The following is a 57,671-nucleotide window of genomic DNA, read 5'->3' on the forward strand; positions in this document are numbered from 1 at the left end:
CTTTTCCCGGAATGACCGTTAGCACCAGCATGCCTGAACGTAAATCCTGTGGTTCAACCAGTACTCGGGTGGTGATATAACCAAAATCAATCAAGCGATTTTGAATACGGCGCAATAAAACATTAATCCCCTCTGCCCCAATACAAGCCGGTAAGGCAAAATCCCTTTCTGCATAAACTGCATTTAATGCCCAATGAAAACGACTCGGCTGGATGAGTTTTTTATTCTCGTTATTCTCATCAAAATCCGTCAATACCAATTGATGAATAGGAAAACATTGTGCCTCTTGCTGAGGAAAGCCATGGGTTTTCGTTTTTTCGGCTTCGAATCTGACATTTGGTGATTGTACTTGCTGGGATTGGATTTCACTGTTGAGGTCTGTTTGTTGCTGTTGTTGGCGGGAAATAATCTGTTTTTCAGTCTCTGTTGGAGGACGATTCTGCACCGCTTGCACAAAAGAAGGGAAAAGAAAAAGGGTGGTTAAAGTCAAATAAGAAAATGGGACTTTCATAGAAAATATACGATCTTTATTCAATTGTGTTTTCTAATAAGCGCTGAGAATATTTGATAAAAAAGAAAAATTCAAGGAAAAATAAGCATTAGTAAGGTTCAAACAAATAAAGATCCGATTTGTTATTGAGCTGTTTAACTAAAATTCATTTCTTCAAAAAATTTTCTCAGTCATCTATATTTTTTTGTACTAGTGTAGTAGTATGGCGAACATTCTCATCATTTAATAAAAAGGAAACCCCATGGCAGACACATTATTAAATCCCTATTTTGGTGAATTTGGCGGGATGTATGTACCGGAAATTCTTGTACCGGTACTTCAGCAATTGGAAAAAGCCTTTGTTGAAGCCAAGGATGACCCTAAATTTCAGCAAGAATTTCAAGATTTACTGAAAAATTATGCTGGCAGACCAACCGCATTAACCCTTTGTCGTAATCTGACAAAAGGTACAAAAGCGAAAATTTATCTCAAACGTGAAGATCTTTTACATGGTGGAGCGCACAAAACCAATCAGGTGCTTGGGCAAATTTTACTGGCAAAACGGATGGGGAAAACCCGTATCATTGCTGAAACCGGTGCCGGTCAGCATGGTGTCGCAACAGCCCTTGCCTGTGCGATGCTTGATATGCCCTGCCGCGTTTATATGGGGGCAAAAGATGTAGAACGCCAATCGCCTAATGTATTTCGAATGCGTTTAATGGGGGCTGAGGTTGTACCGGTGCAAAAAGGCTCTTGTTCCTTAAAAGATGCCTGTTGTGAGGCCATGCGTGATTGGTCTGCCAACTATGAAACCACCCATTACTTATTAGGTACTGCGGCAGGCCCTCACCCTTTTCCTACCATTGTGCGTGAATTTCAAAAAATGATTGGCGAAGAAACAAAGCGCCAAATCATAGAAAAAGAAGGTCGCCTACCGGATGCGGTAATTGCTGCTGTGGGCGGCGGATCTAATGCCATTGGTATGTTCAGTGATTTTATTGATGAGCCAAATGTCCGTCTAATCGGCGTAGAACCGGCAGGAAAAGGAATTGAAAGTGGTGAGCATGGCGCACCTTTAGGCCATGCTAGAGTGGGTATTTATTTCGGTATGAAATCGCCTTTAATGCAAACAGAAGATGGACAGGTGGAAGAGTCTTACTCCATTTCTGCAGGGTTAGACTTCCCTTCTGTCGGCCCGCAACATGCTTATTTGCAAAGTATCGGTCGGGCGGAATATCCTTCCATTACCGATGATGAAGCCTTAAATGCCTTTCAAGCCCTTGCAAAACACGAGGGAATTATTCCTGCTTTAGAAAGCTCACATGCCCTTGCACAAGCGCTTAAAATGATTCATCAAGAACCTGACAAAGCGCAAATTCTTGTGGTGAATTTATCCGGGCGTGGTGATAAAGATATTTTCACCGTGGACAATATTTTAACTGAAAAAGGAATGAAATAATGAGCCGTTTTAATCGTCAATTTGCGACACTCAACGCAAAAAATGAGGGAGCTTTTGTTCCTTTTGTCACCCTATGTGATCCAACATTTGATCGCTCTTTCGAGATTATTTGCACACTTGTTGATAATGGGGCGGATGCCCTTGAATTAGGTTTTCCTTTCTCTGATCCGCTTTTAGACGGCCCGGTTATTCAAGCCGCCAATAATCGTGCGTTAGAGGCCGGACACAGCACAGAAGATAGCTTTAAATTACTTGAAAAAGTGCGGTCAAAATATCCAGAAATTCCTATCAGTTTACTCCTTTGTGTAAACCTGATTTTTGCAAAAGGGCTTGATGCCTTTTACCAACGTTGTGCAGAAGTGGGCGTGGATGCCGTATTGGTGGCAGATATTCCATTATTGGCAAAAGAAGATTACATCAATGCGGCCAAAAAACACGGTATTCAACCGGTGTTCATTTGCCCGCCAAATGCTGATGCGAAAACTATCCAAGGTGTAGCCGAAAACAGCGAGGGCTACACTTATTTGGTTTCCCGTGCCGGTGTCACCAGTGCGGAGAACCAAACACATGCCAAAAATCTGGATACATTGATAGAACAATTGAAAGCACATAATGCCCCGCCTATTTTACAAGGCTTTGGGATTGCTCAACCCAATCAGGTAAAAGAAGCCTTACAATTGGGGGCGGCAGGGGCAATTTCCGGCTCAGCCACGGTGAATATTATTGCTTCAAATTTAGACAATCAGGCAAAATGCCTAGCTGAATTAGCTGAGTTTGTGAAAGCGATGAAAGCCGCCACAAAACAACATTGATAAGATAGGTTTGAGCAAATTTAAAGCAAAAGTGCGGTGATTTTTCACCGCACTTTTGGCTTTTTAGTATGGATAACAGATATGTTGTATTTCGTCTTACCCTTGCTTCAGATCATTAGCTTGTTGTAGCAATTGATGGCTTTCTTTTAAAAATTGCTCGGAATAGTCACCAAACCATGCTCTCACCTGATGAAAGGCCTCAATAAACCCTTGTCGATCATGATTTTCAAAGAATTTCAGTGCGTCCTCATAGGTTTGTTTTAGGCTTTCAATCACTTCAAGATTTTCCGGTTTATCCATAATAATATCCGCATAAAGCTCGGCATCTTGTGCGAATAAACGGCCAATCATTGCCAACTCTAAGCGATAAATCGGCGAAGAAAGCGCCAGTAAATTCGCTAAATTGACCGGTTGTTTAGAAAGATGTAAACCATTCGCAAAGGTCGAAAAGTGACGTAAAGCTTGCACATAAGTCATATGGTGATCATGTTCAATGGCATCGGTTTGATGAATTTTCGCTCCCCAAATTTGAATTTGTTCAAGTAACCATTCATAACGTTCAGGAAAACGTCCTTCACAACACACCACCACCTGTTTTGCCATACTGGCAATATCCGGCCCAAACATCGGGTGCAGGCCCACCACTGCTCCTTGATGAATTTCCAACATTTTTGCCAAAGGCTCACGTTTCACCGAGGTGAGATCCGCCAACAGCATATTTTCTGTTAAATAAGGTTTTAAACGCTCAATGGTTTCAAGTGTATTGGCAATTGGCACAGAAACAATCACCACATCTGCATTGGTAAGAATACGCTCTGCTACATTCCAATCATCACGTTCTAAAACAGAAATTGGATAGCCGGAGGCACGCAGATAGCGGGCAAATAATCCACCCAGTTTTCCATATCCCCCTACAATCACAATTTTTTTAATGTTGGGATTGACGGTTTTAAAACCAAATTGATTTTCATTGGTGTAGGATTCCCGCATAAAGCGGCGTAGTACATCTTCAATTAAATCCGGTGAAATCCCCGCTTTTTCGGCTTCTAAACGGCGAGCTTGCAACATAGAAATTTCACGGTCGGGGGCATAGATAGGGAGGCCATGTTGATGTTTCACTTTGCCGACTTGTGAAACCAGTTCAAGGCGTTTAGAAAAAAGTTGAATGAGTTCGCGGTCGAGCGAGTCAATTTCGGAACGTAAATTGTTGAGCGCTTCCATAATCCACCTGTAATTTTTTATTTACATAATTTGTAAGAAAATAATTACAGGCAAGATTACTGGAATTTATCAGGAAAGGCAAATGAAATTAGGGGGATTGTGTGATTAATCGCTGTGGGCGAATGACATTGCCATCAATCAACGCCACCCCCAAAAACATATTCTCCGCTGAAAATAACCGCACTTGGCCTTGTAATTGCTGATCGTTGGCAAATTTTACACGCTGGCCAAAACCAATCCCACGGCTTTGTGTTTCATTCAAATGCAATGCGGGCAATTTGTTCACCGCTGTATCCGTTGGTAATAAATACTGATCCAGCAAGGCTAAATCCTGCTGCGCTGCGAGGTTTTGCAACTCATCCCAGCTCATCATTGCCTCAACAGGATAATCTGCCACCGCTGTTCTGCGTAACATCGTCACATGGGCACCACAGCCTAACGTTTCGCCTAAGTCATCTACCAAAGTGCGAATATAAGTGCCCTTGGAGCAATGCACTTCCAAGGTTAAATAAGGGGCTTGATATTCAATAAAGTTCAGTTCAAAAATAGTAATCGGGCGGGCTTCACGTTCTACGGTGATGCCTTGGCGAGCATATTCATACAAAGGTTTTCCCTGATGTTTTAAGGCCGAAAACATGGTCGGCACTTGTAAAATATCGCCCCGAAATGGCTCAAGTGCGGTCAAAATTTGGGATATTTCCACATTCACTGCTCGCCTTTCCACGATCTGCCCTTCTGCATCGGAGGTATCCGTACGTTCGCCTAATTTTGCCGTCACCAAATAACGCTTATCCGCATCCAACAAAAATTGCGAAAATTTGGTGGCTTCACCTAAACAAATAGGTAACATGCCTGTTGCTAAGGGGTCGAGCGCCCCAGTATGTCCGGCTTTGTTTGCTTGGAAAAGGCGTTTGACTTTTTGCATAATGTCATTAGAAGACATCCCTTGCGGTTTATCCAATAAAAACACGCCGTCAATATCCCGCCCCCGCTTGCGTGGTCTTGACATTATGCCTCTTCCTCAACGTGTTTACGTTCATCTTCACGCACCACGTTCGTCACTAAATTGGACATTCTCATACCTTCGACTAAGGATTGATCATAGATAAAACGAATTTCCGGCACAATGCGTAACCGCATGGCTTTGCCAAGTAAGGTACGAATATAAGGCGCGGCTTTTTCTAACCCTTTCATTCCCTGTTCAATCGCACTTTCATCATGATCGAACAAAAAAGTGACAAAAATTTTGGCATACGCCAAATCGCTGGACACTTCCACATCGGATACGGTTACCATACCAATACGGGGATCTTTTACCTCACGCTGCAAAATCACTGCAATTTCTTTTTGGATTTCTTGCGCCACACGGTCGCTACGTTTAAATTCTCGAGCCATTTTCATTTCCTATTTTCAAAATGCGTTTCAAAGCGGGGAATTATAACAAAATTTATTCCCCAAAAGTGAAAAGTGCGGTGGTTTTTGGCAGTATTTTTGAGTACAAATAAAGTGAGCGATATATCAAACACAATAAAGGCTCACCGTTAAATGCGTTAAATAGCGATAATTTTCTCCTAGAAAGCATTAAGTACATTTTGTCTAATTTGATCAAAATCCGTTCGGCGTAGCAGTTTACCGTCTTCAAAGAGTATTTCTAATAAATCATCACTAAAATCATCTTTGGCGGTTAAGCCGTCAATATAGGTATCATAAGAAAGGACTTTAACACGACCTTTTTGGGATTTTTTTAACCCGTTGTCGGTTTTAGGGTTTTTAAAGATCGCTTTTTCTTCCCCATTAATCGTGATAGCGGTGGCTTTTACGGCAAATCCTAAGGTATCACGCGTATTACGCTGATAGGTTTGCGCTCCAACACCAAACACAATATTGCTGGAAGCAAAGCCTTTGGCTTTTAGCCCCTCTAAAATTTTCACCATTTTTTCATAAGTCACGCCATCACCATAAATTGCGCCGATATGAGGATCGAGAACTTTGTAACCTTTCTGATTTACCTTACCACCAAAAATATCCCATAAACAATCAATTAGCCCTTTACGTTCATGCTCGGTATCCGCCGTTGGATCGCCACAAATAATCGCAAAAAAATCACCACTATCAGGACGAATAACCAAACGGGCATTTTCAGGTCTTGCCATAATTTCCGCCTTTAATAAAGGTAAATTAACGGTAATGTTATGCCAAAAATCTGTCGTATCCGACACAATAGATAACATACTATTCGGAAATTTTGCCATTAAATAACGGAAGGTGGGCAATTCATCAATACCATGTGAACTCATCACCGAGTGTTCTGATGCTGGGATTGATGTACCAATTAACCCCTTTGAACCATAATAGGTTTCAATGAAAGAGATCGCAGGGATCGTATCCGTACCTAAAAAAGCAGTCAAATGACCGGCGCCTGAGGTTTCCGCTGATTCTAAAGAACCCATACCCCGCATTGAGAAATCATGAGATTGAAATGGAACCTGATCTTGGTTATCACAGGTTTCCTCTGCAAATTTAACTAATGCACTCCGATAAGCAAATGCCATAGAAGCTGAGGTCATCGGTTGCCAGAGGGAGACATTAATGAGGGTTTCTAAATAGTTAGTCAGCCAAAAGAAATCAGGATGGGTGTTTTCAATCGTCATCACCGGGACTTTAATTGCCACGGTTTTTCCTTCAGGAATGGCTTTAATTCGGATGGGTAAGTAACCTAGCTCGTGTAACTGTTTAATATGTTCTCCAGTGTCGTCCAACCGCAGTGTTTTTTTAATAAAAGCTGAATATTCAGACACAATGTCATCTTTATCCCGGGAAAAGAAGTTATCATTAAAATAATGGATTAAATATTTAATAATAAATGCTTGAAAACCAAAGGATACAACCCTTGTTAAATAGGGTGCTTGTTTATTACTACGAGGCGTAAATGTACTATAAAGAATTTGTGAACCTTCAGGGTACATTATTCGATGGGAGGTTTTGTAAAAATCACATAACAATGATGGTATAGCACTGGCACGACTATAATGATTTACTAAATTATCCATAAAATTTATTACCCGATAACAATCTAATTTCGTTTTGTGGTGAACACCAAATAAAAAGCGGTTACTTCTTATCACAGAATATAACCGCTTTCAATATTTAGCAGAATTGTTAGACAAGCTACTGCCTAATCATTAAATGGTGCGTTTCACTTCAACCACTTCAAAGACTTCAATTTGGTCGCCCACTTTGACATCATTGTAGTTTTTCACGCCGATACCACATTCCATATTGCTACGCACTTCGGCCACATCATCTTTGAAACGACGGAGGGATTCCAATTCACCTTCAAAAATAACCACGTTGTCACGCAACACACGGATTGGGTTATTACGTTTAACAATTCCTTCTGTCACCATACAGCCGGCAATCGCACCAAACTTCGGATGACGGAAGACATCACGCACTTCGGCCAAGCCAATGATTTCTTGTTTGAATTCAGGCTGTAACATACCGCTCATGGCCGCTTTGATTTCGTTAAGCAATTCATAAATGATGGAATAGTAACGTAAATCAATATTTTCGCTTTCAATCACACGGCGGGCTGACGCATCGGCACGCACGTTAAAACCAACCATAATTGCATTGGAGGCGGCCGCTAATGTGGCATCGGTTTCTGTAATACCACCCACACCGGAACCGACCACTTTCACTTTGACTTCGTCTGTTGAAAGTTCGTGTAAAGCTTGAACAATGGCTTCCACCGAACCCTGTACGTCCGCTTTGACGATGACATTCAATTCTGCCACATCGCCTTCCGTCATATTGCTAAACATATTTTCAAGTTTCGCTTTTTGTTGACGGGCAAGTTTGACCTCACGGAATTTACCTTGACGATATAACGCTACTTCACGCGCTTTTTTCTCATCACGCACAACCGTGGCTTCATCACCGGCAGCCGGTACACCGGAAAGCCCAAGTACTTCCACTGGGATAGATGGGCCTGCTTCCTCAATTTCTTTACCATTTTCATCACGCATTGCACGCACACGGCCATATTCGAAACCACAGAGTACAATATCGCCTTTGCGTAACGTACCGGATTGCACCAAAATGGTGGCCACCGGGCCACGCCCTTTATCAAGGTAAGATTCAATCACCACACCACTTGCCATACCGTCTTTTACAGCGGTTAATTCAAGTACTTCAGATTGAAGAAGGATGGCATCTAACAATTCATCAATACCAAGGCCTTGTTTTGCAGAAACCGGCACAAATTGAACATCACCACCGAATTTTTCTGAAATCACCTCATGTTGGAGCAATTCTTGCTCAACACGATCCGGATTGGCTTCCGGTTTGTCAATTTTGTTTACCGCCACCACTAATGGTGCACCTGCGGCTTTGGCGTGCTGAATCGCTTCAATGGTTTGAGGCATCACACCATCATCAGCCGCCACCACAAGTACTACAATATCAGTCACTTTCGCACCACGAGCACGCATTGAGGTAAAGGCAGCGTGTCCCGGTGTATCAAGGAAAGTGATCATTTTGCCATCGTCCATTTCCACATGGTATGCACCGATGTGTTGGGTAATGCCTCCCGCTTCACCGGCTGCCACTTTCGCTTTACGGATATAGTCAAGTAAAGAGGTTTTACCATGGTCAACGTGGCCCATAATGGTCACCACCGGTGCACGGGTCACTTTTTCTGCATTCACATCACGATCGCCAAGTACTGCTTCTTCCAGCTCATTTTCATTACGAAGAATCACTTTATGACCAAGTTCTTCTGCCACTAATTGTGCGGTTTCTTGATCAAGCACTTGGTTAATGGTAACCATTTCACCCATTTTCATCATCATTTTAATGATTTCAGTGGCTTTAATCGCCATTTTGTTGGCAAGCTCTGCAACGGTAATGGTTTCGCCAATTACCACATCAGCTTTAGCCACTTGAACCGGTTTGGTGAACGCCTGTTGTAATGCCGCCCCTTTCTTACCGTTTTTACCTTTACCTAATTTTCCTTCTTTTTGGTTTTTACGGTTAGATTCACGCTCATTTCGATTATTTTTGCTGTTATCATCATCACGACCGCCTTTTTTCGCTTTAGCGACTTTATTTTTTCCACGACCACGATTTTCATTGCGGCGCTCTTCTTCATCTTCCGCTTCAAGGGCATATTTTGAGCTTAAATGATAATCTGAATAATCTTCTGAAGAGGCATCATTTTCATCCTCTTCCATTTCGGCATAGCGTTTAGCATCTTCCGCAGCTTGACGAGCTTGCTCTTCTGCTTTTTGACGAGCCATTTCTTCTGCTTTACGGCGTAATTCGGCCTCTTCTGCTTTGCGTTTCTCTTTTTCCACATCAACAGATTTAGGCTTCGTTTCGACCGCACTTTTCGCTGCTTTTTCGGCTTTTACTTTTTCCGCTTCCGCTTTGGCTTTTTCTGCTTCTAAGCGTGCTTTTTCTTCTGCGGCTTTCTTTTCAGCGGCTTTTTTGGCTTCCAACTCTTGTTGTGCTTTTAATTTTGCCGCTTCTTCTGCTTTCTGTGCCGCATCGGTTTTCACCGTTCTTTTTTTACGCACTTCCACTTGAACCGCTTTGCTTTTACCCGCTGTTGTGGTGCTGCTCACCGTGGTTTTGGTTCTGCGTTGAATACTTAGTTTTTTCGGCGCTTCACTCTCGGCTTTTTTTACTTCATCTGTCATTATTCATTCTCCTTACTCTTCGCTGAACCAACAAATATTACGCGCAGCCATAATCAACTCTGCGGCCTGTTCAGCGGTTAATTCTTCAATATCCGCTAAATCATCAACACCTTGTTCAGCCAGTTCCTCAAGAGTCGTAATTTGTTTTTCGGCTAATTTGAAAGCAATATGGCGGTTCATTCCTTCCAGATTTAATAATCTTTCTTCAATATTGGCTTTTTTCAGCGCTTCTTCTTCCGCCACGGCTGCTGCTGTAATCGCATTTTTTGCACGGGTTTGCAGTTCTTCAACAAGATCTTCATCTTCTAAGCCGTCAATCGCCGTTAATTCATTCACTGAAACATAAGCGATTTCTTCCAAATTGGTAAAGCCTTCCTCCACAAGAATTTGGGCGAATTCCTCATCAAGCTCCAACGCATTCATAAATAAATTTAATGCTTTATTATCTTCTGCTTGATGTTTTTCATTAAGCGCTTCGGTACTCATGACATTTAACATCCAGCCGGTTAATTGCGTCGCTAAACGAACATTTTGCCCATTGCGTCCGATGGCTTGTGCAAGGTTCGCCTCATCAACGGCAATATCCATAGAATGAGTATCTTCATCTACAATGATTGAGGTCACATCTGCCGGCGCCATGGCATTAATCACAAACTGTGCAGGGTTGTCATCCCAAAGAACGATATCAACACGTTCACCACCAAGCTCATTAGTAATCGCTTGAACCCGTGCGCCACGCATACCCACGCAAGCACCAACCGGATCAATACGCTTATCATTTGATTTCACCGCAATTTTCGCACGAGAACCCGGATCACGGGCTGCACCACGAATTTCAATCATCTCTTCGCCAATTTCTGGAACTTCAATACGGAATAATTCCACTAACATTTCCGGTTTGGCTCTGGTCACAAATAATTGTGATGTTTTGTTTTCAGGTGCCACTTTATAAAGCACACCACGCACACGGTCACCCGGACGGAAATTTTCACGAGGCAGCATATCTTCACGCAACATCACCGCTTCCGCTTTATGGCCTAAATCTAAAATAATGCTTTCACGGTTAACTTTTTTCACCGTGCCGGTAACGATTTTGCCTTCCTCTGAGCGGAACTGATCGATCACTTTAGCACGCTCCGCTTCACGAATTTTTGTGCTGATCACCTGACGTGCTGTCTGCATTGCAATACGATCAAAGGTAATGGATTCTATTTGATCTTCAACATAATCACCCAATTGAATATTCGGATCTTCAAATTGTGCCGCTTCTAAGGTGATTTCTTTTGTTGGCACTTTGATTTCATCCACCACTAACCAACGGCGAAATGTATCAAACTCACCGGTTTTTGGGTTGATTGAAACACGGATTTCCGTTTCATATTCATATTTTTTCTTTGTTGAAAGGGCTAATGCACTTTCTAATGCTTCAAAAATTTTTTCACGCGGCAATAATTTTTCATTAGAAACCGCTTCAGCGGCTAATAAAATCTCTTTACTCATTTTTCTGTTCCTCCTTATTTAGAATTTTGCAATCACATTGGCTTTTTGAATATTGCCAAATACAAAAACTTGCTCCTGACCATCAACGACTAAGATCAGCATATCATTTTCAATGCGTTCCAATTTACCTTGCCATTTGCGGCGATCCATTACCGGAATACGCAAATGAATAGCAATATCCTGTCCAACATAGCGTTCGTATTGATTTAAAGTAAATAATGGGCGATCTAAACCCGGTGAAGAGACTTCAAGATTGTATTTATCGGCAATCGGATCTTCTACATCCAAAATAGCACTCACTTGACGGCTTACATCAGCACAATCGTCAACGGTAACGCCCCCCTCTTTATCAATAAATAAACGTACTGTCATAAACCGACCGGCACGCTGACATTCAATGCCCCAAAGTTCGCAGCCTAAATCTTCTACTGCCCCTTCAAGCATCGTTTTTAAATTTTCTTCTAATGTCGCCAATTTTCTACTCCTGTTAGCGGAATTACGCCATGGTTACAATGTTTTTATCCATCAACCGTTTACATTGAATTTTAGGCGTAAAAAAAGGGTTAGGTTCATTGAACCTAAGCCCAGTTTTTAAATTTCTCGTACAAAAAAACCCCAAATTTGGGGTTCTTTTTACTGAACTTTTTATTGGTTGCGGGGGCCGGATTTGAACCGACGGCCTTCGGGTTATGAGCCCGACGAGCTACCAAGCTGCTCCACCCCGCGTCCGAAAGATGTGGCGTATTATAGTGAACTCTCTTGAAAGATCAAGCTTTTTCTCAAAAATCTTAAAATACTTGAAATTTCAACCGCACTTTAACTAAAAACCAAATCCGGTGCCAAGCCCCACGCCCATACCAACGCCGTTACTTCCGCCCCCAACGCCAATACCGCCACCCACAGAGCAAGCACCGATAAAAATAGACATCGATAAAACTAAGAGAATTTTTTTCATCATTTTTTCCTTTAATTAACGTAATAATTCAAATAAACGATAAATTGCCACAAGATCTCTTTTCGCAATCGGTTTAAAAGGCAATAAAAGATAATAAAGCCAGCGAAAACGAGATAAACAATTTTGCATAAGCTGCCAATTTTTGGGATGACAATGGGCTTGATAATAAGCCGCCGTGTCTTTCACTAAGCTATCCGAAATGGTTTCTTCACGACACAAGCTATGAAAGAAAAGCAACATATCCCGCACAATCAACCAATCTTTATTTTGGCTATTGGAACGTGATTCAAAATCCAAAAAAATAATTTTCCCCTCGTTCCATACGATATCCCGCACAGCAGGGCGTCCATGCACCAATCCCTCTTTATGTAATCCGATTAATGCTTGGCTTGCATCGGCTAAAATCAAAAATTTTTGTTCTTCTGAAACGCCTAAGCCATTAAACCAATTCGAAATACTGTGCCCTGCATCTTCCAAAATAAAAAAATCCTTTCCATAACAAACCACTTGAGGGACCGGCACATTTTGTTTTGCTAATGATAAAAGCGTTTTCAATTCATTATCAAATGATTTTTTAGGATGAGGTTTTAAAAGCAACCAAACACCTGAAAGCTTCTCCGGTTGTTTCAGCCAATAGTCCTTTCCGCCTTCACTAAATTTAACAATGCGTTCTCCTTTGTATCTTTCTAAAATAGACTTAATATTCATCTCTATGTGGGTATTTGTCACACTCTACTCCGATTAATTCGTTTTATACTAGAGGTTTTGTGGTATAGTGCCACCACAAAAAAGCCACACATTCTACGGCTTTATTCAAATCCTTTCAACTTGTAGGTGTTTTATGAAAAATTACACTCGCTTTTTAACGTTATTATTGGGTTTCTCTGTTTTTTCCACAGTGCAAGCCTCGCCTTTTAGTGTTACCGAAGAACAAATCAACCAATATCTCTCAGAAAAAGCCACAATCCAAGATAAATTCAGTTTTCCCGGGTTATTTTCGTTAGATTATCAATTAAAAGATCTCCGCACCCAAATTGGGCGTGGTGCAGAAAAGCGTGTTGAAATAAGCGGTATTGCGGAAGGATTATTCAAACTGGGCAATAAACAGTTTCCCGCTAAGTTAAACCTGACATTTGATACCATTCCCTATTATGAACCGGAAAAAGGGGCGGTTTACCTGCGAGATTTGCGCATCCTACGTTGGTCCGGTGAACCTAATGAATACATGGAGCAATTGCAAATTGCCATGCCGTTTTTAAGCGAAAGCATTTCCTCATTGCTTTCAACCATTCCTATTTATACCCTTGATGAAAGCAATATTCGGGATGTTTTAATTAAGAAATTTGCTAAAGGGATTAAAATTGAACCGGGTATATTAGAACTGGAAGCCAATATTTTATAAACCCTAATAGTCTATAAATCATCGGGGCGAACCTGAACAATCCGCCCCGTTTTTGATTCAAGCTTTCTCTTTTCACTCTTTGCCCATCATTGCTAAATCGGGATACTTGAAAATAGCACCAATAAAAGCGGAGGGAGAATATTGGTGACAAATCCAAAGGAAATCGCGATAGGTACCACTTCGATGCCCCCTGATTTTTGGATGATCGGCAAAGTACAATCCAATGCAGTTGCCCCAGTGATACCAATTGCCGTTGAGCGAAAATGTTGCATAAAAAGCGGGACGATAAATAAACTGATTATCTCTCGAGATAAATCATTAAAAAATGCAATACTCCCCTGCACCGGCCCCCAAGCATTTGTCAGCACCACACTGGATAACGAATACCACCCCATTCCTGAAGCAAAGGCCAATCCCTGCGTGATCGGCATCGTTAAAACCCAGCTTGCCACCATTCCGCCAACTAAAGAAGTGAGAGTAAACACAATACCGGTTTGAAAGCCCCGTTGATTAAATAGTGCCTCTTTTAGCGAAATACCATTATTACGCAACTGAATGCCCACGAAAAAAATTAATACAATCAATACATAAAGATTAATCCCCGTGGGTAACACAAGATAGGCATTAAATAACCAACCGCATAACGTCCCTAAAATCACCGTGCCGGAAAGTTTGAAAGAATCAATCAACGAATGCCAACGAGAAGGGAGCTTTCCTTGAGGTTTGAGCAATGGCGCCGGGTGCAATCGATCATAAATCATTAATCCAATCATATTTGAGGTGAGAATAATCACCGAAAGTACCGTTGCAGTTTTACCGATAATCGGAAGTTTTGTTTCCAGATCATCAAGCTGACCGAGTAAATACCCCATTAAAAACAAGATGATATACAGTAAAAACATCACCATTTGATTGATTTTAGTGATGTAATCCTGCTTTTTAATTTTGATTAAGTAGCCTAAAAACATCGGTATTAAAACAATAAATAGGCCACTGATGATTTCTTGCATTATCCCTCCCTTTCAGTTCAGACCCTGCTTAGCATACTTTATTCGTTACGAGGATCAAGTGATTTCAATTAACATTTCATTAACACAAATAGATTTACCGAGAAAACCCAAAATAAGGAATGAATAATAAAAATGGGAGAGCGAATAGTTGGGAGTGAGAAAGGATCTATTGGGGCAGAAAGCTGCTCTGCCCCGTTCTTTTCTTATTGCAATGCTTTTTCAATCTTCTCAAATAAATCTTTGGAAAGATTTTCAACGCTGCTTAAACGTTCCAACGCTCGTTTCATCAGGGTTTGACGTTGGGCATCGTAGCGGGCGAAACGGATAAGCGGTTCGACTAAACGTGCCGCCACTTGTGGGTTGGCTTCGTTAAGTCGAATTAACACATCCGTTAAGAAACGATAGCCTGAGCCGCTGATTTCGTGGAAAGCCTTCAGGTTTTGATTGGCAAAACTGCCCACCAATGCACGCAGGCGGTTCGGATTGTTGAAATTAAAACTCGGGTGATCCATCAGGTGATGGACAATTTCCAACACATTATCATCCGGTCGGGTGGCTTGTAAGGCAAACCATTTATCCATCACGAGCCCATCGTGTTGCCATTTTTGCTCAAAATCCGCAAGCAAGGTATCACGACACGGAAGAGAGGCTTTGGTTGCCGCTGTAAGTGCTGCAAGCGTATCTGTCATATTATTTGCTGCATTGTAATGCTTATGAACAAGGTTATTGCCAAGGGAAGTGTAAGCCAAATAATTTAAGCAAAGGTTACGCATGGCACGCAAAGCAATATCTTGTTGCGTGATACGGTATGCTTCCAAACGAATATGATTATAGGTTTTAAGCAAGGATTCTTTGAGATATTCGGCAATGGCTCGCACAATAAATTCTCGTGCAGCGACAATACCGTCGGGATCAATCGTTTTGAAACTTTCGGCAAATTCAATTTCTCTTGGCAAGGTAAGAATTAAGGTCGCCAACTCAATATCTGCTTCATAATTTTCTAACACTTGTAAAAGTGCGGTCAAAATTTGAGGTGAAATTTCAAAATCTTCTCCCTGCTGAAAATGGCTAACGTTACGACGTAACTCATTCGTCAATAACATTTGTGCCGCATCCCAACGTACAAAGGCATTATCGGCAAATTTCAATAACGTAAGAAGTTGTTCGGTGGTGTAATCATAGTCTAATTTCACCGGGGCAGAAAAATCTTCTAACAAAGCAGGAACCGGGCGACCATAAATACCGTGAAATTCAAACACTTGATCTTTTTCTGTGATATTGAGTACACCACTTAATGCTTTGCCGTCATATTGAAGCATTTGTTTTGTGCCGTCTTGGGCATATAACGCCATTTTTAGCGGAATATGTAAATTCACTTTTTCCATTTGATCCGCTGTCGGTGGGGTGGATTGAGAAACGGTAAGGCGATAAGTGTGGGTTTGTTCATCATAAGCATCCGTAATTAATAATTCCGGTGTGCCTGATTGACTATACCAACGGCGGAATTGGGTTAAATCCAGCTCGTTGGCACGTTCCATGGCTGAAACAAAATCTTCACAGGTGGCGGCTTTGCCGTCATTTTCTGCAATATATAATGCCATGCCTTTTTGAAATCCCGCTTCGCCCAATAAGGTATGCAACATACGGATGATTTCTGCGCCTTTTTCATACACCGTCACTGTATAAAAGTTATTCATTTCAATCACTTTTTCCGGACGAATTGGATGTGCCATTGGGCCAGCATCTTCGGCAAATTGCGTGGTGCGTAAGAATTTCACATTATTGATACGATTGACCGCACGAGAGCCGGTATCAGAGGAAAACTCTTGATCACGGAAAACGGTTAAACCTTCTTTTAAACTTAATTGGAACCAATCACGGCAAGTAATGCGGTTACCCGTCCAGTTATGGAAATATTCATGGGCAATCACACTTTCGATAGCAAGATAATCCTCATCTGTTGCGGTTTGTGGGTTCGCCAACACAAATTTGGAGTTGAAGATATTCAATCCTTTATTTTCCATCGCCCCCATATTGAAGAAATCTACCGCCACAATCATATAAATATCCAAATCGTATTCAAGATTAAAGCGTTCTTCATCCCATTTCATGGATTTTTTCAGGCTTTCCATGGCCCAGCCGGCACGATCAAGATTGCCTCGATCCACATAGAGTTCTAAGGCCACTTCCCGACCGCTTTGGGTGATAAATTTATCTTGTAATAAATCAAAATCCCCTGCCACTAAAGCAAACAAATAGCTTGGCTTCGGGAAAGGATCATACCATTCAACCCAGTGGCGACCGTTATCTAATTCGCCTTCAGCAATGCGGTTTCCGTTGGAAAGTAAATAAGGATATTTCGTTTTATCTGCAGTAATTTTGGTGGTGTAACGGGCCAATACATCGGGGCGGTCTAACATATAAGTGATTTGACGGAAACCTTCCGCTTCACATTGGGTACAAATGCCTTCCCCCGATTGATACAAACCTTGTAACGAGGTATTTTTGGCAGGGACAAGAATGGTAACGATTTCTAGCTCAAATTCAGCGGCAGGTTGTTCCCTTAAATCTAAGGTTAAACTTTCACCGTCTTGCTGATAAGCGGTAAAAGGCTTACCGTTAAATTGAATAGAAGAAAACTGGAAACTGTGACCGTCTAAACGCAAATGGGTAGCTTCATCATTTAAACGTTGGAATTTGGTGGTTGCAGTGACAATGGTGTGATTTGGATCGAGTTGAAAATCCAAATAAATGTCTGTCACCGTAAAATCCGGCTTTTTATAATCTTTTCGATATTTTGCTTTGGCTAACATAATTGCCCCTTTTCAAGGAAAAATTGCCCATTAGGATATGATTTTACCACCAAAGTTGCAATGGAATTTTCTCCCCTAACGCCCAAGCAAACGTTTGCTTGGGTGAGTTGAATTATGCTATTCTACGCACCGTTTTTAATTTCATTCAAGAGTAAAAAATGTCTGTAACACAAGCACAAATTGCCATTGTGATGGGCTCCAAAAGTGATTGGGCAACCATGCAAGAAAGCACACAAATTTTAGATGAACTCAATGTGCCTTACCATGTTGAAATTGTTTCTGCCCACCGCACCCCTGATAAACTTTTCACCTTTGCTGAAAATGCACAGAAAAACGGTTATAAAGTAATTATTGCCGGCGCAGGCGGTGCGGCACATTTACCGGGCATGATCGCCGCAAAAACCCTTGTTCCCGTGCTCGGTGTGCCGGTGAAAAGCTCAATGCTAAGTGGTGTGGATAGCCTTCATTCTATTGTGCAAATGCCAAAAGGCATTCCTGTGGGCACCCTTGCTATCGGCCCTGCCGGTGCAGCCAATGCGGCATTACTTGCAGCACAAATGTTGGCAACTTGGGATCAGGATTTACTTTCCCGTTTACAGGCTTTCCGTAAAAAACAAACGCAAGCCGTATTGGATAATCCCGATCCGCGCGTATAAAACGCAAGAAAACTTGACCGCACTTCTAATAAGGTTCGGCATTATGTAGCGGTTTTACAAATCTGATTTTGGACTTTCTCGTAGGGACACACTGCGTGTGTCCGCTATATTAAAATACATTTGATTTCATAACGGACACACGCAGTGTGTCCCTACATTTTGCTGAAACGCCTGTTTTTGTGCATTTTTTACATAATGCCAATAATAAAGTGCGGTTGTTTTTTCGATTATTTTTTGATGAGAAATAAAATGCAACAATCCTCTCTCTACCCAAGGGTTTATGTACTCGGCAATGGTCAATTAGGCAGAATGCTCCGTTATGCCGGTGCGCCTTTAGATATTCAAGTAGAACCTTTAGCTTTCAATGCCCCTGTTTTTGATTTACCAAAAGATGCGGTGATCACCGCAGAAATCGAACGTTGGGAAAATACCCCCCTCACTGAATTACTCGGTAATCACTCGAATTTTGTCAATCAAAGCATTTTTGGCTTATTGGCAGATCGTTTCACCCAGAAATCTCTTTTAGATGAATTAGGGCTTTCCACCTCCCCTTGGTGCTTGTTAGAAAACAAAACGCAATGGCAAAGCCTATTCCAAAATGTGGGTGAAAAAGTGGTGGTGAAACGCCGTACCGGTGGTTATGACGGACGAGGCCAATGGATCATCACCAAGGAAAACCCAAACGAAATCAGCGACGATTTATTCGGTGAAGTGATTGCGGAAAAATTTATTCCTTTTGATAGTGAAGTTTCGCTGGTAGGCGCCCGTTTCAAAAATGGTGAAAAACGCTTTTACCCTGTCACACACAATCTTCAACAAAATGGTATCTTGCGTTATAGCGTAATGGATAGCGCTTTCCCACAACAAGCCACCCAACAGCTTCAGGCAGAAGAAATGTTGGGAAAAATTATGGATAGGCTCAATTATGTGGGCGTGATGGCGATGGAATGTTTTGTGGTAGGCGATAAACTGCTGATCAATGAACTGGCCCCACGAGTACATAACAGTGGGCATTGGACACAGCTTGGTTGTTCCATTAGCCAATTTGAATTACATTTGCGTGCGTTGTTGGATTTGCCTACCCCTGATTTGGAAACCTTTGCGCCGAGTGTGATGGTGAATTTAATTGGTACCGAACATCAGCCACAGTGGCTAAATCTAGCATTTACACAACTTCATTGGTATGGCAAAGAAGTTCGCCCCGGGCGGAAAGTCGGTCATATTAATCTTTCTCACCCGGATAAAGCGATTATCATTCAGCAACTGGAAAAACTTCGTCATCGCTTACCGGAAGATTATCAATCCGGTTTAGATTGGACGCTCGCAAAATTAAAATAAATTCATTTTTAACCGCACTTTTTGATGTCATTTTCAAAATAAAAAAGTGCGGTTTATTTTTATGGTGTTTTTACTTGCTAAACCTCAAGGGTTGCAGTATAAAACGATTGATTTCATCCCACACAAAGAGGAAAACACTATGTTCGAAAATATCAAAACGGCCCCTGCCGATCCTATTCTTGGCTTAGGCGAAGCATTCAAATCCGAAACCCGTGCGAATAAAATCAACCTTGGCATCGGCGTCTATAAAGATGCACAAGGTGCGACACCGATTATGCGTGCGGTCAAAGAAGCAGAAAAACGCTTACTGGAGAAAGAAAACACCAAAAATTACCTCACCATTGACGGTATCGCAGAGTATAACCGCTTAACCCAAGTGCTGCTTTTTGGTGCAAACAGTGATGTGGTGAAACAACAACGTGCCAGAACCGTGCAAAGCCTCGGTGGAACCGGTGCATTACGCATTGCAGCGGAATTTATCAAACGTCAAACTAAAGCACAGAATGTGTGGATCAGCACACCAACTTGGCCAAACCATAATGCAATTTTCAATGCGGTGGGGATGACCATTCGTGAATACCGCTACTATGATGCAGAAAATAAAAAGCTTGATTGGGACAATTTAATCGCTGATCTCAGCCACGCCAACGAAGGGGATGTGGTGCTTCTTCACGGTTGCTGCCACAACCCGACCGGTATCGACCCAACGCCGGAACAATGGAAACAACTGGCGGATCTTTCTGCTAAAAATGGCTGGCTACCTTTATTTGATTTTGCCTACCAAGGTTTAGCAAACGGCTTAGATGAAGATGCCCTTGGCTTACGCACCTTTGCCCAAAATCACAAAGAATTGCTTGTCGCCAGCTCTTTCTCTAAAAACTTCGGTTTATATAATGAACGGGTAGGTGCTTTCACCTTAGTGGCGGAAAATTCAGAAATTGCTTCAACCGCATTAACTCAAGTGAAATCCATTATCCGTACCCTCTACTCTAACCCGGCCTCTCACGGTGCGGCAACAGTGACACAAGTATTAAGCGATCCGCAACTTCGCCAATCTTGGGATGATGAACTCACCGAAATGCGTGAAAGAATTAAAAAAATGCGTCATTTATTTGTACAATTATTGAAAGAATTTGGCGCAGAACAGGATTTTAGTTTTATCATTGAACAAAACGGTATGTTTTCTTTCAGTGGATTAACCGCAGAACAAGTGGATCGTTTAAAAGACGAATTTGCAATTTATGCAGTGCGTTCAGGTCGCATTAATGTGGCTGGCATTACTGAAGACAATATTCGTTATTTATGTGAAAGCATTGTAAAAGTGCTTTAATTTGCCTCCAAGTCAAAGGTGCATCGCCGTGCACCTTTGACATTTAATTAACCCCATCACATTTGGATAAAATTTAAAATAAATCAGATATTTTAAATAACATATAAATCCATTGCACCTTGTTAAGAAATAATTAATTAAAACTTCAATTTTTGTTAAATCTCTTTTAAATTATCGGCTTCTTATTTTTGAAAGTATTTTTTATGCGATTTATCAAAATTTCCCTTGTGGGTATCGGACAAATTTTTTTACAAGAAAATGGCTTATCGGGACTGATGATCTGCATCGCCATGTTTTTCAGCCACTGGACCTTGGGCGTAGGTTGTTTATTGGGTTCAATCATCGGCACATTAACTGCCATTAAACTTCATTATCCCAAAGAAGAAATCAAACAAGGCTTATACGGTTTCAACGCCAGCCTTGCTTTTATGTGCACCATGTTCACCTTTGGGTTAAATGGCGTTTCAATTCTTATCTTCTTATTGGGCATTATGAATGCGATTATCGCTACTTTGGTGATGCGGGAATTTACCAAAAGAAATTGGGTGGCCTATACTTTCCCTTTTGTTCTCACCTGTTGGATTTTTTGCTGGGGCATCGCACAAATTGGCTTATTTGGTTTGTGGCAAACCACACCGGCACTCGCCGATCACACTGCGACCCTAGAATCCATCAAACAACCCTTTTATGCTTGGGCAGAAGTAAACTTTGGCGGAAGCCTCATTACCGGAATTTTGCTATTTATTGCGATAGCCATCAGCTCACCAACCGTGGCCATTTGGGGAATGGCCGCCACGATTATCAGTTCTGCTTTGGCTGATTATCTGTTTGATATCGAACCCAATGAACTGGCAAACGGCATTTATAGTTTCTCTGCTATTTTGGTTGCCTGTGCCTTTTCCGGTAAACGTTTCCGAGATTTTGTTTATGTCATTATTGGCATTACACTTTCTATTTTTATCCAATTTGGCGTGGCAAAAACGGGCTTAGCGCCTTATACTATCGGCTTTATTGTGGCGGCTTGGCTAGTACTATGGATTAAAAGCAAAGTCGATCACCACAAAGTCAGCGCAGAAAAATTCAGTAATTTATTTAATCCATAATAAGAGAAAAGAAGGTCACTATGCATTTAACATCAAGAGAACAAGAAAAGCTGATGCTTTTTCTTGCCGGTGAGCTTGCAGCAAAACGCAAAGCCCGTGGAGTAAAATTAAACTATCCGGAATCCATCGCCTACATTGCCAGCCATTTACAAGAAGCGGCTCGTGATGGCATGACGGTCGCAGAAGTGATGGAATATGGCGCAACCCTTTTAACCATCGATGATGTGATGGAAGGCATCCCTGAAATGGTAGATGAAGTACAAATTGAAGCCACCTTTCCTGACGGCACAAAACTGGTGACAGTACATAACCCGATTAGATAACAACAACTAATCCCCTCTTTCATAAAGAGAGATTAGGAGAGATAACTGCTCTCCTTCTTTCGTAAAGAGGGGTTATGGGAGATGGCAGATCCCCCTCTTTCGTAAAGAGGGGTTAGGGGAGATTTAGTCCCTCCTTTCAAAAAACATTCAATACAATATTTAAATAAGGATTTAATCAAATGATCCCAGGTGAATATAAATTAGCAAACGGTGATATTCACGCCAATGTTGGGCGAAAAACCGTGAAAATTGATGTGGTGAATAAAGGCGATCGTCCTATTCAGGTCGGCTCTCATTATCACTTTTTTGAAACCAATAATGCCCTTGAATTTGACCGCACTTTAGCACGAGGTATGCGTTTAAACGTACCCTCAGGCAATGCGGTGCGTTTTGAACCCGGTGAGGCGAAAACCGTGGAATTAGTCGCATTTGGCGGAAACAATATAATTTATGGTTTCCATAACAAAATTGACGGCAAATTATAAAGGAGTAACCAACAATGGCATTAACCATTCCAAGATCTCAATATGTTGCCACATTCGGCCCTACTGTTGGCGATAGCGTGCGTTTAGGTGATACTGATTTATGGGCAACCATTGAAAAAGATTTACTCACGAAAGGTGATGAATGTAAGTTTGGGGGCGGAAAAAGTGTGCGTGACGGCATGGCGCAATCAGGCACCGCAACCCGTGATGATCCTAATGTATTAGATTTTGTTATTACTAATGTGATGATTATTGATGCCAAACTTGGCATTATCAAAGCAGATATCGGTATTCGTGACGGACGTATTGTGGGAATTGGTCAGGCGGGTAACCCTGATACAATGGATGGCGTTACCCCAAATATGATCATCGGTGTGAGTACTGAAGTGCATAATGGCGCTAATTTAATCGCTACCGCAGGCGGAATTGATACACATATCCATTTTATCTGCCCACAGCAAGCCCAACACGCCCTTGAAAATGGCACGACCACTTTGATTGGCGGCGGAACAGGCCCAGCAGATGGTACGCACGCTACCACCTGTACACCGGGTGCATGGAATTTACAACGCATGTTCCAAGCCGCAGAGGCATTACCGGTCAATGTGGGCTTTTTTGGTAAAGGTAACTGCTCCACCCTTGAACCCTTAAGAGAACAAATTCGTGCCGGTGCACTGGGTTTAAAAATTCATGAAGACTGGGGAGCCACACCGGCGGTGATTGATGCCGCATTAAAGGTTGCCGATGAAATGGATGTGCAAGTGGCAATCCATACAGACACCCTCAACGAAAGTGGTTTCTTAGAAGATACCATGAAAGCCATAAACGGACGTGTTATCCATACCTTCCATACAGAAGGCGCAGGCGGTGGACACGCCCCTGATATTATTAAAGCCGCGATGTATTTCAATGTCCTTCCGGCCTCGACCAATCCAACCCGTCCGTTTACCGTCAACACCATTGACGAACATTTGGATATGTTGATGGTTTGCCACCATCTAGATAAACGTGTACCGGAAGATGTTGCCTTTGCCGACAGCCGTATCCGTCCTGAAACCATTGCCGCAGAAGATATTTTGCATGATATCGGTGTGTTTTCCATTATGAGTTCCGACTCGCAAGCCATGGGGCGTATTGGTGAAGTCGTGACTCGCACTTGGCAAACGGCAGATAAAATGAAAGCACAACGGGGGGAATTAGGCAGCGAGGGCAATGATAACTTTCGCATAAAACGCTATATCGCCAAATATACGATCAACCCGGCTATTGCTCATGGTATCGCGGATCATGTTGGTTCATTAGAAGTGGGTAAAATTGCCGATATCGTGTTATGGAAACCCATGTTTTTTGGTGTGAAACCTGAAACCGTCATCAAAAAAGGCGTGATCAGTTATGCCAAAATGGGCGACCCAAATGCCTCGATTCCAACGCCACAACCGGTATTCTATCGCCCAATGTTCGGTAACCAAGGTAAAGCGACTGCTAAAACCGCTGTTGTTTTTATCTCTGAGGCCGCTAAACAAGCAGATATTCAAAGGCAATATGGCTTAGAAAAAGAGCTAATTACGGTGAAAGGTTGTCGTAATATTGGCAAAAAAGATTTGGTTCATAATGATGCCACCCCTGAAATCACTGTTGATCCCGAACGTTACGAAGTACGGGTAAATGGTGAACTTATCACCTGTGAACCGGCAGAAAAAGTGCCCTTGGCGCAGCGATATTTTATGTTCTAACACCACCTCAGCGCCAAAAGGGCTGAAACGGTCGGTAACCAAGGGTAACTTGTTACCCTTGGTAGAAAGTTTGTGACCTCACTCGAGAAAACAAAAGTTTTTTCTGATTTTGAATATCACTTTTTATTACGATGTTGCATTGTTTTACATTTAAAGAGGAATAAACATGGATCCGCAATTACAGTTATTACAATCAACATTAGAAAGTCTTGTACAACGGTTAGATCAACATATCGAGTTTTGGTATGCCAGAGATTTACAGCCCTACCTCGGATACACTCGTTGGGAAAATTTTAAAGTGGCAATTCATCGAGCCATAGATTCTTGCGAAGCCAGTGGCTATAAGGCTTCAGATCATTTTCGTGGCGTCACGAAAATGATCGATATTGGCAAAGGTGGGCAGAGAAAAGTTGAAGATTTTATGCTTACACGTTATGCCTGCTATTTAATTGCTCAAAATGGTGATCCAAGAAAACCTGAAATTGCTTTTGCACAAAGCTATTTTGCGGTGCAAACCAGAAAACAGGAATTGATTGAAGAGAGAATGCAGCTGTATGCTCGTTTAGAGGCCCGTGAACGATTAAGAGAATCCGAAAAAATCCTTTCACAAATTCTTTATGAACGAGGTGTTGATGATGCCGGATTTGGTCGTATTCGTTCAAAAGGCGATTATGCCCTTTTTGGCGGATTTTCCACTCAAGCAATGAAAGAAAAATATGAAATGCCGAAAGGCAGGGCATTAGCCGATTTCTTACCAACACTCACCATTGCCGCCAAGCAACTTGCGACAGAGATGACAAATCACAATACGCAGCAAGCTAATTTACAAGGTGAAAATGAGATTACGATTGAACATGTACAAAACAATAAAACCATTCGGGAAATGCTTGGACAGCGAGGTATAAAACCTGAAGCGTTACCTGCTGAACCTGATTTACAAAAACTAGAGCGAAAAGTAAAACGAACAGAAAAACAATTAGCCGAAAAAGTTAAAACATTACCTAAAATAGAAGACAGAAATGAAAATCCTTAACCCAATCCTCCCTATCATGGAAAATATTTTGGGAAATTTAACCGCACTTCGTGAGGCGGGTAAAATAACCCATCAAAAAATAGATTATGTTTCGCTGCAATGGTACGAAAGCGAACGCAATATTCTACGAAAAACCACCCACAGTGGGCGTGAGGTGGCATTTCGTTTGCTCAAAGAAGGACAACGTTTAAAACATGATGATGTGGTGTTTATCAGCGATGAATTGGTGATCGCCATTGAAATTTTGCCAAGCGAAGTGATTGTGCTTTCACCAAAAACCCTACCGGAAATGGCTCGAGCCTGTTATGAAATCGGCAACAAACATTCACCGCTTTTTTTAGATGGCGATGAGGTCACACTGCCTTATGACAAACCAATGTTCGAATGGTTACAAGCCGCCGGTTTTCATCCGCAAAAAGCTGAGCGCCGTTTAAGCCAAGCGTTGCGAGCCAATTCCGCACAAGGACATTCACACAGCCATTCACATAGTCATGATCATCACGGCTATCATCACCATGGAGATGGGAATTGGCACCAACATTAAACCGCTCTTTAGCTGATTTAGGCGCTCTGCTTCACTTGGTCGATCCCACTTTGCCCATTGGCGGATTTAATCATTCCAACGGTTTGGAAACTTTCGTCCAACAAGGCATTGTCGAAAGTAAAATAACCCTTGAAGACTATGTGCAAACCCAGCTGTTACAAAACTGGATCTACAATGATGGGGCCTATCTTTCCCTTGCTTTTGATGCGATGGAAAATCACGATTTCGAGCGTTTATGCGAATTGGATTGGACGCTTTCCGCCACCAAAATAGCGCGTGAAAGTCGCGAAGGGAGCTTTAAATTGGGCGTGCGGTTGCTGAAAATTTTCATTCGCTATGAAAACCACCCGATGCTCACCACTTATCAGCAAGCCATCACTGAAAAACGAGTTCAAGGCTACTTCCCCATCGTATTTGCTATGGTCGCTCAAGCTATGGGGCTAAGCAAGGCCGATACACTCTATGCTTTTTATTACAATTCGGCGGTGGGAGCGATCACCAATGGCGTAAAACTCATCCCATTAAGCCAAATGGATGGACAGGATATTTTATTCCGCTTACGTCAGCCATTACAAAAAGCAGTAGCATTAAGCCTATCGCCTGATTCCGATTGGCTTGGGGCAGCAACACTTGCCAATGATATTCGGGCTATGCAACACGAACAGCTTTATACAAGGCTTTATATGTCCTAAAACTATCTTCTTGGGAGGAGATAAACGGAAACTGCATTAGGCAATTTTCGTCATAAAGGGAAAGTGCGGTCATTTTTCAAAAAGATTTTGTTATCCCCTCTTCCTGTCAATGGGAGTGAAAAACGATTAGAAAAAGGAAAGAACAATGCGTAACTATATTAAAATCGGTGTGGCCGGCCCTGTTGGGGCAGGTAAAACAGCGTTAATTGAAAAACTTACTCGTGAAATCGCCAGCAAATACAGTGTGGCAGTCATCACCAATGATATTTACACGCAAGAAGATGCAGAATTTTTAACAAAAAATAGCCTGCTCCCACCCGAGCGGATTATGGGGGTGGAAACGGGCGGTTGTCCACACACCGCCATTCGTGAAGATGCCTCAATGAACTTGGAGGCTGTCGATGAAATGGTGGCGCGTTTTCCTGATGTGGAAATCGTTTTTATCGAATCGGGCGGCGATAATCTCTCCGCCACCTTCAGTCCGGATTTAGCGGATGTCACCATTTTCGTGATTGATGTGGCGCAAGGCGAAAAAATTCCACGCAAAGGCGGCCCGGGGATTACTCGTTCAGATTTATTGGTGATTAATAAAACCGACCTAGCTCCATTTGTAGGGGCCGATTTAAGCGTGATGGAACGCGATGCCCGCCGTATGCGCAATGGTCAGCCTTTCATTTTTACTAACCTTATGAAAAAAGAAAATTTAGAGGGCGTGATCGGTTGGATTGAGAAATATGCCTTACTAAAAAACATAGAAGAACCAAAAGCATTAGTGAGATAAAAAACAAATCTCCTCTTTAGCAAAGAGGGGCAAAGGGAGATTTGGCAGAGGAAAATCGACCTCATAAGTCATTTAATATTGAAATTAAATTTCCACCTCTCCCTTTTGAAAAAGATCCTAAGACCTAAACAATGAACAGTAAACTCAGACTTTCCACCAAACTTTCCCCAACAGGCAAAACCCAACTTGCCGACTATTTTGCTACCCCGCCTTTTAAAGTGATGGTGTTGCCTCATTATTCGGGCATTTGGTCGGAAGGATTAAATGCCATGCAAATGTCCTCCTCGCCCGGTGTACTGGCAGGCGATCGCTTGGATATTCAAATTTCACTGGCAAAATCCACCGCACTTTCACTGCATACACAGGCTTTCACCCGTGTGCAAGCGATGAATGAAAATGAAAGTGCCGAACAGAGCACACAAATTCATTTGGCAGAAGGAAGCCGTTTATTCTATTTGCCACATCCCTTAGTGCTACATAAAGACGCCGCATTCAAACAGAAAACCCTCATTGAAATGCAGCCAAACAGCGAGTTAATTTACGGTGAGATTGTTGCCATTGGGCGAGTCTTAAATGATGAACGCTTTGCTTTCCGCCAATTTTCATCTCATTTGAATATTTATGGCTTGCAACATGAGGGCAAAAAATATCCCCTTTTGTCAGATTGTATTCAATGGTACCCCACAACAATGAACCTTACCGCATTGAGCCAAATGGAAAACTATTCCCATCAGGGATCATTAATCTATCTAAATCGAGGGAAAAGTGCGGTCGAATTTAAAGGGATTTTACAGCGCATTCACATCCATATTGCAGAGGAAAAAACTATGCTGGTTGGGGCTTCCCTTTTAAATTGCGATGGGATTATCGTGCGGGTTTTGGGACACCGTGCCGAACCTATTCAAAATCTGTTTCATCAGCTTGCCCGCTATTTCCAAGAGGAAAATCAATAAAACGGGCAGATTGCACTGCCCTACTTTTATCGCACGATATATTCTAAAACAGGCAAATTCAGCTCTCGTAACAGTTGCTCTGTCATAGATTTATGGCTTAATTTTGTCGGTTTTTCCACCATCACAATCCGATCAATATCCGTTAATTTTTTGTTATTTAAATAGGCAAAATTCAATGCGGTTTGTAATGCCGGTAAACTAGGATTAAAGGCGGCATTTTCCGCATATCGTCCGGTAATGATTTCGCCATTTTTGAACAGTATTGCGATGCCGTGTGGGCTTTCAGAATAAGGACAATGGGATTGGTTTGCCGCTAAAATCCCTTGATTAATCAATTCATCCGCATGATCGGCAATCAAATTATGCGATTCTTTTGCTAATAAATGCGCAGTAATATCAAGATCTTTTGGCCCAAAAGAATTGGGTAAATAATGATGTAGAGATTGATTTAAAGCTTCAGGCAAATGAATTTTTAACTTATCTGCCCCTTGCAATTCATTCATAAATTGGCGGCAATGGCCACAGGGTGTGTAATTTACCACCATATGCGCAATGCGACTTTCCCCCCGTAACCAAGCATGGCTAATCGCACTTTGTTCGGCATGAATCGTTTGTTGAATCTCTACCTTAGCAAATTCTTGATTGGCGCCGAAATAAAAATCCCCTTTTTGCCCAATGGCGATAGCGCCAACGTTAAAATGGGAAATATCCGTATGGCTATAACAAGCAGCGACAGGAAGGAGGTACAAAGCCAATTGTGGGGGATCGAATGTAAAATCTGCACAGAGCTGTTCAACTTGCTGAGCACTCAAAAAGCCTGCCCAATTCCCTGCTTCTAATGTGTTGAGAATCGCCCGGTTCAAAGGATCATTTTGTGGTAATGCCTGTTTGATTAATGCTTGCATTGCTTCTCCTTTAAAAATACTTAAAAATTTAACCGCACTTATTGTAGCTCAAAACCTATCTCATCCCTCGCTTATTTATAGCATTTGTGAGAAGGATCACAGTTTAGAAAATGTTTTTTGTTACTTCATCATTAAAGATTGATAAACATTAATTTTGATATATAAAACCTATCAGTTCTATCTTAGAAAAGTGGGTTTATTCCCTACTTTTATTGTGTATAATAGCCGCACTTTGAAGCAAAGTGGCTTTCGCTCCAAAAATTCATTCATCATATAGAAGGAAAAGACTATGTCAAAAACATCAATTGGATTAGATACTCAACAATCTGCAGAATTAGCAAACAAATTAAACGAGTTACTCGCTAGCTATCAAGTTTTCTATACGAATGTGCGTGGTTATCACTGGAATATTAAAGGGGTAAATTTCTTTGAATTACATGCAAAATTCGAGGAAATTTACACTGATTTAATCACTAAAATCGATGAACTCGCAGAGCGTATCCTCACCTTAGGTCATACGCCTAACAATGCTTACAGCCAATATTTAAAAGTTTCCCGTATTCAAGAAGATATCGCGGTAAGCGGTGCGCAAGAATGTTTATCCGGCACCCTATCCGGTTTAAAAGTGTTACTTGAGCAACAACGTGAAATCCTTGCCCTTGCAGGTGATGCCGATGATGAAGGCACAGCTTCACAAATGAGTGATTACATCAAAGAGCAAGAAAAATTAGTGTGGATGTTCCAAGCTTCAGCGGCTTGCCAAAATTGCCATGCATAATTAAAAACGATAAAAAACAAAACCTGCCGATTGGCAGGTTTTTTGTTGATTAAATCGCCTTATCAAAATACAAATCCACACCACTTTGTTTAGACATTGTCTTTAAATAGGCGGCCACTTCCGCTGGGAATTGAATATCTCGTACACAGGTTAAATTACGTAGCATAGGGAAAACCATAATATCCTCCAAAGACAGCTTGCCGTTTAATGCTGAGGCGGATTTTATTAATTGCACAAGGCTTTCAAGATCTTGATGTAAACGAACAAGATAATTGCCTGTTTCATCTAAATTTTGTTGAAAATCCCCAATGGCTTCTGTTTTCTTCTTAATGAAATAATCCACCGCACTTTGGGTTTGAAATTCCGCCAGCGCCATTTTTACAAAACGTGGAATGAGCAAATGATTATAGTAACGCCCCACTGTTTTTACCCATTCCTCCACTTCAGGGCGAAGTTGCTCAGAAAGGATTTTTTCACCAAAATGCTCATCCACATAATGAACAATATCTAAACTTTCCGGCATTGCCGTGCCGTCTTCTTTGATTAAAATCGGGACGACCTTTTTCCCCACCAAACCGATTGGGGTGGCTTCATCATCATTGGCAAGCATAACGAGTTCAAAGGGCAGATTTTTTAACCCAAAGATCATTCTTGCTCGCACACAAAACGGACAATGATCATAAGCATATAATTTCATATTAATCTCCTATTTGAGTGAAATTCTCTAATAATTTACCTAAGCCACTTTGCCGTTTTACCGTTTGACGCACCGCTATTTTCCAGATTTTTTCATCGGCAAAAACATGAAGTGATTTTTTCGCACGGGTCACCCCGGTAAAGACCAATTCTCGGGAAAGCACCGGGTTCGGCTCTGTGGGTAATACCATAAAAGTATGATCAAATTCCGAACCTTGCGATTTATGAATCGTCATCATAAAGGCCGGTTCATGGGCAGGAATACGGCTACTTAGCACCTCACGATTACCAAACCACACTTTGCCCTTTGCCAAACACAAGCCGATATCCCCATTATATAAACGCACATTGTGATCGTTTTCAGTGATCATAATCGGCTTACCAAGATACCAATCTTGCTCATTTCTAAACCAAAGCAAATGCTCCCGCCGCAAAGCTAAAGCGATTTCTTTATTCAGATTCTCCACACCCAATGGACTGTTGCGAAGTGCGGTCAAAAATCGAATTGAATTAAAACGGGCTTGGATGACCTCTGCATAGGTTTTCCCTTCTTCATTCAATTGATGAAGCTCCACACCCTGCTGTTGTAACGCCCGCAATTCCATTAAATAGAGGCGATAATTTTCAACCGCACTTTTCACCACTTGTTGCACCCAGTCTGTTTCATTTTGTTCGCTCTCAAAGCGATTAAAATACAATTCTTGAGGAAAGGTGGAAAATAATCTAAGGCTTTCTTCCCCATGCCCACGTTGAATTTGTTCAGCCAATTTTCCAATACCCGAATCTTTATCAAACCGACGGCTGAAAGTGAGATGACATAAACTATCACGCATTGGATTAGCAACAGAGGTACTTGGCACAAGATAACCGGTGGTTTGGTGTAAATAATCTGCTTGCTCCTCACTATAAGGTGCTTCAACCCATTGCGCCAATTCGCCTAACACCGCTCCCGCTTCCACCGAAGCAAGCTGAGCTTGATCGCCTAATAAAATCAAACGGCTTTCCGGTTTTAAGGCATTAATCAATTTTGCCATTAAGGGAAGATCAATCATCGAGGTTTCATCCACCACGAGGACATCAAGTTGTAATGGATTTCTACTATTATAATGAGTGTGATCGTTGAAAGCATTCACCCCAAGCAAACGATGTAATGTTTCCGCTTTTTGCGGAATAGATTGCACTAATGCTTCGGATAATCCCATAGATTGTTGTAAAAAAAACAAAGCATTTTGAATGGACTCTTCCAATCGTGATGCCGCTTTACCGGTCGGGGCAACTAATTTAATGTGTAATCTATGCTGATAAAGTTCTTGTAACACGAGCAACAGCCTTGTTACCGTGGTGGTTTTTCCCGTACCGGGGCCGCCGGTAATCACTGTGAATGGACTTTTAATCGCAGTTGCCACCGCCACTTTTTGCCAATCAATTTCTGCCGATTTTTGAGGAAAATACAAGGCTAATTTTTCTTTAATTTCATCGGGAGAAAAGGCCAAAGTGCGGTGATTTTTTAAGGTGTTTTTAATATATTGTGCAACACGGTATTCATCTTGCCATATGCGGTAAAAATACAAGGCATTAAACTGAAACGCCATGGGGGCGATATGTGAAATCGGTTCTTGTGTAAAAGCAGGATGGCCTCGTAGGTGAGCTTGCCACTGTGCTACCGGTAAAAAATCGATTTTTTGATAAATTTCCCCCAAATAATCCACTTCTGTGGCACGATAGCCCAAACCGAATAAATTTCGTTCTAATGCTGTATCCAATTCCACACAGGTGTTCCCTTGTGCATAATGCCAACTACAAACTGCCGCCAGCAAAATGGCTAAATTTTTCGTGGCTTCAGGAAGCGTATCTGGCTGTTTATCTGCAATCAATTTGGCAAAATAATAATCGCCTAAACTGATGAGGTTATGCTTCTTCAATGCGTGTAAAATCCCCAACATTAAAACACCTCCTCTAATTCATTGATAAGCTGTACACTTGGACGATCAAAAAATACCCCTGATTGAGGGTCACCATTCATTCCCCTCAAGAAAAGATAAAAGACACCGCCGAAATCACGCTCGTAATCATAATGGCTATCCACGTTTTTTAAATAACGATGTAACGCCAAAGTATAAAGCAAATACTGCCAATCATAATGATGATGTAACATAGCTTTTTCTAACTGATGAGGTGCATAATCCGCCCAACTTTCCCCCAGAAAATTCGATTTATAATCCAACAAATAATACTTCCCCTGATGACGGAAAACCAAATCAATCGTCCCCCGTATCATGCCCTGAATATCTTCAAATTGCAGCAGTTCACTTGGTAAATGATGATGGGTTTGCAAGGCTTGATTAAAACCTGACACATCAAAATTGTCCCGAATGGATAAATAAAAAGCCATTTCTTTTATACAATCGGATTTTGCCAACGCTATGAGTTTGATCCCCGAAGAGGCAGATAAAGGCGTTTGCACGATTTGCTCAAACCAGTGCTGTAATGGGGTGATAAACGCCACATCCATCTGCAATTCTTGGCAAAGCTTTTCAAGGGCGACCTCATTCGCCAACCCGCTAAACTCATTTTTTTCGAAATAACGATGGAGCACGGTGCCTACTTGTGTCCCCCGAGGAAGCGCAGACATCATCGGTTCTTGTTCACGAGGAAATTCGCTTAATATTTCCGGAGAAGAGACCTCAGACGATGGACTGTCATAATCTTTTGCTTCATCAAAAACAACGCTTTTTTCAACCGCACTTTCATTGAAATACTGAATTCTGCGGTGCTTTTGTTCAATGCCGGTAAAACTGGTGATATGCCAATTTTGTTCAATATTCCCTTGAAATTTTGCCACAGAAAGCACCGTTTGTGATGAAGAAAAAGCCAGCGGAGGCAATGCAATGAATGATGTCGAAGGTTCAATAGTAACACTGGTTATATCTGGCACATTCGCTTTAAATTCATTAAGCAGCGAGTGGGCTGAATAGGTTTGTGACAGGGTTGAATTTTTGCCAATTTCGCCACGACTTAGCACATAAAGCAACGGGTTCCATTTTTTATCAAATTGTGTCGGTAAGACAAAGGCCATTTGATATTTCGCCCTGGTTAACGCCACATAAAGCAAACGCAATTCTTCGGCAAAGCTTTCCTCTGTTAATTTATCCAAATGGCGATTTTCCATATCCCATAACACCGCCTCTTTATCCTCTGAGTAATAGAGGTTAATTTGAGCGGATTGATTGGGATCACGGCTTGGTAACGCTAAAAACGGTAGCCAAACTAAATCATATTCCAACCCTTTGGATTTATGAATGGTGACAATTTTGACTAACTGACGCTCGCTTTCCAAACGAATCTGTGCCTCTTGTCTTCCCTCCCCTTGAATTTGTTTTTCAAACCAACTCAATAACGCCGCCTCACTATTATTTAGTGCAGAGGCTTGCTGTAAAATTTCCGCAAGGTGTAAAAAATCCGTTAAATCACGTTCACCGGTCGATAAACTTAACAAACGCTCAGCGATACCTTGTTCAAGTAAAAGTTGATGCAACATAGGTAAGATACCTTGTCGTTGCCAGGTTTGCTGATAGCCTGCAAAGCTATCCGCCCAGCGTTGCCAATCTTGTTCATTATGATGAATTTGGTGAATTTCAGCTGCCGTCAAACCGAAAAGTGCGGTAGCAATGGCATTTAAAATAGGGCGTTCTGCCACACTCAAACAGGCCTTTAGTACCAACACTAATTCTTTTGCGACACGACTATCAAACACGCTACTTTGATCGGAAAGAAACACCGAAGTAATGCCCCGTTGTTGTAATGCATTTTTCACTAGGGCGGCTTCATTTCTATCTCGCACCAATACGGCTATATTGGCTGCTTGTAAGGGTTGGCAATCCTTCTCCCCCTCGCCCTGAAAAACGGCCTGATTTTCAGCCGCACTTTTTAACCAATGTTGAATGGAAAGGGCACAAGTTTGGGCAAGGGCGGTTTTATCTATTTTACCCTCTTTTTCTTCTGTCAAATAAAAACGATAGGCAGGTTCCAATTCCCCTTTCAAATAAAACTGGCGATGATCTGTTCGGGCTGCAACCGATGTAAATCCAATATTGTCATAAATAAAAGGCGATTGAGGAAAATTGAATAATTGGTTTACCCCCTGTACAAGCCGTTGTTCGGAACGGTAATTTTTCATTAAATTAAAACGCTCATCGGCCTGCTTTGCTGCTTTCAGATAAGTAAAAATATCCGCACCACGGAAACGATAAATCGCCTGTTTAGGATCACCAATCATAATAAAACCGGTATGATTCCATTGATTATCTTGGTAAATCTTAGAAAAAATGCCATATTGCAGGGCATCGGTATCCTGAAATTCATCGATCATCGCAAAAGGATATTGAAAGCGGATCATTTCAGCCAGTTGAGCCCCCTGCTCATTGTGTAAGGCTTCATAAAGTAATCGCAATAAATCATCAAAGGACTTTTCCGGGTGATTATGTTTATATTCAAGCAGTTTTTGTTGAATACCTTGGCGATAGTGAAACAGGATCAGTTTTCGAAGTAAATCAGGGGAAATAGTTTGCTGAAATTCGCTCACGCCTTGATCCAATTTTTCTAAAATGGGGGATTGATTAGGCTGTTTTCCGGCTGCCGCATTGGCATTCACCGCAGATTGCGTGAAATATTTAACAATATCTTCGCTTAATGAATGGCTTGTTTTATTTTTTACCCAGTCCGCAACACGGGCATAATAACCGGGCAAATGATTCGATCGATATTTATTACCGTTTAATCGTTTATTTTGCAGTTCTTGTGCAATGAAATCCTTAATATCCACCTCATTTTCTTGCCATGTTTGTTTTAACTGTTCAATGATCTGATGCTGTTCCCTCACCTTTTCAAAAAGGCTTTCAAGGGGTAAGCTGAGTAGATGAGGGTCTTCCAACTCGGCCTCGAAATCTTTACCAAGATCATTTTTTATCAGAGCTAAGACACTCTCCGGTGATTTCAATGTTTGAGCAATAAAATTCGCCATTTCAAAAGGCTGCGGATAAAAATGCTCCCGCCAAAATTCATTGGCAAATTGTTTGAGTAAATCCGACTGGTCTTTCATTAATTCTAAATTAAAATGAACCCCGGAATGAAAGGCATACTGCATCAACATTCGGCGGCAAAAACCATGAATAGTAAAAATCGCAGCAAGATCCATATTTTGTTCTGCCAATTTTAATCGCTGAATGGCAAGGGGGATATCATCAATATGCTGAGAAAGTGTTGTCAGAAACTCATCATTTTTAAAGGCACTGTCCGATTGTGTTTCCTCATAAGCCGATAATTTTTGAATAGCATCGGTGATGCGTTCTCGGATTTTTTGCTTTAGCTCTTCTGTCGCCATTTCTGTAAAGGTTACCACCAAAATTTCTTCCACATTTAACGGGCGTGAAAAGTGATTTTCTCCTGCTTGTAACAAGAGGCGAAGATAAAGCGAACCAATCGTATAGGTTTTCCCTGTTCCGGCGGAGGCTTCGATCAAACTCACTTGACTCAAAGGCAATGAAACAGGATTAAGCGGTGTTGATGTTCTCATAGTTTCGCAAATGAAGAATAAAATATACGGCTATTTTAGGGGGGAATTATCCCTTTGGCTATGTCTTAACATGATTTTTTAATCACGATGATTTCGGTTACAATAGCGTGCGAAATAAACAAAATAATTGAGGAAATATGCGAAAGGGTCGCCGTTGCGCTGTATTGGCGTTGATGCTTTTAATTGGGGTAATTTCTTTGCCGTGGTGGATTTCACCAAAGCAGATTGAACAGGCGATAAATTATTTCCTCCCCTCGGATTATTCTGTGCAACTTGCCGATAATTGGAAGATAAATACCCAAGGTTTCAGCCTCCCTCGGTTACAAGTCAATTCAGAAAAATGTACGCTGGCCGATCTCTATGATATTCAGCTTGAGGGTTGGCTTTCTCCCCATTTAGTGGTGGAAAAAGCGGTGGTTGATTATGCCTGTATTCAGGCAATGCCTGCAAATCATGATAAAACACCGATAAAATTGACCGCACTTTTTGCCACCATCCCCACCTTTGAAATGCAGGTGAAGCAATTTCAACTCTCAAAGGCAAGTGTTCTTGTTCCCTCCATGTTTCAAGATATTCTCAATGCCGATATTTCCGCCACGGCAAATCGTCATGGGGATCAATTCCAACTCAATTTATCCGCCCAAAATGACAAAGGATTCGCATTACAACATCAATCTACCCTTTTCCCTCAAGATAATCAGTTTATTTGGCAGGGAACACTCCATTACCAAGCGGAAGAAAACCAAGCTTATCAGTCCCATTTTACTGTTCAATTAAATGATGAAATTCAACAATTACAGCCTAAAGGCGAGATAGCCCTCAGCTGGCAAAATCCTCATTTTTCCGTCAATCACGGCGAGGCCACCTTATCTTGGGAAGGGGAAAATGGTGTGATTAAAGCACAAGATCTCACAAGAAATTCGCCATTATTAGACGTTCCCTTTATTTTTACTCAAAACGGACTGGAGATTTCATGGGGAACCTTCTATTGGACCTTTGATGGTTATCAACCCATTAAAGGATTTTTCGGCTTGTCATTACACAGGCCACAAAAAGGTTGGCTTCCCTTAGGGATTGACACCAATATCATCGTACAAACCTTTGGTGAATATGGTAAAGGCGAAATCGTCATATCCGGTGAAAATGGCGAAATTGGCGGGGGAGAAAAGCAAGATCAGATCCGCTTTAATTTAAAAACCCGTGGTGATTTACGCTATAACAATACGGTGGCTCACACCAATTTAACCTATCATCTCGGCGGCACCTTCGATGATCCTTTACTTCGCTTTAATAGCGGATCTATTTTTAAAATGGATAATCAACAGCAGGATTCAAACATTCACCTACGGCTGCCTTTAGATAATGTACAAATCACCCAATATGGATTGGACGGTCGATTGCTGGCGACATTACAAGGCAACACCGCACAATTTTCCAATATTGATCTTACGCTTGATGGACAAGCGGACGAATTTATTGCCGGGATTAAAACCGTATTTGAATTACAAGATCCTCAACAAAAATTACAAAATACAGAAAAAAAGGCCAATAACCGATGGGATTGGACAATTAAGGGTAATGCTTATTGGCATACCCTAAAAACCCCAATCAACCTGCAAGGGGTGGGATTTTGGCAAGGCCATTATATTGAACTTAATCAACTCACCGCCTCTTCAAATAAGGTGAATACCAACGGTGTGAGTATGGCGCCCCTTTCTTTGCAGCTGAAAGATCGCCTACGCTGGGATTATGAAAAATCCCATATTCGTGGTTTATTACAAGCCAAAACCGATTGGATTGCCTTTGATTATGGCGGACGTTTTAACAAACCTGTTTTTGGTGTTGGTATTGATGGCGAAAGCATTGGGCGTTTTAACGTAGCAGGCGATTTAAAAGCCGGCTCCCTTGGCCCGATTGATTTACTCGCCCGCTATGAAAATCAAACCCTGAAAGGGGAAATCAGCTGGAAAAAACAATCCGCTAAGGTTTTCCAATCCCTTTTTCCTCAGCAATGGGGCTGGTTAATTCATCGGGGAGAAATCAAAGGCACGGGCAATTTTCATATTGATCAGGAAGGGATCGGTATGCAGGGGAATTTACATCTGCATAACGCGAATATTTCCTTTCCGGACGGAGAAATTGAAGATTTAGAAATTGCCTTTCCCCTCAATTACCAACAAAACCGCCTACAAAATTCAAGGAAAAACCCTATTAAGGTTTCCATTCGTAATATGAGAAAAGGGGAATTATTCCTCACCAATGGCGAATTTCAGCTATCCGGTCGCTATCCTTATAGTGCGAAAACACCGCTTACCTTGAGCAAAATGAAAATCGGTCTATTTGGTGGAGAATTAACCCTTGATAAACTCAATTTTCCACAAAATGAAATTGCCACCATTAAATTACATCGCATTGATCTAAGCCAACTGATGGCAATGGCACAATATCATCAAGTCCATTTAACCGGGCGAATGAATGCCACACTTCCCTTTTGGCTGAATCATCCCGCTTGCCTGATTTGCAATGGCAGGTTACAGCAAAGTGATAAAATGCGGATAAAATTGGACGATGAAGTGGTAAACGGATTAAAAAAAGGGGGCTGGACTGAAAGCCTGATTGTGGATTTATTAAAAGAAATGGAACTTGAAGAGGCTTATGCCGCTCTGAACCTCGCCGCTAACGGGCAAATGAATTTACAGGCTACAATCAAAGGATTTAATGTGAATACCCCTACGCACCACCCCATCACATTAAATTATCATCATCAAGAAAATATGTTTGAACTGTGGAATATGATTGACTACGGTGCACAATTTGAACAAAATTTACAGTATCGACTTTATCAACACTTAGAACATGAAAAAACTCCTTAAAAATCGACCGCACTTTTTTATGGCTTTATTTTCCCTTAACTTATTAGCGGGCTGTACACCGACTATTCAACTGGATACGCCCAAAGAAGGGATCACTATCAATATGAATGTGGTGGTCGATCACAATATTCATGTGACAATGGACGAAAAAGCCAAAGCGGCCATAGAAAATAAATAGAAAATAAAAAATAGAGAGAAAATAAATGGCTTACTTTTGTAAGCCATTTATTTTCTCGCTAGAAATTCAGCACTTTATCTGCCTCAACTGTCCAATCGGCAAGCTCAACCAATGTGCCGATTTCCACCCCTTCCGCCAAAGGTAAATCCGTGATCCCCCGTGCGTTAGTACAGGTTTTGCAAAGTTTTACCACCGCACCTTGTGCTGTTAGAATTTCCAGCATTTGTTGTAAATGATAGCCTTCTGCCGGATTTTGTTTCGCTAACCCACCACTCACCGCATCAGACATTAAAAATAACTTCAAATTGACCGCACTTTTATGCTGTTCCTGCAATTGTAATGCCAAGCGTAACGCACTGAAAAAATGCTCATCACCATAAGGTGAGGAATGAATAATAAAAAGAATGTTTTGCATAATATGTCCTCTTCTCTTTAAATGTGAAAAGGGCGAACTTTCGATCGCCCATAAAATTATCCCACCCAAACAAATTTCGCAATAAATAAAAGGGAAACCACCCAAACCGGGGCGTTGATTTCTTTAATGCGGCCGGTGCAGGCTTTCATAATACAATAGCTGATAAAGCCAAAGGCGATGCCTTCTGTGATGGAGTAAGTGAAAGGCATCATCGCCGCAGTGATAAATGCCGGAGTGGCCTCCGTTAAATCATCCCATGACACACGAATAAGGCTGGATGCCATTAAAATCCCCACATAAACCAATGCACCGGCCGTGGCATAAGTTGGCACAACAGCAGTGAGCGGCGAGAAAAAAATCGTCAGTAAAAATAGCACACCCACGGTCACCGCCGTTAAACCGGTACGCCCGCCCACAGAAACGCCTGCCCCACTTTCAATATAAGTACTGATAGCTGAAGTTCCGATATAGGAACCGCCCACGGCACTCATACTATCCACCAGTAAGGCTTGTTTCATTTTAGGAAAGCGACCTTGTTCGTCACTAATGCCGGCTTTATCGGTGACGCCTAATAAAGTACCGGAAGAATCGAATAAATTGACTAATAAAAATGAAAAAATAATGCCAAGCAATGCGGTGTCTAACGCACCGGCAATATCCACTTTACCCACCACCGTATCTAATGCCGGGGGCAGAGAAATAATGCCATTAAACATCACATTATCATCTAACCAAAGGGCAAGCCCGGTGACCACTGCAATAGAGATCAATACCCCTGAAAAAATATTGCGGGCAGCTAATACCACAATAATAAAAAAGCCCAATACACCCAGTAGCACTTTAGGATCGTGTAAATCCCCCAGTGCCACTAATGTGGCAGGGTTGGCGACCACCAATCCCATATTTTTAAAACCAATTAATGCGATAAAAAAGCCAATTCCCGCACCAATTCCCACACGAATACTCAAAGGGATAGAGGCCATTAGCCAATAACGCACTTGCAACAGGGTAAGCACCAATAATCCGACCGATCCCCAGAAAATCGTCCCCATGCCAATTTCCCATGAGTAGCCTAATTTGCCTACAACCACATAAGCAAAAAAAGCATTCAACCCCATTGCCGGTGCAAGGGCGATAGGCAGATTACTGAATAACCCCATCGCCATTGTCCCTATACCAGCAATTAAACAGGTCGTCACAAACACCACTTGTTTGTCCATACCGGCATCGCCTAATATGGATGGGTTGACAAAGACAATATAAACCATGGTAAAAAAGGTGGTGATCCCGGCGATAATTTCGGTTTTCGGGTTCGACCCTTTTTCACGCAATTTGAAAAGTCGTTCTAACATAGTTGTTCCTTAAAAATTAATAACCTTGATGATAAATGGCTTCTAATAACTTCACTGAAAGCTGTGCGAGATGAAAACGTTGATCATCGCCTACCGTCCAAAATTCAATCCCATTTTCCACCGCATTGACTTGGCTGATATGCAGTTTCACCTGGGAAATCTCACTCTCAATCTCACCACTTATCACGGGCGTGATAAGCTTTTCATGATACTGTACGAATTCGCTTTCTTGAGGTTGGAAATCGATCTCATAATCTGAAAGTGCGGTCACTTTTTGTGCCATACCATAAAATACCGGTACTTGAACAGCATGAAATACCACGCTATCGATTTGAGGGAAAATTTTTCTAAATTGCTGTGATAACGATGAGCTATGCTGCGGATGAACATCGAATGCCAAGCGGGTTTCCGTTTCCTCCAAGGGAATACCATTAAGCAATCGTGCCGTTTGCCCTGCAAGCTTTGTCACCGTTTCGGCGTTCTGATAGGAAGCAGGAAGTAACGAAGTAGCAAAAATACCTGTAAGCTGGCCGGTTTGTAATAAAGGATAAACCGCTAAAGCCAGTTGGCTAACTTGAGGATCCGGTAAGCTCACAATATGACGTTGTCTTAATTCAACAAGATCCACTTCGTTAATACTTGGCACCACTACCGGCACATCAGAAAGCGTACTACAAACCCCTTTCATATCAATAACAATGCAACCCTGCTCTGCGGCATCGGCGATATGGGCGGCCTGCTCCACAGCGCCTGCGAAAAAGAGATAATCCACCTCACGCCAATCCATTTCCGTTGGAGAACATTGTGCAACAGCTTTATTTTTAAAACGAATGCCTTGTTCTTCTTCAAAAGGATAAATTTCTACAATCAATAATTTTTCAATTGCCAGTTCGCTTTTTTCAAGGGTTTCGGCAATTTTCTCACACAATTCAAATTCTGCCGCAATGGCAATATTTAGGCTTGCATCCATTTTTTTCTCCGCTATAAAATAAGCGATCCATTCTACAAAAAAAGGGATAGAAATAAAATGACACCGGCAATTGATTTACTTAAAAAACAGAAAATTCCTTTTATTCTTCACACCTATGATCACGATCCTAACAATACCCATTTTGGTGATGAGGCGGCGGAAAAACTGGGAATTGATCCACATCGTTCTTTCAAAACCTTACTGGTGGCGGAAAACGGTGATCAAAAGAAACTTGCCTGTTTTGTTTTACCGACTGCCAATATGCTCAACCTGAAAAAAGCTGCCAAAGCCATTGGGGCTAAAAAAGTGGAAATGGCAGATAAAGATGTTGCTCAAAAAAGCACGGGATATTTAGTGGGGGGAATTAGCCCGCTCGGCCAAAAGAAACGGTTAAAAACAGTGATCCATTCAAGTGCACTCGACTTTGAAACGCTCTATGTTTCAGGGGGAAAACGAGGATTAAGTGTGGAACTCTCTGCAACGGATTTAGCGAAACTATTAGGTGCTGAATTTGTGGATATCGTGGATGAATAACCCTAGCCTTCTTTGCCACCAAATAGCAAAATTGAATAAGCGAAAGAGAAGAAATCATACTACACCAAATATAAAAATGCCTTTCACAAGCAACGTTGGAAAGGCATTAAGGAAAGCGATAAGACCAATCGGTTTGACATCATTAAAATATTGGTATTTTTGACCGCACTTTGATGGATTAATCCCCCTGTTTTTTCGATTTTCTCCACTTCCAAACCAAAAACAGCGCCACTGCGGCGATAAGCACATAAATAACCATTTGTCCCCGTTGAATTTGCTCATGTAACCAATCTAAATTTTTGGCACCAAATTCCCCAAGATAAACCCAAATAGGCACGGAAATGATGGCGGCACAGAAATCAATAAAAACAAAACGGGTGTAGCTCACACGGCGTGTAATCCCTGAAACCATATAAATCGGTGCGCGTAATCCCGGTAAAAAACGGGCAATAAATAACACCCGATTGCCATATTGTGCAAATTTTTCACGCACCATTTTTAAGCGTTTTAACGTCACGATTTTTCGCATTAAGCGAAAGCGTAAAATCTTTGTGCCATAGATGCGTCCAAGCCAATACATACAGGAATCGCCGGCTAAAACACCAAACATACTCACCAACAACATCATATGAACATTGATACTTTCAGGATAAAGCCCGGCGATAACGCCGCCTGAAACGAGGGTAATATCTTCAGGAATCGGCACACCAAAACCGCAGATAATTAAAACAAAAAGTACCGCCCAATAACCGTAATCAGTAAAAAAACTAATAAGAAATTCCATTTGCCTCTGCTCTGTTAATTTTCTCAAAGGATAAAAACTGTGGGCTATTCTAATCTTTTCCTGTTCAATATCCTAGAAAAAGTTTGCCTTAATAATGGGGATCTTTTATAATCTGCGCCCTCAAAGTTTGGACTTTGAGCCAAGTTAGGAAAATTGCTGGGTCGCCTGCAATTTTTTAAGATTAAACATGATTTAAAGAGAACATTAACATGGCATTTAAATTTAACGCTGAAGTTCGTTCAACGCAAGGTACGGGTGCGAGCCGCCGTCTGCGTCACAATGGTCAAATCCCTGCGATTGTTTACGGTGGTAAAGAAGCACCGGTTTCAATCATCTTAAACCACGATGAATTAAACAACGCACAAGTTCACGATACTTTCTATTCTGATGTGATCACCTTAGTGATTGACGGTAAAGAAGTGGCGGTGAAAGTACAAGCAATGCAACGTCACCCGTTCAAACCAAAATTGGTTCACATTGACTTCAAACGTGTCTAATTAAAGGGGAATGCCAAAATACGAAATTTTGGTTAGCCTAGTCAAAATAAACCCGCTGTTTTTAGCGGGTTTTTTGTTATTCAAAGCAAGTGTTTTCACCTCAATCCCCTACTCTTATCCTACACAGGGTGTCATCGCTAATGAATATTAAATAGCCTATCAGATGAAATATTATACTTTTGTAAAATGATGAATATCCGTTAAAATTAGCGGGATATTAACCGCACTTTAGGAATATTCATGAACTATCTGCAAATTGCACGAGATACCCTTTCCGTAGAAAGTCTTGCCCTCACTCAATTAAGCCAACGTTTAGATGAAAATTTCAACCAAATTGTTGAACTGATTTTGGCTTGTCAAGGGCGTCTTGTCATTGGGGGCATTGGTAAATCCGGTTTAATTGGTAAAAAAATGGTCGCTACCTTTGCCTCCACCGGTACGCCAAGTTTTTTTCTTCACCCAACTGAGGCGTTTCATGGTGATTTGGGAATGCTCAAGCCAATTGATATTGTCATGCTGATTTCTTATAGCGGTGAAACCGATGATGTCAATAAACTCATTCCAAGTTTAAAAAACTTCGGTAATAAAATTATCGCCCTCACCAGCAATAAACACTCAACCCTTGCCCGCCATGCGGATTATGTTCTAGATATTACGGTTGAGCGTGAAGTTTGCCCGAATAATCTTGCACCAACCACCTCGGCGCTGGTCACCTTGGCATTAGGCGATGCCCTTGCGGTATCCCTTATCACGGCGAGAAATTTCCAACCTGCTGATTTTGCTAAATTTCATCCGGGTGGTAGCCTCGGTCGCCGCCTACTTTGCCGGGTAAAAGATCAAATGCAAACCCGCTTACCGATCGTTTCCCCTGAAACGAATTTCACTCATTGCTTAACCGTGATGAATGAGGGGCGAATGGGCGTGGCATTGGTGATGGAAAAGACACAATTAAAAGGCATCATCACCGATGGGGATATTCGCCGTGCTCTCACAGCCAATGGTGAAGCCACCCTGAAGAAAACCGCACAGGATTTTATGACAAGTTCACCAAAAACGATCAATCAAAACGAATTTTTAGCGAAAGCAGAAGATTTCATGAAAGAGAAAAAAATTCATTCTCTTGTGGTGGTTGATGATGAAAACAACGTTGTCGGCTTAATCGAATTTTCAAGCTAAGGACAGCCCATGCAACAAAAACTCAAAAAAATTAAATTGGTGATTACCGATGTGGACGGGGTGCTTACTGATGGACTGCTCCACTATGACGCCCATGGCGAAGCTATTAAAAGCTTCCATGTGCGTGATGGTTTAGGCATTAAAATGTTAATGGAAGCGGGAATTCAAGTTGCGGTGCTTTCCGGTAGAGATTCGGCAATTTTACGCCGCCGCATTGCGGATCTTGGCATCAGCCTATTCTTTCTTGGTAAATTAGAAAAAGAAAGCGCCTGTTTTGAATTAATGAAACAAGCCGGTGTCACCCCTGAAGAAACCGCTTATATTGGCGATGATAGTGTAGATCTCCCTGCTTTTGCCGTCTGCGGGCTTTCTTTTGCGGTGGCTGATGCCCCTGTTTATGTAAAAAATACCTCCAACTATGTGCTTTCCCTCGGTGGGGGGAAAGGGGCATTTCGTGAAATGTCGGATATGATTTTAACCGCTCAAGGTAAATCGGCGGTCTTTGACAGTGCCCAAGGGTTTCTAAAATCCGTTAAAAATATGGCGCAATAAAATATTTCTTGGCTAAAAATCCCTCAAAACTGAGGGATTTTTCTCATTATTTTCTTACCAGCAAAACCGTTCATTGACATGATTTTCTAACCGCTCTTGTTGCCATTTTTCTTTATTTTGGGGATCGGCGAAAAATGCCTCCTGCTCCTTCAAACGAACCTTTAATTTGGCTTCCGCCTCTTTTAAAGCGCTATGTCGATCTTGAAATTTAGAAGGTAAAGCTTTCAGCAAAACAATTTCATAGGGATGCGCAATCGTCCAATTTATCGCATCTTCTGCCAATTGACGCTGTTTGTTCAGATCACAAAAGGCATAAGGATTGATAAATTGCCCCACGATTTGGCTAAAGCCTGTATTTTCCGCTACGCTCGCCTTAGGCAAATCCAAAACATACAATGCAGTAATTAAACGATTTTGTCCCCGATAAAACCATTTCACCGCCTCATCACGCAATCCAAAATCATAGGCTCGAGCCGATAAGGTAAACAATGTGATCGGAGAAATGCGGGCTGAATTTTCTTCCACAAATTTGACCGCACTTTGATACCCTTTTAAGCTATTTTCCCGTAAAAGCGCATCAAGTTGCTTATGCACGAAAACATTTTGGGCTTTGCCTTTTTCTGCGGAATAATAAGGTTTGACATAAATATCGATAGATTTGACCGGCGCTTTGCTCATCGTCGTGCAAGCAGTTAGACCAAGTGCGGCAAACATCATCGCTATTTTTAAGATTAATCTCATCATACCTCCATCAAAAAATCATGGCTTGTTGCATAAAAGTGCGGTGGATTTTAACAGAGTTTTCTCTTTTTCCTATATAATGACGCCATACATTGACGATGAAACAGAAAATGAAAATCCACTTAATTCGCAGCCAAACCACCCTTGATTTCAATAATGAAACAAGCCTACTCGACCACCTCGAACGTCACAATATTCACCATGAATACCAATGCCGTAGCGGTTATTGTGGTTCCTGCCGTACGAAGATCAAAAAAGGCAAGGTATCCTATCCGGAAACACCCCTTGCCTTTATTCAACCTAATGAAATTCTATTATGTTGCTGCCGTGTGGAAACGGATCTTGAATTGGAATTATAGATTATTCAAATCCAACACATCCGTCATATCAAATAAACCATAGGATTGGTTTTCCAACCATTTCCCAGCCCGCACCGCCCCATTGGCAAAGGTCATTCGGCTAGAGGCTTTGTGGGAAATTTCTACCCGTTCGCCAATATCTGCAAACCAAACGGTATGCTCGCCCACCACATCAGAAGCACGAATAGTTGAAAAGCCAATTTCATCTGCTTTACGTTCACCGGTAATGCCTTCACGGCAAAATACGCCATGGGTTTTCAGATCACGCCCCAAGGTTTTTGCAATATGCTCTCCCATAGAAAGCGCTGTGCCTGAAGGGGCATCTACTTTATGACGATGATGGGCTTCAATGATTTCAATATCGCAATAATCCCCCATCACTTTGGCGGCTTTTTCCAACAGTTTGAAGACCAAATTCACCCCAACGCTGAAATTAGAAGCAAAAACAATAGCGATTTTTTCAGCGGCCGCTTGAATAGCCACTTTGCCTGCTTCATCAAATCCGGTGGTTCCAATCACCATTTTTTTATTATTCGCCACACAAAACACCATATGCTCAAGCGTGCCTTCCGGACGGGTGAAATCGATCAATAAATCAAAGGCATCTTTTTTCGCCTCGAGATCATCCGATACCGCTACACCAAGCTGTCCGATACCGGCCAACTCTCCCGCATCCGCACCCACCAATGATGAGCCTTTGCGTTCAAAAGCCGCTCCTAATTCTACGCCTTCTGCTGAATGAACCGCTTGAATAAGCTGACGCCCCATTCTTCCGCCGGCACCGGCAATTGCAATTTTTAATGTCATTGTTACTTCCTCTTTTAATCAATCATCTCTATGATACCACTATAAATTAACAGCCCACCAAAGAACAAAAATACCATCCCTGCCAGGTTATCAATATAACGGCTATATTGGCTATAAAACTGTTTTGCAATACGCCGTGAAAAAATAAAAGAAATCAGGTAAAAATAAAAAAACGTCACCAAGACAATTAACCCAAATGCGATCCCCATTTCCCAGATTTCCGTCATTTTCGCCAACACGAAAGACATCACACTGGAAAAATAGACCACAGCTTTTGCATTGGATAAATTCACCAACAACCCTTTTAAAATTTCTTTTTTGGCATTAGTTTGTTGATTTAACTCTTCAGCTGAAAGCGGTTTAAACTCGGCATTTTGTTTACTACGCACCAATAAAAAACCGAGATAAGCCAAATAGCTTCCGCCCAATATCATGATCACACCATGCAATGCCGGCAAAGTGGCAAATAACACCGTCAAACCCAGCATGGAAACGGCCGCCCAAAATGCCACGCCGAGGGTAATGCCAATAATGCCATAAACCGTATTTCGGCGAGAATTGCTTGCTGCCATTCGGCTTACATAAAAGAAATCCGGCCCCGGTGTCATTAAACCAAATAAATGCACAATGAGTAAATTTAGCACTTTATCTCCACATTTGAATTAAGAAAATCACAGCGACCCCATAAATTGCCGCCAATACATCATCTACCATAATGCCGAAACCGCTTTCTAATTTTTTATCAAAAAATCGGATCGGGAAAGGCTTGAGAATATCAAAAAAACGAAAGAGGATAAATGCCGTTAAAATCCAAAGCAAAGATAAGCTTGGGATTGCGGCAAGCACGATAAACACACCGACAAACTCATCCCACACAATCGCCCCGTGATCATGCACGCCCATATCCTCAGCGGTTTTTTGACATAAATAACAGCCGAAAACAAAGCAAAGTACGGTCAAAATTAAGAAGGTTTTTGTTCCCAAAAGGGCGAGTAAGATAACGCCTAATAGCGTGCCAAGGGCACTACCCCAAGTGCCGGGAGCCGGATGAAGCAAACCGGAACCGAACCCCACCGCAAGCAAATGAATGGGATTTTTTAAACTAATTCGTTTTAATGGATTATCTTCCATGCTTATTCCTTGAAATGATCGAAACCAAGATTTGCTAAATAGTCGATCGGCTCACCGTCACGCAAAAAACGGATGGAAAACTGACCGCACTTTTCCTTTTCTAATTTTTCTTCAAAGGCAGGCACAATACGCCCGATACAGGTGCAAGGGACATCAAGATTTTTTAATCGGCTTTCGAACAAAGGCTGATTTTCAGGTGGAATAGTAAAACACAATTCATAGTCTTCCCCACCGCTTAAAGCGAATTGCTCGGCTTGTTTACGATCATAGCGGTTTAACAATGAGGAAGAAAAAGGCAAACGGGCAAGATCAATTTCCGCCGCACAATGACTGCGTTTAAGAATATGCCCAAGATCAGAATACAATCCATCGGACAGATCAATTGCTGCATGGGCAACACCAATAAGGGATTTGCCAAGAGCAATGCGTGGTGTGGGGCGAAGATGGCGTTGTTGTAAAAATTCTTCGTCAAAACCAATCGCACTTTTGCCCGATAAAATCTGTTGCAAACCGGCAGCACTATCGCCCAATGTGCCGGACACATAAATTAAATCTCCGACTTTGGCTTGATGACGGCATAGCGCCTTTCCTTTTTCCACCAGCCCTTGCGCCGTAATGGTAACAGATAGCCCACCTTTTGTGGTGTCACCACCAATTAATGTGACGTTGTAATCTTTCAATGTCTGTAACAAACTTTGGCTAAATAGCGCAAGCCAATTTTCATCTACTTTCGGTAAGGTTAAGGCAAGAGAAACCCATTTAGGCTCTGCGCCCATGGCGGCTGAATCGCTTAAATTCGTTGCCACCGCTTTATAGGCTAAATCTTCCGGGCTAATGGAAGGCAGAAAATGGGTATGTTCCACCATGGTGTCAGTGGTGATTGCAACCCAGTTATTTTCAGGAACCGTGACTAACGCACAATCATCACCAATGGATAAATGAACCCTATCATCCCTTTCCATTTGGGGCTGCTCAAAATAACGCTTGATTAAATCAAATTCACCCATTGCCGTTGCTTACACTTCCAAAAACAAAAAAGCACGCGTAAACACGCGCGCTATTTCCACAAACTCAATTTATTTACGCCCTAATGCCGGTGCGATTTTATCTAATACACCATTAATATATTTATGGCTGTCGTCCGAACCGAACACTTTTGCGACTTCAATAGCTTCATTAATCACCACTTTATAGGGCACATCAAGTTCAAAACGCAATTCATAAACCGCTAAGCGCAAAATCGCTTTTTCAATAGGATCAAGTTCCTCAAAGCTACGATCAATATAAGGGGTAATGGAAAAATCCACAATTTCCCTATTTTCTACTGCTTGGCGGAATAATTGATGAAAATATGCTTTATCCACACCATTCATATCTTGATCAAGCACAAAGGCAAGTTCGACTTCTTCCGGTGTATTGCCGGAAATCGCCCAAGAATACAACGCCTGAACAGCACATTCACGCGCCCGACGACGGGCTGATGGTTTTTTCACGGGTTTCTGTTCTGCCATTGTTATGCCGCATCAATTTGCTGAAGAAGATTGATCATTTCAAGGGCAGTTAATGCCGCTTCTGATCCTTTATTACCGGCTTTCGTGCCTGCACGCTCAATAGCTTGGTCAATATTTTCCGTGGTTAATACACCAAATGCCACGGGAATTTCCGCTTCCATTGCCACTTTGCCCAAACCACTGCTTGCTTCACCGGCGACATATTCAAAATGCGCCGTGCCGCCACGAATTACTGTGCCTAATGCTACAATCGCATCAAACTTTTTGCTTTCCGCTAAACGACGGGCAACAAGAGGAAGCTCATAAGCCCCCGGTGCACGCACAAGGGTAATATTTTCATCTTTCACTTGACCGATACGTTTTAAAGTATCGACCGCACCTTCTAATAAACTTTCATTAATAAAACTGTTAAAACGGGCAATCACCACGGCTACTTTTGCTTGAGGTGCGGCAACAACGCCTTCTAAAACTTTCATAATTTTTCCTATGTTAATCATCCTAATAAATTGGTGGCAGATTCTAGCACAAAAATGACTGCCTATCAGCATTTATATTGGGGCTGTGTTAAACCAAGTGCGGTCATTTTTTGAGGGGGTTTATTCCTCATCAATCACAAATTCAAACCAATCGATCACGTCATTTTCATGAACGCCATTAGCAATGAAAATCCCCGCATTTTTCACCGATTGTTCATCGCCCGAAATCAGCGGATGCCAATCAGGCAAAGCTTTCCCCTCATAAAGTAGCCGATAAGCACAGGTCGCCGGCAACCAATGAAAATCGGGCAAATTCTTTTTAGTGAGTTTTGTGCAATCTTTTTCAAGGCGAAAACGTGCCGAATAATGACCGCACTTTCCCGTTTCTAAATTCAACAAATTACAGGCAATACGGGTGTAATAAAGTTTCTGCCGTTTCCCATGCCCTTGGATATATTTGCGATAACAACATTTCCCGCACCCATCACACAAGGCTTCCCATTCTAAATCATTCATTTCAAGAAGGGATTTGGTTTGCCAGAAATTAGGTTCAAATTGCATAATAATTTGTTAAGAAAAGTGCGGCCAAAAACGCTTGTGATTTTGACCGCACTTTTGTTGATGAGAACTAAAAACTTTCTTTTAGGCTAACGGTGAGGTTAAACACTAAATGTTCAGGGCGGCTGTCTTTGCTGTCTGCACAGAAATAGCCTTCACGTTCAAATTGATAGCCTTTTTCAGCGGCTGCATTGCCAAGGCTTTGTTCGACAAATCCGTGTTTTACCACAAGGGAATTTGGATTGACCACTGAACAAATGTCTTCTTCTGCCCCCGGGTTTGAAACCGTAAAGAGTTTGTCATAAAGACGAAATTCTGCCGGATGGTTATGCAGCGCCGAAACCCAATGGATCACCCCTTTCACTTTTCGACCATCTGCCGGATTTTTGCCTAATGTGTCCGGATCATAGGTACAAAAGATCGTGGTGATTTCACCCTTCGCATCCTTTTCCACCCGCTCTGCTTTAATCACATAAGCATTGCGTAAACGTACCTCTTTACCTAACACAAGACGTTTATATTGCTTGTTGGCTTCTTCACGGAAATCCGCACGATCAATATAGATTTCTTTAGTGAAAGGCAATTGACGCTCGCCCATTTCCGGTCGATTAGGGTGATTGGGTGCAGTCAAAATTTCTTCGCCTTCAAAATTTTCGATAACCACTTTCACCGGATCAATCACCGCCATGGCACGGCACGCATTTTGGTTGAGATCATCACGAATACAGGCCTCTAACGCACTGTATTCCACCACATTATCTTGTTTGGTGACCCCAATACGGCGACAAAACTCACGGATAGATGCCGGTGTATAACCTCTACGGCGTAAACCTGAAATAGTCGGCATACGAGGATCGTTCCAACCGTCCACAATGCCATCTTCCACCAATTTCAATAATTTACGTTTTGAGGTGAGTGTTCCTTCTAAATTTAACCGGGAAAATTCATATTGATGTGGTAATGGACGTTCAATAGAAATATTATCCAATACCCAATCATACAAACGGCGATTATCTTGGAACTCTAATGTGCATAATGAATGAGTAATGCGTTCAAGAGCATCGGAAATGCAATGGGTGAAATCGTACATTGGGTAAATACACCATTTATCACCGGTTTGGTGGTGTTTGGCGAATTTAATCCGATAAAGCACGGGATCACGCATCACCATAAAAGGTGAAGCCATATCAATTTTCGCCCGTAAACTGGCCTTTCCTTCCGCAAACTCACCGTTTTTCATTTTTTCAAATAAGGCTAAGTTTTCCTCAACAGTGCGATCACGGTAAGGGCTGTTTTTACCCGGCTCTGTTAGCGTACCACGATATTCACGCATTTCTTCTGGAGAAAGCTCGTCCACATAAGCTAAGCCTTTTTTGATTAATTCAATAGCATAATCATAGAGCGTATCAAAATAATCCGAGGCATAATGCACCTTACCTGCCCATTTGAAGCCTAACCATTCCACATCTTCTTTAATGGAATCCACATATTCCACGTCTTCTTTTAAAGGGTTAGTATCATCAAAACGTAAATTACATAAACCGTTATAATCTTTCGCAATGCCAAAATTCAAGCAAATGGATTTCGCATGGCCGATATGCAAATAGCCGTTAGGCTCTGGTGGAAAACGGGTGTAAACCTCTTTGTGTTTACCGCTTGCTAAATCTTCATCAATAATTTGGGTAATAAAATTGTGCGGACGTGTATTTTCCGCATTGTCTAAACCATGTTCTGTATTGCTCATAATCTTCTCAATCAATAGAAAAATAATCCCGCTATTTTATACGTTTTGCCACTAAAAAGCGAGCTGTCAGAATAGCCCCTTTCTTTCCTAATTTTCAGCTAATTTTGCTATGTAAAAATTCATCATCAGGCTAAACCTATTAAAAGATAGCTTGTCTTATATCCAAATTTCTCGTGCAAAGCACCTGATTTATCATTAAAATACACAAACTGAACAAACGTTCATTAATTAAAATTTGATTATTGGAATAAAATCTCAATGAAAAAAATTTTCGTTATACTCGGACTTTTAATTATAGGCGGCATTGCCTACGCTTTTTTAGCCGGCAATAGCCATCAACAATCCTCTTATCTCACCGAAAACGTCATCCGTGGCAATATTGAAAAAACCGTGGTGGCCTCCGGTTCGATTAGTAGTATTAATGAAGTGGATGTCGGGGCGCAGGTTTCCGGTAAAATCACCAAACTTTATGTCACCCTTGGGCAAGAGGTGAAAAAAGGCGATTTAATTGCCGATATTGATTCCACCACGCAAATTAACAATCTCAACACTAAAAAAGCGGCCCTTGCCAGCTATCAGGCGCAATTAAAAGCCAAAGAAACGGCTCTAACAGTGGCGCAATCCGCCTATTCCCGTTATTCAAAATTATATGGGCAAAAAGCCACTTCGCTGGATGAACTAAACAATGCCAAAAACACTTTTGATGCAGCAAAATCCGAAGTCGATGCTTTAAAAGAATCCATTAAACAAGCGGAAATTGAAGTGAACACCGCAGAAACCAATGTGGGCTACACGCAAATTACCTCCCCTATTGATGGAACGATCATTTCCACACCGATTTCTGAAGGGCAAACCGTCAACTCCGCACAAACGACTCCAACTATCGTAACAGTCGCAGATTTAACTAAAATGCGAGTGAAACCGGAAATTTCAGAAGGCGATATCACTAAAGTGAAAGCCGGACAAGCCGTGAGTTTTACCATTTTGTCCGATCCTAACACCCACTATAAAGCGGTGATTTCCTCTGTTGATCCGGCAACCACCACTAAAAGCGACAATACCTCCACCTCATCAAGCAGCTCAAACACCTCAAGTAGCACAACGGCGGTCTATTATTACGCCAATTTAATTGTGGATAATCCTGACCGCACTTTGCGAATTGGAATGACAACGGAAAACAATATCAAAATTGCCGATGCACAAAATGTCTTGTTGGTTTCCAATATGGCAATTCAAAAAAGAGAGGGAAAAACCTTCGTCAACATTTTGAATGAAAACCATCAACCTGAAATGCGTGAAGTAGAAATTGGCGTACAAAACAATTTTCAAACGGAAGTTAAATCTGGTTTAGCCGAAGGTGAAAAGGTGATCGTGTCACAGGTTGCCGTTGGCGAACAGGTTGGGAATAGTGGTCGTGGGCCGAGAATGTTTTAAAGTGCGGTAAAATTTGATGAATATTATTGAAATTAATCAACTCAACCGCTACTTTGGCGAAGGCGAAAATCGGGTCCATATTCTCAAAAATATTTCCCTCACGATTGAGAAAGGCGATTTTGTGGCGATTATCGGACAGTCCGGTTCGGGAAAATCTACACTAATGAATATTATTGGTTGTTTGGATACGGCAACCAGTGGCTCTTACAAAATTGACGGTAAAGAAACCCATCAACTTTCAGCGGATCAACTTTCTGATTTACGAAGCCAAAAATTCGGATTTATTTTCCAACGTTATAATTTACTTTCCAGTCTCACTGCAGCAGAAAATGTGGCATTGCCCGCTATTTATGCAGGTCAGCCTCAAACCCAACGCCTTGATCGGGCAAAGCAATTGCTCGAAAAATTAGGCTTGGGCGATAAATGGCAAAATAAGCCAAGTCAGCTTTCCGGGGGGCAACAACAGCGTGTGAGTATTGCCCGAGCTTTAATGAACGGCGGTGAAATTATTTTAGCGGACGAACCCACCGGCGCATTGGATTCCCACAGCGGGCAAAATGTGATGGAAATCCTGCGTCAGCTCCACCATGAGGGGCATACCATCATTATGGTAACCCACGACCGTGACATTGCCGCCAGTGCAAACCGTGTTATTGAAATTAAAGATGGCGAAATCATTGCAGATAGCCAAAAAGAAAGGGTAAAAAGTGCGGTTGAAAATCAAGTCAAAATGAAACCGCACTTTGGCTTTAGCAAAGATCAGCTTATTGAGGCGTTTCGAATGTCCGTCAGTGCCATTGTCGCCCATAAAATGCGTTCGTTGCTCACCATGCTTGGGATCATTATCGGGATCACATCGGTAGTTTCCGTGGTGGCACTCGGCAACGGTTCACAACAAAAAATCCTTGAAAATATCAAAGGAATCGGCACCAGTACCATGACGATTTTCAATGGCACAGGCTTTGGCGATCGCCGTGCCGAGCAAATGCAAAATCTCACGGTCAATGATGCCAATGCGTTAAATCAGCAAAGCTATGTGCAAAGCGTGACACCGAATAGCTCCTCCAGTGGTACACTGGTGTACGGCAATCAAACCTTCTCCTCTACTAGCCTAAAAGGGGTTGGTGAGCAATATTTTGACGTGGAAGGGCTAAACCTTAAACAAGGCAATCTGTTTTCTGCACAAGATGTGCTGGAAAATAATCAAGTGGCGTTAATTGATGAAAGTGCGAAAAAAGCCATTTTTCCAAATGAATCCGCTTTAGGCAAAGTAGTGATGTTTAATAAACGCCCTTTGCGGATTATTGGTGTGGTATCTGACCGACAAATGGGCGGCGCAAGTAGCTCTTTGAATGTTTATGCGCCTTATACCACGGTGATGAACCGCATTTCCGGCAGCAAAAAAATCAGCTCTATTACGGTAAAAATCGCTGATGATGTGAATTCCACTGTGGCAGAAAAAGGCATCACCGAACTACTCAGCCTACGTCATGGCAAAAAAGATTTTTTCGTGATGAATAGCGACACCATTAAACAAACCATTGAAAGCACCACCGGCACAATGAAGCTGTTGATTTCTTCTATTGCTTTTATTTCGCTTATTGTTGGGGGGATTGGGGTGATGAATATTATGCTGGTTTCCGTCACGGAACGCACCAAAGAAATTGGCGTGCGAATGGCAATTGGTGCTCGTCAAACCAATATCTTGCAACAATTTTTGATTGAAGCGGTGTTGATTTGTTTAATCGGCGGTATTACCGGTATTTTGCTTTCCGGTTTAATCGGGCTGATATTTAACCTATTTATGACGGATTTCACCATGGCATTTTCCACCGCCTCGATTATCACTGCGGTGTTATTTTCAACACTTATTGGCGTGGTATTTGGCTACATGCCGGCAAAACGGGCGGCACAACTCAACCCAATCACCGCCCTTGCCCGAGAGTAGAAATAGATTTTGTAAAACCCTAAAATGCGGTTAAAATCAGCCGCACTTTTTTCACGATTTATGAAGGAAAAAACAATGTTAAAAATGAAAAAACTGACCCTTGCCATGGTAATGGCCATTACCCTTGCAGGCTGTGCCAATATTGGCGATTCTTACCAAACGAGCCTTGAGGACTATCAAAAATATGAAGAAATCACCAAACAATTCAATGTAAAAGAAAATTGGTGGGCACTTTATAATGATGCACAACTTAACCGTGTGGTGGAACAAGCGCTATTAAACAATAAAGATCTTGCCAAAGCGGCCGTTGCCGTTAATCGAGCGCTTTATAATGCAAACTTAGTCGGTGCCAATTTAGTGCCAAGCTTTAACGGTTCCACCTCATCCGGTGCACAACGTCGTGTTGATACTTCTGCAAGTTCAACCATTTCTCACACCGGTTCATTAAACGTGGCTTATACTCTTGATTTATGGCGTCGTTTAGCGGATTCCGCTGATGCCGCAGAATGGACGCACAAAGCCACGGCACAAGATTTAGAGGCCACAAAACTTTCCTTAATCAATTCGGTGGTCACCACCTATTATCAAATTGCTTATTTAAACGATGCTATCAGCACCACGGAAGAAAGCATCAAATATTACAATGATATCAGCAATATTATGCAACGCCGCCTAAGCCAAGGGGTAGCCGATGGGGCGAGTGTAGATCAAGCCCAACAATCGGTTTTAACCGCACGCAATAATTTGATTAGCTATCAAACCCAACGCAAAACAGCAGAACAAACCCTGCGTAATTTACTGAATTTAAAACCGGAAGAAGCCCTTAATATCACTTTCCCACATATTCTTAATGTAAAAAATGTGGGGGTGAATTTGAATGTACCGGTTTCTGTGATCGCCAATCGTCCTGATGTGAAAGGTAACCAATACCGTTTAAGCAGTGCCTTTAAAAACGCCAAAGCAACACAAAAAAGTTGGTTCCCGGAAATCACTTTGGGCGGCAGTTTAAGCTCAACGGGCAGCAAAGTAGGCAATGCGCTCCATAGCCCTGTTGCAGCCGGCACATTGGGAATTAGTTTACCTTTCCTCAACTGGAACACGGTGAAATGGAATGTGAAAATTTCTGAAGCGGATTATGAAACGGCACGTTTAAATTATGAGCAAAGCATCACCACCGCACTCAATGATGTGGAAACCAACTATTTTGCTTTCACTCAAGCACAAAGTGCCTTTGCCAACCAGCAAAAAACCTTTAACTACAATAAACGCATCACCCAATATTATCGTAATCGCTACAACGCTGGGGTGTCCGAATTGCGTGAGTGGTTAAATGCGGCAAATACCG

At 41.9% G+C, this 57,671-nt stretch carries 56 protein-coding genes and 1 tRNA gene (1 of these 57 running past the window's edge); 26 read left to right on the forward strand and 31 right to left on the reverse strand.

The window, feature by feature from the left end; translation table 11 throughout:
• On the reverse strand, positions 1–445 hold a 445-nt coding region (locus BKK48_RS00570), incomplete at its 3' end, for a POTRA domain-containing protein (RefSeq protein ID WP_279625932.1).
• A 307-nt stretch (positions 446–752) separates the two neighbouring features.
• Between BKK48_RS00570 and trpB the strand changes: the two genes are divergently transcribed.
• Together trpB and trpA are read left to right on the forward strand one after the other, a co-directional pair.
• Positions 753–1,949, forward strand: coding sequence for a tryptophan synthase subunit beta (trpB, locus tag BKK48_RS00575; RefSeq protein WP_077426286.1), 1,197 nt, complete (start codon positions 753–755; stop codon positions 1,947–1,949).
• A complete protein-coding gene (gene trpA / locus BKK48_RS00580) occupies positions 1,949–2,761 on the forward strand; it encodes a tryptophan synthase subunit alpha (RefSeq protein ID WP_077426288.1) in 813 nt (270 codons plus the stop codon). Before trpB ends, trpA begins: the two co-directional genes overlap by 1 nt.
• Positions 2,762–2,857: 96 nt before the next feature.
• Here trpA and tyrA read toward each other — a convergent pair whose 3' ends face one another.
• The 10 genes from tyrA to BKK48_RS00620 form a co-directional block, all read right to left on the reverse strand.
• The gene (gene tyrA / locus BKK48_RS00585; protein WP_077426289.1) at positions 2,858–3,982 is read right to left on the reverse strand and encodes a bifunctional chorismate mutase/prephenate dehydrogenase; all 1,125 of its coding nucleotides are present in this window, start codon (positions 3,980–3,982) and stop codon (positions 2,858–2,860) included.
• Between the two features lie 88 nt (positions 3,983–4,070).
• Positions 4,071–4,991: a tRNA pseudouridine(55) synthase TruB gene (truB, locus tag BKK48_RS00590; protein ID WP_077426291.1), complete on the reverse strand. Its 921-nt coding sequence runs from the start codon at positions 4,989–4,991 to the stop codon at positions 4,071–4,073.
• On the reverse strand, positions 4,991–5,377 hold the full coding sequence (gene rbfA, locus BKK48_RS00595; protein ID WP_077420866.1) for a 30S ribosome-binding factor RbfA: 387 nt from the start codon (positions 5,375–5,377) through the stop codon (positions 4,991–4,993). Before rbfA ends, truB begins: the two co-directional genes overlap by 1 nt.
• Positions 5,378–5,553: 176 nt before the next feature.
• Positions 5,554–7,032 (reverse strand): nicotinate phosphoribosyltransferase, encoded by a 1,479-nt coding sequence (locus BKK48_RS00600; protein ID WP_077426292.1) that lies wholly within the window; start codon positions 7,030–7,032, stop codon positions 5,554–5,556.
• Positions 7,033–7,164: 132 nt separating this feature from the next.
• Positions 7,165–9,684, reverse strand: a complete 2,520-nt coding sequence (gene infB / locus BKK48_RS00605; RefSeq protein WP_077426294.1) for a translation initiation factor IF-2 — start codon at positions 9,682–9,684, stop codon at positions 7,165–7,167.
• A gap of 12 nt (positions 9,685–9,696) precedes the next feature.
• Positions 9,697–11,184: a transcription termination factor NusA gene (gene nusA / locus BKK48_RS00610; protein WP_143538724.1), complete on the reverse strand. Its 1,488-nt coding sequence runs from the start codon at positions 11,182–11,184 to the stop codon at positions 9,697–9,699.
• A gap of 18 nt (positions 11,185–11,202) precedes the next feature.
• Complete coding sequence (gene rimP / locus BKK48_RS09805; RefSeq protein WP_143538726.1) at positions 11,203–11,658, reverse strand: ribosome maturation factor RimP; 456 nt, start codon at positions 11,656–11,658, stop codon at positions 11,203–11,205.
• Positions 11,659–11,833: 175 nt separating this feature from the next.
• A tRNA-Met gene (locus BKK48_RS00615) sits at positions 11,834–11,910 on the reverse strand.
• Positions 11,911–12,004: 94 nt separating this feature from the next.
• Entirely contained in the window at positions 12,005–12,142 is a 138-nt protein-coding gene (locus tag BKK48_RS10000; RefSeq protein WP_208604174.1) for a hypothetical protein, read from the reverse strand.
• Between the two features lie 12 nt (positions 12,143–12,154).
• On the reverse strand, positions 12,155–12,847 hold the full coding sequence (locus BKK48_RS00620; RefSeq protein WP_077426295.1) for a BUD32 family EKC/KEOPS complex subunit: 693 nt from the start codon (positions 12,845–12,847) through the stop codon (positions 12,155–12,157).
• A gap of 133 nt (positions 12,848–12,980) precedes the next feature.
• On the opposite strand from BKK48_RS00620, the gene BKK48_RS00625 reads away from it, so the two are divergent.
• Positions 12,981–13,541, forward strand: a complete 561-nt coding sequence (locus tag BKK48_RS00625; protein WP_077426296.1) for a YceB family lipoprotein — start codon at positions 12,981–12,983, stop codon at positions 13,539–13,541.
• Between the two features lie 92 nt (positions 13,542–13,633).
• Here the strand turns inward: BKK48_RS00625 and BKK48_RS00630 are convergent, their stop codons facing one another.
• Positions 13,634–14,551 (reverse strand): LysO family transporter, encoded by a 918-nt coding sequence (locus BKK48_RS00630; protein WP_077426297.1) that lies wholly within the window; start codon positions 14,549–14,551, stop codon positions 13,634–13,636.
• Between the two features lie 203 nt (positions 14,552–14,754).
• Positions 14,755–17,364 carry an aminopeptidase N gene (gene pepN, locus BKK48_RS00635; protein WP_077426298.1) on the reverse strand — a complete coding sequence of 870 codons (2,610 nt, stop codon included), beginning with the start codon at positions 17,362–17,364 and terminating at the stop codon, positions 14,755–14,757.
• Positions 17,365–17,522: 158 nt separating this feature from the next.
• Here pepN and purE point away from each other — a divergent pair, with 158 nt between their 5' ends.
• From purE to BKK48_RS00695, 12 genes are all read left to right on the forward strand, one after another.
• Complete coding sequence (purE, locus tag BKK48_RS00640; RefSeq protein ID WP_077426299.1) at positions 17,523–18,020, forward strand: 5-(carboxyamino)imidazole ribonucleotide mutase; 498 nt, start codon at positions 17,523–17,525, stop codon at positions 18,018–18,020.
• 249 nt (positions 18,021–18,269) lie between these two features.
• Positions 18,270–19,358, forward strand: coding sequence for a 5-(carboxyamino)imidazole ribonucleotide synthase (gene purK / locus BKK48_RS00645; RefSeq protein ID WP_077426300.1), 1,089 nt, complete (start codon positions 18,270–18,272; stop codon positions 19,356–19,358).
• Positions 19,359–19,497: 139 nt separating this feature from the next.
• Positions 19,498–20,688 carry an amino acid aminotransferase gene (locus BKK48_RS00650; protein WP_077426492.1) on the forward strand — a complete coding sequence of 397 codons (1,191 nt, stop codon included), beginning with the start codon at positions 19,498–19,500 and terminating at the stop codon, positions 20,686–20,688.
• A gap of 203 nt (positions 20,689–20,891) precedes the next feature.
• Entirely contained in the window at positions 20,892–21,791 is a 900-nt protein-coding gene (locus BKK48_RS00655) for an urea transporter (RefSeq protein WP_077426301.1), read from the forward strand.
• 20 nt (positions 21,792–21,811) lie between these two features.
• Positions 21,812–22,114 carry an urease subunit gamma gene (ureA, locus tag BKK48_RS00660; protein WP_077426302.1) on the forward strand — a complete coding sequence of 101 codons (303 nt, stop codon included), beginning with the start codon at positions 21,812–21,814 and terminating at the stop codon, positions 22,112–22,114.
• Positions 22,115–22,293: 179 nt separating this feature from the next.
• Positions 22,294–22,599 carry an urease subunit beta gene (gene ureB / locus BKK48_RS00665; protein WP_077415908.1) on the forward strand — a complete coding sequence of 102 codons (306 nt, stop codon included), beginning with the start codon at positions 22,294–22,296 and terminating at the stop codon, positions 22,597–22,599.
• 14 nt (positions 22,600–22,613) lie between these two features.
• A complete protein-coding gene (gene ureC / locus BKK48_RS00670; protein WP_077426303.1) occupies positions 22,614–24,332 on the forward strand; it encodes an urease subunit alpha in 1,719 nt (572 codons plus the stop codon).
• A 166-nt stretch (positions 24,333–24,498) separates the two neighbouring features.
• The gene (gene dinD, locus BKK48_RS00675) at positions 24,499–25,365 is read left to right on the forward strand and encodes a DNA damage-inducible protein D (RefSeq protein ID WP_077426304.1); all 867 of its coding nucleotides are present in this window, start codon (positions 24,499–24,501) and stop codon (positions 25,363–25,365) included.
• Complete coding sequence (gene ureE / locus BKK48_RS00680; RefSeq protein ID WP_077426305.1) at positions 25,352–25,909, forward strand: urease accessory protein UreE; 558 nt, start codon at positions 25,352–25,354, stop codon at positions 25,907–25,909. The genes dinD and ureE overlap by 14 nt, the downstream gene beginning before the upstream one ends.
• The gene (locus BKK48_RS00685; protein ID WP_077426306.1) at positions 25,894–26,601 is read left to right on the forward strand and encodes an urease accessory protein UreF; all 708 of its coding nucleotides are present in this window, start codon (positions 25,894–25,896) and stop codon (positions 26,599–26,601) included. Before ureE ends, BKK48_RS00685 begins: the two co-directional genes overlap by 16 nt.
• Positions 26,602–26,746: 145 nt before the next feature.
• Positions 26,747–27,382, forward strand: a complete 636-nt coding sequence (gene ureG, locus BKK48_RS00690; protein WP_077426307.1) for an urease accessory protein UreG — start codon at positions 26,747–26,749, stop codon at positions 27,380–27,382.
• Between the two features lie 131 nt (positions 27,383–27,513).
• On the forward strand, positions 27,514–28,335 hold the full coding sequence (locus BKK48_RS00695; protein ID WP_077426308.1) for an urease accessory protein UreD: 822 nt from the start codon (positions 27,514–27,516) through the stop codon (positions 28,333–28,335).
• Between the two features lie 26 nt (positions 28,336–28,361).
• On the opposite strand, the gene cdd is transcribed toward BKK48_RS00695, so the two are convergent.
• A complete protein-coding gene (gene cdd / locus BKK48_RS00700) occupies positions 28,362–29,240 on the reverse strand; it encodes a cytidine deaminase (protein ID WP_077426309.1) in 879 nt (292 codons plus the stop codon).
• A gap of 289 nt (positions 29,241–29,529) precedes the next feature.
• On the opposite strand from cdd, the gene BKK48_RS00705 reads away from it, so the two are divergent.
• Positions 29,530–30,018 carry a Dps family protein gene (locus BKK48_RS00705; RefSeq protein WP_077426310.1) on the forward strand — a complete coding sequence of 163 codons (489 nt, stop codon included), beginning with the start codon at positions 29,530–29,532 and terminating at the stop codon, positions 30,016–30,018.
• 49 nt (positions 30,019–30,067) lie between these two features.
• Here the strand turns inward: BKK48_RS00705 and grxB are convergent, their stop codons facing one another.
• The 3 genes from grxB to recB are packed head-to-tail and all read right to left on the reverse strand — an operon-like array spanning position 30,068 to position 36,286.
• A complete protein-coding gene (gene grxB, locus BKK48_RS00710) occupies positions 30,068–30,715 on the reverse strand; it encodes a glutaredoxin 2 (RefSeq protein ID WP_077426311.1) in 648 nt (215 codons plus the stop codon).
• A gap of 1 nt (position 30,716) precedes the next feature.
• Positions 30,717–32,657: an exodeoxyribonuclease V subunit alpha gene (gene recD, locus BKK48_RS00715; RefSeq protein WP_077426312.1), complete on the reverse strand. Its 1,941-nt coding sequence runs from the start codon at positions 32,655–32,657 to the stop codon at positions 30,717–30,719.
• Positions 32,657–36,286, reverse strand: a complete 3,630-nt coding sequence (gene recB, locus BKK48_RS00720) for an exodeoxyribonuclease V subunit beta (protein ID WP_077426313.1) — start codon at positions 36,284–36,286, stop codon at positions 32,657–32,659. The genes recD and recB overlap by 1 nt, the downstream gene beginning before the upstream one ends.
• 137 nt (positions 36,287–36,423) lie before the next feature.
• Here recB and BKK48_RS00725 point away from each other — a divergent pair, with 137 nt between their 5' ends.
• Positions 36,424–39,159 carry a YdbH family protein gene (locus BKK48_RS00725; RefSeq protein ID WP_077426314.1) on the forward strand — a complete coding sequence of 912 codons (2,736 nt, stop codon included), beginning with the start codon at positions 36,424–36,426 and terminating at the stop codon, positions 39,157–39,159.
• Positions 39,143–39,337, forward strand: coding sequence for a YnbE family lipoprotein (locus BKK48_RS00730; RefSeq protein ID WP_077426315.1), 195 nt, complete (start codon positions 39,143–39,145; stop codon positions 39,335–39,337). The genes BKK48_RS00725 and BKK48_RS00730 overlap by 17 nt, the downstream gene beginning before the upstream one ends.
• A gap of 58 nt (positions 39,338–39,395) precedes the next feature.
• On the opposite strand, the gene BKK48_RS00735 is transcribed toward BKK48_RS00730, so the two are convergent.
• Genes BKK48_RS00735 through BKK48_RS00745 form a run of 3 tightly spaced genes read right to left on the reverse strand, consistent with a single transcriptional unit; the run spans position 39,396 to position 42,074 of the window.
• Entirely contained in the window at positions 39,396–39,752 is a 357-nt protein-coding gene (locus tag BKK48_RS00735) for a DsrE/DsrF/TusD sulfur relay family protein (protein ID WP_077426316.1), read from the reverse strand.
• A gap of 56 nt (positions 39,753–39,808) precedes the next feature.
• Positions 39,809–41,104, reverse strand: coding sequence for an NCS2 family permease (locus BKK48_RS00740; RefSeq protein WP_077415875.1), 1,296 nt, complete (start codon positions 41,102–41,104; stop codon positions 39,809–39,811).
• 16 nt (positions 41,105–41,120) lie between these two features.
• Positions 41,121–42,074 (reverse strand): oxidoreductase, encoded by a 954-nt coding sequence (locus BKK48_RS00745; RefSeq protein ID WP_077426317.1) that lies wholly within the window; start codon positions 42,072–42,074, stop codon positions 41,121–41,123.
• Positions 42,075–42,131: 57 nt separating this feature from the next.
• Between BKK48_RS00745 and ybaK the strand changes: the two genes are divergently transcribed.
• The gene (ybaK, locus tag BKK48_RS00750; protein WP_077426318.1) at positions 42,132–42,608 is read left to right on the forward strand and encodes a Cys-tRNA(Pro) deacylase; all 477 of its coding nucleotides are present in this window, start codon (positions 42,132–42,134) and stop codon (positions 42,606–42,608) included.
• Between the two features lie 83 nt (positions 42,609–42,691).
• Here ybaK and BKK48_RS10110 read toward each other — a convergent pair whose 3' ends face one another.
• On the reverse strand, positions 42,692–42,817 hold the full coding sequence (locus BKK48_RS10110) for a hypothetical protein (protein ID WP_279625933.1): 126 nt from the start codon (positions 42,815–42,817) through the stop codon (positions 42,692–42,694).
• Positions 42,787–43,392: a DedA family protein gene (locus BKK48_RS00755; RefSeq protein ID WP_077426319.1), complete on the reverse strand. Its 606-nt coding sequence runs from the start codon at positions 43,390–43,392 to the stop codon at positions 42,787–42,789. Before BKK48_RS00755 ends, BKK48_RS10110 begins: the two co-directional genes overlap by 31 nt.
• Before the next feature lie 209 nt (positions 43,393–43,601).
• Between BKK48_RS00755 and rplY the strand changes: the two genes are divergently transcribed.
• The 3 genes from rplY to BKK48_RS00770 all read left to right on the forward strand — a co-directional run bounded on the left by rplY (position 43,602) and on the right by BKK48_RS00770 (position 45,617).
• Entirely contained in the window at positions 43,602–43,889 is a 288-nt protein-coding gene (gene rplY, locus BKK48_RS00760; protein WP_077426320.1) for a 50S ribosomal protein L25, read from the forward strand.
• Between the two features lie 240 nt (positions 43,890–44,129).
• A complete protein-coding gene (locus tag BKK48_RS00765) occupies positions 44,130–45,065 on the forward strand; it encodes a KpsF/GutQ family sugar isomerase (RefSeq protein WP_077426321.1) in 936 nt (311 codons plus the stop codon).
• Positions 45,066–45,074: 9 nt separating this feature from the next.
• A complete protein-coding gene (locus BKK48_RS00770; RefSeq protein WP_077426322.1) occupies positions 45,075–45,617 on the forward strand; it encodes a KdsC family phosphatase in 543 nt (180 codons plus the stop codon).
• Positions 45,618–45,671: 54 nt separating this feature from the next.
• Here BKK48_RS00770 and BKK48_RS00775 read toward each other — a convergent pair whose 3' ends face one another.
• Entirely contained in the window at positions 45,672–46,358 is a 687-nt protein-coding gene (locus BKK48_RS00775) for a hypothetical protein (RefSeq protein WP_077426323.1), read from the reverse strand.
• A 110-nt stretch (positions 46,359–46,468) separates the two neighbouring features.
• On the opposite strand from BKK48_RS00775, the gene yfaE reads away from it, so the two are divergent.
• On the forward strand, positions 46,469–46,717 hold the full coding sequence (gene yfaE / locus BKK48_RS00780; RefSeq protein WP_077426324.1) for a class I ribonucleotide reductase maintenance protein YfaE: 249 nt from the start codon (positions 46,469–46,471) through the stop codon (positions 46,715–46,717).
• Here yfaE and dapB read toward each other — a convergent pair.
• The 8 genes from dapB to glnS all read right to left on the reverse strand — a co-directional run bounded on the left by dapB (position 46,712) and on the right by glnS (position 52,944).
• On the reverse strand, positions 46,712–47,524 hold the full coding sequence (dapB, locus tag BKK48_RS00785; protein ID WP_077426325.1) for a 4-hydroxy-tetrahydrodipicolinate reductase: 813 nt from the start codon (positions 47,522–47,524) through the stop codon (positions 46,712–46,714). The genes yfaE and dapB overlap by 6 nt on opposite strands.
• A gap of 14 nt (positions 47,525–47,538) precedes the next feature.
• Positions 47,539–48,168 carry a homoserine/threonine efflux transporter gene (locus BKK48_RS00790; RefSeq protein WP_077426326.1) on the reverse strand — a complete coding sequence of 210 codons (630 nt, stop codon included), beginning with the start codon at positions 48,166–48,168 and terminating at the stop codon, positions 47,539–47,541.
• A gap of 1 nt (position 48,169) precedes the next feature.
• Complete coding sequence (locus BKK48_RS00795) at positions 48,170–48,655, reverse strand: phosphatidylglycerophosphatase A family protein (RefSeq protein WP_077426327.1); 486 nt, start codon at positions 48,653–48,655, stop codon at positions 48,170–48,172.
• A 2-nt stretch (positions 48,656–48,657) separates the two neighbouring features.
• On the reverse strand, positions 48,658–49,662 hold the full coding sequence (thiL, locus tag BKK48_RS00800; RefSeq protein WP_077426328.1) for a thiamine-phosphate kinase: 1,005 nt from the start codon (positions 49,660–49,662) through the stop codon (positions 48,658–48,660).
• A 69-nt stretch (positions 49,663–49,731) separates the two neighbouring features.
• Positions 49,732–50,166 (reverse strand): transcription antitermination factor NusB, encoded by a 435-nt coding sequence (gene nusB, locus BKK48_RS00805; RefSeq protein ID WP_077426329.1) that lies wholly within the window; start codon positions 50,164–50,166, stop codon positions 49,732–49,734.
• 2 nt (positions 50,167–50,168) lie between these two features.
• Positions 50,169–50,642, reverse strand: coding sequence for a 6,7-dimethyl-8-ribityllumazine synthase (gene ribH, locus BKK48_RS00810; RefSeq protein ID WP_077426330.1), 474 nt, complete (start codon positions 50,640–50,642; stop codon positions 50,169–50,171).
• A gap of 120 nt (positions 50,643–50,762) precedes the next feature.
• Positions 50,763–51,203 carry a YcgN family cysteine cluster protein gene (locus BKK48_RS00815; protein WP_077426331.1) on the reverse strand — a complete coding sequence of 147 codons (441 nt, stop codon included), beginning with the start codon at positions 51,201–51,203 and terminating at the stop codon, positions 50,763–50,765.
• Between the two features lie 67 nt (positions 51,204–51,270).
• A complete protein-coding gene (gene glnS / locus BKK48_RS00820) occupies positions 51,271–52,944 on the reverse strand; it encodes a glutamine--tRNA ligase (RefSeq protein WP_077426332.1) in 1,674 nt (557 codons plus the stop codon).
• 258 nt (positions 52,945–53,202) lie between these two features.
• On the opposite strand from glnS, the gene BKK48_RS00825 reads away from it, so the two are divergent.
• The 3 genes from BKK48_RS00825 to tdeA all read left to right on the forward strand — a co-directional run.
• Positions 53,203–54,378, forward strand: coding sequence for an efflux RND transporter periplasmic adaptor subunit (locus BKK48_RS00825; RefSeq protein WP_077426333.1), 1,176 nt, complete (start codon positions 53,203–53,205; stop codon positions 54,376–54,378).
• Positions 54,379–54,394: 16 nt separating this feature from the next.
• The gene (locus BKK48_RS00830) at positions 54,395–56,326 is read left to right on the forward strand and encodes a MacB family efflux pump subunit (protein WP_077426334.1); all 1,932 of its coding nucleotides are present in this window, start codon (positions 54,395–54,397) and stop codon (positions 56,324–56,326) included.
• 75 nt (positions 56,327–56,401) lie between these two features.
• Positions 56,402–57,671, forward strand: partial view of a toxin/drug exporter TdeA gene (tdeA, locus tag BKK48_RS00835; RefSeq protein ID WP_077426335.1) — the 5' portion only. It continues 98 nt past the right edge of the window; the window shows 1,270 of its 1,368 coding nt (coding positions 1–1,270); the start codon lies at positions 56,402–56,404; its stop codon lies off the right edge, out of view.

It is taken from the genome of Rodentibacter heidelbergensis (assembly GCF_002000125.1).
GTDB classification, from domain to species: Bacteria; Pseudomonadota; Gammaproteobacteria; order Enterobacterales; family Pasteurellaceae; genus Rodentibacter; species Rodentibacter heidelbergensis.

What these genes read in the sequence shown, in the direction of transcription:
- trpB (WP_077426286.1), top strand. Translation starts at nt 753, where the DNA reads ATGGCAGACACATTATTAAATCCCTATTTTGGTGAATTTGGCGGGATG.
- trpA (WP_077426288.1), top strand. Translation starts at nt 1,949, where the DNA reads ATGAGCCGTTTTAATCGTCAATTTGCGACACTCAACGCAAAAAATGAG.
- tyrA (WP_077426289.1), bottom strand. Translation starts at nt 3,982, where the DNA reads ATGGAAGCGCTCAACAATTTACGTTCCGAAATTGACTCGCTCGACCGC.
- truB (WP_077426291.1), bottom strand. Translation starts at nt 4,991, where the DNA reads ATGTCAAGACCACGCAAGCGGGGGCGGGATATTGACGGCGTGTTTTTA.
- rbfA (WP_077420866.1), bottom strand. Translation starts at nt 5,377, where the DNA reads ATGGCTCGAGAATTTAAACGTAGCGACCGTGTGGCGCAAGAAATCCAA.
- BKK48_RS00600 (WP_077426292.1), bottom strand. Translation starts at nt 7,032, where the DNA reads ATGGATAATTTAGTAAATCATTATAGTCGTGCCAGTGCTATACCATCA.
- infB (WP_077426294.1), bottom strand. Translation starts at nt 9,684, where the DNA reads ATGACAGATGAAGTAAAAAAAGCCGAGAGTGAAGCGCCGAAAAAACTA.
- nusA (WP_143538724.1), bottom strand. Translation starts at nt 11,184, where the DNA reads ATGAGTAAAGAGATTTTATTAGCCGCTGAAGCGGTTTCTAATGAAAAA.
- BKK48_RS10000 (WP_208604174.1), bottom strand. Translation starts at nt 12,142, where the DNA reads ATGATGAAAAAAATTCTCTTAGTTTTATCGATGTCTATTTTTATCGGT.
- BKK48_RS00620 (WP_077426295.1), bottom strand. Translation starts at nt 12,847, where the DNA reads ATGAATATTAAGTCTATTTTAGAAAGATACAAAGGAGAACGCATTGTT.
- BKK48_RS00625 (WP_077426296.1), top strand. Translation starts at nt 12,981, where the DNA reads ATGAAAAATTACACTCGCTTTTTAACGTTATTATTGGGTTTCTCTGTT.
- BKK48_RS00630 (WP_077426297.1), bottom strand. Translation starts at nt 14,551, where the DNA reads ATGCAAGAAATCATCAGTGGCCTATTTATTGTTTTAATACCGATGTTT.
- pepN (WP_077426298.1), bottom strand. Translation starts at nt 17,364, where the DNA reads ATGTTAGCCAAAGCAAAATATCGAAAAGATTATAAAAAGCCGGATTTT.
- purE (WP_077426299.1), top strand. Translation starts at nt 17,523, where the DNA reads ATGTCTGTAACACAAGCACAAATTGCCATTGTGATGGGCTCCAAAAGT.
- purK (WP_077426300.1), top strand. Translation starts at nt 18,270, where the DNA reads ATGCAACAATCCTCTCTCTACCCAAGGGTTTATGTACTCGGCAATGGT.
- BKK48_RS00650 (WP_077426492.1), top strand. Translation starts at nt 19,498, where the DNA reads ATGTTCGAAAATATCAAAACGGCCCCTGCCGATCCTATTCTTGGCTTA.
- BKK48_RS00655 (WP_077426301.1), top strand. Translation starts at nt 20,892, where the DNA reads ATGCGATTTATCAAAATTTCCCTTGTGGGTATCGGACAAATTTTTTTA.
- ureA (WP_077426302.1), top strand. Translation starts at nt 21,812, where the DNA reads ATGCATTTAACATCAAGAGAACAAGAAAAGCTGATGCTTTTTCTTGCC.
- ureB (WP_077415908.1), top strand. Translation starts at nt 22,294, where the DNA reads ATGATCCCAGGTGAATATAAATTAGCAAACGGTGATATTCACGCCAAT.
- ureC (WP_077426303.1), top strand. Translation starts at nt 22,614, where the DNA reads ATGGCATTAACCATTCCAAGATCTCAATATGTTGCCACATTCGGCCCT.
- dinD (WP_077426304.1), top strand. Translation starts at nt 24,499, where the DNA reads ATGGATCCGCAATTACAGTTATTACAATCAACATTAGAAAGTCTTGTA.
- ureE (WP_077426305.1), top strand. Translation starts at nt 25,352, where the DNA reads ATGAAAATCCTTAACCCAATCCTCCCTATCATGGAAAATATTTTGGGA.
- ureG (WP_077426307.1), top strand. Translation starts at nt 26,747, where the DNA reads ATGCGTAACTATATTAAAATCGGTGTGGCCGGCCCTGTTGGGGCAGGT.
- BKK48_RS00695 (WP_077426308.1), top strand. Translation starts at nt 27,514, where the DNA reads ATGAACAGTAAACTCAGACTTTCCACCAAACTTTCCCCAACAGGCAAA.
- cdd (WP_077426309.1), bottom strand. Translation starts at nt 29,240, where the DNA reads ATGCAAGCATTAATCAAACAGGCATTACCACAAAATGATCCTTTGAAC.
- BKK48_RS00705 (WP_077426310.1), top strand. Translation starts at nt 29,530, where the DNA reads ATGTCAAAAACATCAATTGGATTAGATACTCAACAATCTGCAGAATTA.
- grxB (WP_077426311.1), bottom strand. Translation starts at nt 30,715, where the DNA reads ATGAAATTATATGCTTATGATCATTGTCCGTTTTGTGTGCGAGCAAGA.
- recD (WP_077426312.1), bottom strand. Translation starts at nt 32,657, where the DNA reads ATGTTGGGGATTTTACACGCATTGAAGAAGCATAACCTCATCAGTTTA.
- recB (WP_077426313.1), bottom strand. Translation starts at nt 36,286, where the DNA reads ATGAGAACATCAACACCGCTTAATCCTGTTTCATTGCCTTTGAGTCAA.
- BKK48_RS00725 (WP_077426314.1), top strand. Translation starts at nt 36,424, where the DNA reads ATGCGAAAGGGTCGCCGTTGCGCTGTATTGGCGTTGATGCTTTTAATT.
- BKK48_RS00730 (WP_077426315.1), top strand. Translation starts at nt 39,143, where the DNA reads ATGAAAAAACTCCTTAAAAATCGACCGCACTTTTTTATGGCTTTATTT.
- BKK48_RS00735 (WP_077426316.1), bottom strand. Translation starts at nt 39,752, where the DNA reads ATGCAAAACATTCTTTTTATTATTCATTCCTCACCTTATGGTGATGAG.
- BKK48_RS00740 (WP_077415875.1), bottom strand. Translation starts at nt 41,104, where the DNA reads ATGTTAGAACGACTTTTCAAATTGCGTGAAAAAGGGTCGAACCCGAAA.
- BKK48_RS00745 (WP_077426317.1), bottom strand. Translation starts at nt 42,074, where the DNA reads ATGGATGCAAGCCTAAATATTGCCATTGCGGCAGAATTTGAATTGTGT.
- ybaK (WP_077426318.1), top strand. Translation starts at nt 42,132, where the DNA reads ATGACACCGGCAATTGATTTACTTAAAAAACAGAAAATTCCTTTTATT.
- BKK48_RS00755 (WP_077426319.1), bottom strand. Translation starts at nt 43,392, where the DNA reads ATGGAATTTCTTATTAGTTTTTTTACTGATTACGGTTATTGGGCGGTA.
- rplY (WP_077426320.1), top strand. Translation starts at nt 43,602, where the DNA reads ATGGCATTTAAATTTAACGCTGAAGTTCGTTCAACGCAAGGTACGGGT.
- BKK48_RS00765 (WP_077426321.1), top strand. Translation starts at nt 44,130, where the DNA reads ATGAACTATCTGCAAATTGCACGAGATACCCTTTCCGTAGAAAGTCTT.
- BKK48_RS00770 (WP_077426322.1), top strand. Translation starts at nt 45,075, where the DNA reads ATGCAACAAAAACTCAAAAAAATTAAATTGGTGATTACCGATGTGGAC.
- BKK48_RS00775 (WP_077426323.1), bottom strand. Translation starts at nt 46,358, where the DNA reads ATGAGATTAATCTTAAAAATAGCGATGATGTTTGCCGCACTTGGTCTA.
- yfaE (WP_077426324.1), top strand. Translation starts at nt 46,469, where the DNA reads ATGAAAATCCACTTAATTCGCAGCCAAACCACCCTTGATTTCAATAAT.
- dapB (WP_077426325.1), bottom strand. Translation starts at nt 47,524, where the DNA reads ATGACATTAAAAATTGCAATTGCCGGTGCCGGCGGAAGAATGGGGCGT.
- BKK48_RS00795 (WP_077426327.1), bottom strand. Translation starts at nt 48,655, where the DNA reads ATGGAAGATAATCCATTAAAACGAATTAGTTTAAAAAATCCCATTCAT.
- thiL (WP_077426328.1), bottom strand. Translation starts at nt 49,662, where the DNA reads ATGGGTGAATTTGATTTAATCAAGCGTTATTTTGAGCAGCCCCAAATG.
- nusB (WP_077426329.1), bottom strand. Translation starts at nt 50,166, where the DNA reads ATGGCAGAACAGAAACCCGTGAAAAAACCATCAGCCCGTCGTCGGGCG.
- ribH (WP_077426330.1), bottom strand. Translation starts at nt 50,642, where the DNA reads ATGAAAGTTTTAGAAGGCGTTGTTGCCGCACCTCAAGCAAAAGTAGCC.
- BKK48_RS00815 (WP_077426331.1), bottom strand. Translation starts at nt 51,203, where the DNA reads ATGCAATTTGAACCTAATTTCTGGCAAACCAAATCCCTTCTTGAAATG.
- glnS (WP_077426332.1), bottom strand. Translation starts at nt 52,944, where the DNA reads ATGAGCAATACAGAACATGGTTTAGACAATGCGGAAAATACACGTCCG.
- BKK48_RS00825 (WP_077426333.1), top strand. Translation starts at nt 53,203, where the DNA reads ATGAAAAAAATTTTCGTTATACTCGGACTTTTAATTATAGGCGGCATT.
- BKK48_RS00830 (WP_077426334.1), top strand. Translation starts at nt 54,395, where the DNA reads ATGAATATTATTGAAATTAATCAACTCAACCGCTACTTTGGCGAAGGC.